Below are 53970 nucleotides of genomic sequence, written 5' to 3' on the forward strand. Positions count from 1 at the left end.
GGATTACCGACTATTTGCCCACATTACCTCCAGATTTAGAGCTGTATAAATTAGCGCGGGCAGCGGTAGAACGACGCGCAGCGACACAAACGATTCTCCAGAATAATCATCCCTATAATTTAGCAAAACGACTCTATTATACGCAGTCAAATGATAAAGACAGTTTGAATTTATTGGCTGTAGCGGAGAAATATGTTTCTTCGACTCCAGGCCTAAAGACTCTTTTGGAGGAATATAAAAGTGTCTTAGAGTCAGCTACAGGGACCGCAACTATTTTTGATTATGCAGGCAGGGAATTATTTTTGAGCTCTCTGGAGCAGTTAATTATTTTGAGCATTGGAGGGCATTCTTATGGATCGTGCGTTAGTGGCAAGGATAGAAAAGCCATAGAGCTTATTCATACTGATGCGATGATTCTTTATAAAGAACTCTATGGATGTTGGCCTGTATTTGATGAGCTCTATGATAAAAAGAATCGCATTCGTTTTGTCTCCTTAGTAGCTGATCTGTATATGAGTCGTCATCATCATGAACATGCAGGACAGAATGCGCCAGGTTCTGAAGGCATCAAGACCCCAGACTGGTACTTACCCGAGGATATTGCTACAGAAATTAAAAAACGGTTGGATAACGAGCGAGCACTTAAAGACGATGATCGGGTTGCAACGGATAACGAAGTAAAAAATATTTTTATTGGCGGCTCTAAAAAGGTAAAAGAATATGTACTCCCCAAAAATACATTGCTCTGTCGTTTGGTTGCTCGCCAATTAGGTAAAACAAATTGTAATCGACTTTACGACTCGTTACATCTATTAATCAATGAAAAAAGTCTATTTACCCCAGTCCCAGTAGGAGAATTAAACGGGCGTTGGTCTGTAAAATTCTTTTCTGAGACAGTACCAATAAAATATTTTTCTGAGCCGGTAACCATTCCTGATGGAATAAAACAAATTTTCGACTTAATGCTAAGCCCTACATCTGGAAAAGATAATATTGAGCGGTTTGAAAAGATATTCCAAATTATATTAGACAGGCCTGAATCAGATGAAAGCCGTGCTGAGGCAACCAATTCCGTTTATGGACGTGCACGCGATTTTTTCAAACCGCATGATGATACTGATTTTACGGAAATGGTTGAAAAGACGGTAGAGGAATGGTCGAACTTGTTTACTAAATCCAAAGAGTCTCATCTTGGTGAAACATGTCTCCATAATTAAGTGAATTTCTCCGTGGCAAGCACTGTCGCTTGATCACATATGTTACCCCGCGGACATGCCGGGATGTCGGATTAGCGATGGACTGGTTTTTTAGCGATGATAGGCGATTCAGGGCCAAGCAACGGAGGAAATTTGCGGTGAGCGAATCAGCTCCTTATGAAGGTTTGAGGCACTCGAAAGGTACAATAAAGCAACTATTGCATATCGTTGGTATAAAGGTAGTCCATTAAACTGTAGTACTAATATTACAGTAAAAGTCATCAATTCCTTTGCTATTGCTGCCTTGGGTATTTTTGTCTGTGGTGATCCTGTTTTTTCTAGACTATTATATCTTATAAATTACTAATTTCTGAAAATAAATTAATGATACCCAAAGAATATGGTTGTTTTAAATTTGCAGTAATTAGTACAAGCCCAACAATTTTTCCAATGTGGCAAGCGAATTGTTTAACTCAGCTGCTTGATTCTCAGTATGCTGAACTTGCACTTATCATCGTTCCGCAATATAAAAAAAAGAGGCTTAGTAAGTGGCGTTATCTTTTAAAAAATTCTCGATTTTTATTCTGGATGTTGTTCTATAAGTATCTAGTCTTACCTAAATTAAAAGCTATGGTTCGTACAGATATGAGTAGTACATTGCAAAATACTGAAATAAAAAAAATTAGATTTCACAGTATTAATCGTAGGGCAGATACTATTTATTGTGATGATGAAGATTTAAAAGATCTTAAGATCAGAGAGTTAGACTTTATATTACATTTTGAAGACAGCATTTTAAAAGGTGATTTTTTGAATGCCGCAAAATTCGGGGTTTGGCGATTTCATTATGGAGATCCTGAATATCATGGAGACTTACCTCCGGCATTTTGGGAAACGTTTGATAAGAAAGATTGCATTACTGTTACATTACAACGTTTGACTGAACACCAGGATAGAGGCTACATCCTGCATAGAGGAGAATTATTTTGTAGTCATTTTAGTTGTAAAGGGACTTACAGAACTAACCTGGATACAATACTCTTAAGTACTACATATTTCCCAAAACGAGTTTGCCAAGAATTAATTCATTCTAATAAAGATATTGTTCGCGATTATCCAGCTCAAGAAAAAAAAGTAGCTATAAAAAAGAAACCCAGTAATGTCGACATGTTAAAATATTTTTTTCATGTAAGCAGCCGTATTTATTCCTGGTTGGTAACACATCCTAAAATTACAATGATGAGTTGGCGAATTGGTGTTGTTGAAAAAACCATTGAATCTTTTGTTCAAACAACATCAATAGATGAAAATTTAATAAAATATGTGAATTCTGACCTAAAAAAATATTTTATGGCAGATCCTTTTGGAGTATATCCTTATGAAGAGGGGGCAGGAATAATATTATTTGAAAAATTTGATCAAATACAAGAAGAAGGAAAAATCTCCTATTTAAAATGGGATAATGGAAGGGAATTTCAAGGAGAAGATAATATCTTGGAAACTCCAGGACATTTATCTTATCCTTATCTTATCTGTGAAAATGGGGCGCTTTATTGCATTCCGGAATCTTCCGCATCGAACCAAGTATCACTCTGGAAGCGAACACCCACTGGAAAATGGTATCAAAAAGCTGTTTTGATACATGATTTCCCCGCAGTTGATATAACAATCATGCATAGTAAGGATTATTGGTGGTTATTTTGTACCCATAAAGAAATTGGAGATAACTCTCATCTTTTCATTTGGTACTCTAAAACACTAACAGGTGCATGGCAACAACATGCACTTAATCCAGTAAAATGTGATATTAGATCAAGTCGACCAGCAGGAACGCCGTTTATTATAAACGATATAATTTATCGACCTTCACAAAACTGCGCTGGTAGATATGGGAAATCCATTATGGTTAATCGAATCAAAACTCTTAGCCCCACATCGTTTCAAGAAGAGTTTTGTTGCGAAATTCAACCGCCGCCAGGAAAACAAGGAATGCACACCATTTCAAAATTTGGCGCAAATGCCGTGTTAATTGATGTTTATTCCAAGCCTATATTTTCTTTTAGAAAATTAAAAAAACTATGGATTTAAAAAAATATTTGTGACGTTTGATTCAACCAATAACATTAAGATTTATGGAGTTTAGCGAAACTATTTTTCCAAATAAACTGAATCAAAGAATGAATTTTGTGGGATAAACTCCATTTTTTTATGAAAGGAACAGGATCATTCCAGTACCAACTGTTAATTACAGTACTTTTTCTCCATCGTTGTAAAAATGTAAAAAATGCATTCAATTTGTTTGGTTCTTGAGATATTAAGGTTGCTTCACTCACCGGATCAATCCAAGTAATGGGAGAATATTTGGAACAATTCTTATAGGAAAATGGAAGTTTTGTATCGGTTAGAAGTTGAAACAGGAGATATGGGAAGTTACCACCAATACATCGAGTTATCCCAATTTGATCCCAGCTTCTAAGATTGGTTTCAATATAATAAGCTAATCCATTTTTTTCATTTAATTTAAATTCCATATTTAAAATACCACTTAACTTATTCTTTTGAACAAATTTTATGGCTAGCTTTTCTATCTCGGGGAAATGACTTTCTTCAACCAAACAACCTGTACCATATTTCCGCGGAAACTGATGAATTTTTCGAACGGTAATAGAGCTTACTATGTCACTTTTTTGAGTGGCTATCATAGAAACCTCTATTAAATTAGACTCTGGTCCTGGAATGATTTCTTGGAGAATAACACTTTGTTGCGTTTTCAAAAGCTCACAAACTAACGGTTCAAGATCTGCCTTCCTGGAAATTTCTATCCCTTTTTCGTGAATATTTTTTTTCCAAGTAGTTGAGTCGGCCCCTTTTACTAATAAAGGGAAACTAAGCTTTTCTAAGTGAGGAAGATCATTAAGATGTTTGATTTCTATTGTCCAAGGTATGTTTAAACCTGCATTAAGCGCTAACTGGCTCTGTACATTTTTATTTTTGAAAAGAAGGGTTATTTCTTTAGAGGGTTGCTCAAATAAAAAATACTTTTTTAGTATATCTTCATTTTCTGCTATCCAATAAACAAATAGATCTGTTGTAGGAAATAACACCGGGCGATAAAGGCTGGTCCAATTATTATCCTGTATAAATTTAAGAAGAAAGTCTAATAGTGCATCCTCACGTCCTATGGGATAAGGGATCTGATGGACCTTGCATTTTCGTGTGTATACTCCGATTTCACCTGCAGAAAAAGTTGAAAAACCGATAACATTAACTTTGGCATCCGCAAGAAGATGTACCACAGCAAGTCCAGGATCAAACAAACCTAAAATAAAAGCAGGATTATTCAACTTATAATTCTCCCCTTTAATGAGGTTGCTCATTGATTCAACTCCCCAGACAAGATTTTAAATATATACAGCAAATTAAAACAACCGGTTCTTGTAAACTGTTTAATCCTTATCTATCTCAATTAAGTTTTATAGTGGTTTATTCATCCATTTTTTTACAAAACCGAATCTTCTCTGCATAAAAATTGAACTTCGATATTGAAACCCCGCTTGTTCTATAGCATGGCGGAAAGGTAAATTACTCGCTAAAACAAAAACATAAATAGATTTAATGTCCGTGAAAGTAAATGCTTCATGTATCATATGGGCAAGCATTATTTTATAAAGACCTTTTCTTCTAAATTTTGGATGTATCGATGAGTCATAAAATAAGATGCTCTTTTCAGGAATATTAACTGAATATTGGAAAATAGAAAAAAAACTGCGGTTCTTCGTCATCCAAATATAAATCGCAAGGTAATTATCAATAGTCATAGTATAGATATATTCCTTTGCGTTGAATCGTTTTAATGCGGTTGATAAAAAATCATATTGATTGTGCCATGGCTCACAATGGAGTAAATCAGAGATTGAATTGCATTTGACTCGTTCATCAGACTTAAAATTCTGTGCAGAAGACCGCTCAAAAAAGTAGATACACATTTCGTTATCTTCTTTAATCCAATTTTTTATTCTATAAATTAATTTTGCAATGCATTGATTGGATCCTTTATGAATGAAGGATCTAACCTTATTTAAAGAGTTTTTATAAGGTTTTAAGAGTTTTTTCAAACCATCAAAAAGCTTTACAAGAAAACGTAAATAGCTGAATTTATAAAGGATAACTTCAGAAACTTCATCATGCGCATTGGCAAAACGCTCTTTCCAGGCATCATCACCAGGGGTTAGATCAAACTGTTTATAGCCCTGACTAATAAGGTACTCGCCTAATAGCATTAGATGCAATTTTCCAGGTGAACATTCTGCTAAAAATGGGGAGCTGGGTAACAAATCCAAGTGTATCATCTTGTTGCTAATCATTCCTATCATGGCAGCAATAGGAGTATTGTTAAGATAAGTTACTGTAATGCAAATCTTATCAGGAGCAGATACAAATAATTGTACTAAGAAAGAGCGTTTTTTGTCATCATCTCGAAAGGGAGTAACTTGATGAAGCGCGCCTTGACGAAAATCATAATAATTTATTAATTCAGGGAGGACTCGCTCTAACTCAACCAATTCAGTAATTCTTAAAAATTTTAATTCCCCTAATTTTTTGAGATGATTAAGTTTGCTTTTATTTTTCTTTTTCATAAAAGACTTTTGCAACTCATGGGCATTTAATTGGATTAAAGGCCTATTTTTTTTCCGCACAATAAGATTGTACGTCATCTCGGGGATGGACTGAAGAATAGGAAGAAGAGATGGCGGAAGATAGGTAAATCTTAGTATTGAAAATCTAAAATGATTTTTCAATTGAAACCATGCCGTTTTAATAAACCAATCAGATACTTCGGGTACAGCTAACCAAGCATGGTATTCTGCTTGAATTGTTCCGGCATGAGCAAGGGTGTTGGTTTTTAAGGAAAAAGCAAGAGTCCATAAAGCAGTGAGGTCATTGTCTTTGTTCCACAAAGTAACCAGCACTGGTTGCCATTCAGAATAATATACTTCATACCAAGAGCAGACGAAATCAGGAGATTGATATACAGTGCCATACAAACAGGAATCATATAAAATTGACCATTTTTTTATAAATTTTATATCATTCAACAGCTGCTTGGCTTGGTCTCCAACAGTTAATTCTATGCGACCATTCATGCTTTATTTTCTCCGCGGTAAATAGAAAAATAAATCGCTTTATTTTTTTGCTCGCTGGAATAATTTATTAATTAAAAAAAGAGCGCGTCTATGCCTAAACTCATCTGCTCCATCAATGTAAATGGATAAATTCTAATCGTTAGATACTGATGATTGTCATTAGTCCAATAGGTTTTCCATGGTTCATCTTGGCCAAGAAACTCAAGGGCTTCCAGACCTTGTGCAAACGAATAACGTATCGCTTCATATCCAAGAAGTACTCCTGGAGAATATTTTGCATAGGTTTCATTGTATGCCATGACTTTTCACTAAAACAAGCAGTGCAATTGCATCGATTTCATTATTTGATTTACTGACAATAAATTGCAGCTGTTCAGGTTGATAAGTCGCTGCACATGCAGTGAACCACTGATTAAGTAATAAGGGAGATTTGAATCGTTTGGCTAATTCATTCCAGCTTGAGGCCAAAGATTTTAATTCATTTAAATCATGAATGATTTCTATCATGATTTGTTCCATGCTTCATAAAGTATGACAAACTCCTTTTTCAATTTTTGATACTCCATCTAATGAATGTAACCCATATTTTATGCCGCTTTATACATTGAGTTTAGTTTTTTCTAGGAAATATGCAAAATAGGTGAAGCATTTAAAAATGAGGTGTGCTTGAATATTGCCAAGCATCATGAATAATATCTTTTATAGTATATTTGGCATGCCAACCTAATAATCGGTTGGCTTTGGTTGGATCGGCAATAACAGAGCACAAATCTCCTCGACGGCGTGGTTTAAAATGATATGGGATCTTAGCATGAAGTTCATTTTCCAGAGTGTTGACCAAATTCAAAACGGAACAGCCCTCGCCACGTCCTAGATTAAATACATCAAACCCTGAATGATTGTCCAAATAGTTTAAAGCATCCAGATGTCCCTGAATCAGATCCATAACATGAATATAATCTCTAATTGCTGTACCATCAGGGGTGGGGTAGTCATTACCATAGATATCTAAATATTTTTTTCGTTTAGTTGCTACTTTAAGCAGCTCGGGAAATATACCCGAACTGTTTAATAATGATTCGCCAAGCAATGCAGAGGGATGTGCTCCAGCCACGTTAAAATAGCGTAACGATATTGCTGAAAATTTTTTTTCAGCACGGCAATAGTCATTTAGCATCGTTTCAAACATGAACTTTGAATGACTATAAGGAGAGGATGGATTACATACGGGGAATGTCTCTTTATACAGTTTATCACCCGCATCTATATAAACAGCAGCTGTAGAAGAAAATAGAAATTTATTGATATTATTTTTTTGTAATGCCTTCAATAAGAAAAAACTCGCTATGACATTATCTCTGTAATAATTCAGCGGGTTATGTATTGAATCATATACATTTTTTTTAGCTGCAAGATGAACGACAACATCAATGTCTTGGTTTTTACTAATAAATCGATCCACCGATTCTTCATCACATAAATCGAGTTGTACAAAATTACATTTTCTTTGGGTCAACGTTTCGATCGCGTTTAGTGTTTTTATGGAGCTATTTGACAAATCATCAACCATTACTAAATCATAGTGATTTTGAAGAGCTGATACGCAAAAATGACTGCCTATATAGCCAGTTGCTCCTGTCACTAAAAGTTTCATATATAGTCCCTTAAGTATTTACCTGTCATTATATTACTAAGATAGCAGCAGTCTTTGTTGCATGCCAAACAATAGCGAGAAAAATCAATCCGTTAAATTGATGTATTGGATCTATCTTGTGCTATCATGAAAATAAGAATTTTATTTCCAACTTACACGACTTCTATAACATAAGAGAATTTTTCTAGTCAGAGGAGTACTCTACGTTAGAAGTATTTTAGTGTGAAATTTAAACATGATTAATCGATGGACAAATGAACGGTTAGGACAATCATTAGTCGCTATTGGCGTAGCCAGTTTAATATTTATCCTCTCTTTGAATACTACATATGGCTTTATTTTAGCCCCATTCGGTATCATGATGTTGGTTTTTTCTTTCGCATATCCTTACTTGTTTGGCATACTGTTTTTTATATTATGTTTATTTCGCTTTCATGAGATTATCCCAGGACTTTATTCACTTCATCTGCCATTAATTTTTGCAATTTTAGGCATACTTAGCTTAAGTATCAATGCTCAATTAGGGCGAGTAAAAATTTATTGGCGTAGAGAAATGACCTATTTTATGCTCTTCTTTGTATGGGTTAGCACGAGTATGGTATTGGCTTATAGCCTCCAAACTTCATTTGGCTACTGGAAGGATACATACATTAAAATTTTCATTGTTTTTTTTATGATAACATGGACGGTGACAAGCGAAAAAGCATATAAGTTAATTGTGTTTTTAATTGTATTAAGTGGTATTTCTCTCTCTTTGTTGACACATTATTATTTTGCTGAGGGCAAACATCTTGTGGAAGTAGTAAGAGCAACTCTTGGGGGTTACTCTGCAATTGCAGACCCAAATGATTTAGCTTTAACACTATTATTTCCTTTTAGTTTTTGTTGTAGTATGGTCGTCAGCTCATCTAGTTCCTTTCTAATAAGATTCATTGGTTTTTTTGGGGCAATCATTGTTATTGGAGCTATTTTTGAAACTCAAAGTCGTGGCGGATTAATGGCATTAATTGTTATCGTTAGTTATTTTGCTACACATCAAATAAAGCCCAAATCATTAGTAATTTTTTTAACTATTTTTATGATGCTTCTATTCTATTTGTTTATCAGTAGTTTATTTGTCCGTGTTGGAGGTATCGAGCCAGGGACACTTGATGAATCGGCCATGGGGCGAATTTATGCCTGGGAAACTGCCGTTAATATGGCAATACATCATCCTGTTTTTGGTGTTGGTATCAATGGGTTTCTAGACAATTATTATAATTATGCTCTTGTATGGGACAACCAACAACACGCCGTGCATAGTAGTTGGTTCGGGGTGCTTGCAGAATCTGGTTTTATAGGTTTAATTTTATATATTTGCTGCATCATTTCTGCAATAAAAACTGCGCATAAAAATATTGTATATATTACAGAAAAGCATCTGTCGCAATTTGAGCAAAAAACTATTTATCCAATTTTGGCACGAGGATTGTATTCCGGACTTATTGGTTTTTGTATTTCAAGTACTTTTCTAACCCAAGGGTTTACTTGGCCTTTTTACATTTTTTTTGCTCTGACTATTGCATTGGCACAAAGCATCAATACAACGATCGGTGATACTGTAGGAAAGGCTAGATGAAGCAGATCTTCTATTATGGAATAGGTCTTGTTATTGCGAAGCTTGTTGCAATATTTATGCTGCCAATTATGACAAGAATATTAAGTCCTGCTGAATATGGAACCTTGGAAATTTTACAAACGTTTATTAATATTTTGCTCACCATTTTTTGTCTTGGACAGGGTGATGCAATCTTTCGTTTTGGAGGTGTAGCGTCAACAAAACAAGCTATGGACAGTATTTGCTTAAATGCTGGATTTCTGGTTTTCTCAAGCAGTTTCTTCTTATGCATTCCAATGATTTTATTTGCAAGTCAAATAAGCTCTATGCTTCCTGGTAATACGAATTATTGGCAAATCATTTATTTAGCTTTACTCATGATCCCAAGCAATATTTTAGCGATCCAACTTGATTGGCTTAGGCTCCAAGAAAATGCATTGGCTTTTGTTTGGATCAATTTAATTAGAACATTTATTCAAGCTGGACTCGTTCTGATAGTGTTATATGCTGGTTATGGAGTGACAGGCATTATGTTTGTTTCCGTAGTTTCTAATACATTAAATTTTTTATATTTTCTTCCAACTCAATTAAAAGGGTTATCACAAGTCGATCTTAATATTCAAAAGCGTTTATTTTTTTACGGAGTTCCTTTAATTTTTGCAGGATTAGGTGATTTTGTAATCATGTCATTGGATATCTGGTGGCTTGGTTATGCTATAGGAGCGGCTGAAATGGCCAAATTTGCTTTGGCTATAAAGTTTGCAATGGTAACGATTTTTCTCATACAACCATTCACGATGTGGTGGTATCCAAAACGCTTTAAATACATTAATCGTCGTGATTATTGTGCAAAAACAACAGAGCTTGGCGTGATTTTGGGAATGATATGTGCCTTTTCTGTCACTTTAGGTGGAAGTTTATTTATTCATTTATTCATTTCTAAAAATTACCAGGATGCTATTTTGTATTTACCTCTGTGCGCTTTTGTTTTTCCATTGAAAATTGCTGGAGATATAATGAGCGTGGGATTATTTTTAGAAAAAACAAAAAAAATTATGTTGATTAATAATATGATTGCTGTATTAACGGTGATCGGATTTTATTTTTTCATCCCGTTATGGCATGTTTGGGGGGCGCTTTACATTTTGTGTTCAGTGCTCTTTTTAAGATGGCTTATATTTTTTTATTTCAGCCAAAAAGAATTATATTTACCTTATCGATATTTAAGATTAAGCCTTTTTATCGTTGTTTATGCTATTTGCCAATCAAGTATTTGGTTTATGGGGAGCGCCACCGCATATATTATTTGTGGGGGGGGATTGTGGTTCTTTCTAATTGCTATAGCATATTATTTAAAATTTATTCCTCCTTTGGCTGTACTCTTAAAAAGTTAAGCTCGCTAAGAATTCAAATTTCTAACTTGTTTTCAATGACACTTAATCAAGTCACCACACGAAGGCTGATCCTGCCCTGATTTGTCGGACACCTTGCTAGAGAGCGCATACATAGATAATCAAAAAATTTTTTATTAACATCGATTGCTGTCAAGTCATCTTTTTCATTTGGTTTTTCATATGCAAGAAAAGGGGAATTTAATCGAACAATAGGGCTAAAAATTGCAAAGATCGCTACTTCTATTTGAGCTATAGGGAATGCCCTCAAAATTTATTATTATTTTCTTTACATCCGCATTATACTTGAAGTCTTTTGCAATAGCGTATATATCATAACGTCGGCATTTTTCTTTGTGATGATTTAAATTTAGTAATTGGAGAAGCTGATTGCTAAGTAATTGTCCATGTATAAATGGAACTAAATAGATATCATATCTTTCAGAAAGAATATATGAAGTTAATACACGACATTGATTTTCCCATGCCCTTTCTTCAATAAAATAAGTTTTTATTATGCCACTATCTAGCATTGATATGGGACAATGAGCGACAATTAAATTATAATGCCCGTTGTAAAGATCCAATGTATTTATAAGCCTATGTGCATATCTAGGTGTATTTAGACCCCAACTATCCTCAGTATCCCAATTAGAATAATAACTTAATCGTCCAGCTTCTGTAGTAAGCATCCTACCATGGAATTTTGACAAGCTTTTAGACAAATTAATGATGTTTTCATTATAATCATTTACATCAATAAAACTCAAAAAAGTCCAAAAAGTTAATTTAATACCATATAAAAGCGAAGTTACAATGAATGCCCAACTTGCCATTGCTTCTTTTTTTTCTGCAATGAGCATTAATGAACCAAAAAACATTGGGGCTAAAAAACGATTACCATTATTTTGTTCTAGATGCATACAACTAAAAAATATTATTGGAATAAAAAATAATAAAAATATTCTTTTAATATATTGATTTTTACTTTTCAAAAAAAATACTGTAATTAACATCGGAATCAAAGGATATTGTATCATTTTTAAAGAGTCTAAAAAAAAGATCCCATAATCTCTTTGACTTGAGCTTTTTACAAGAAAAGGCAAGGGAAGCCATTCTGCAAAATACCAAACTCGCCATCCAAAATAGAATAAGCCTGGGATAATCAAATAAATTAAAAATTTAAATAAATCATCCTTTAGCTTAAAGTTACTTTCTGCCAAGTATATATGAAGAAATATGAGTCCAATTCCCCAAATAACCCCATCAGGACGAATTAAACAAAGAATAAAAATAAAAAAATAACATTCAGACTTTCTTAGTAAAACAAAATATAATGCGCAAACATATATAGCTGAATAAAAAAGTGTACTAAAACCTATTAAAGCAGAATATAAGTAAGGCGTACCTAATATTCCCATAATTATTAGAATAAGAGGGAAATCGCGCTTTTTCATACAATAAAAAATTAGACATACCCCCAAATAGTTCAGAATTAATGCTGATTCAAATTCATCTATATGTACTTTTTTCAAAACAGCTAGAATCACCATCCAAAGAAAATCTGTAGCTCCTTCAATTGGGTAGGACGAATTGCTATAAGTAATGATCCCTCTCATGGAAAGGTTTTTTGCGTAATCGTATAATATGATTGCATCTTCCGCGGGAACCATATATTTGTAAGTTAGATAGAAAATTATTGCCAAAAGAAAAAGAAATAATAAATTTGCGATGCTACTTATTTTTATATTTTCAGATTGTTTATTCATTATAAATTTAACTCTTTTAGCTCTACTCCAAAAAGGATACATCTAAACTTTTACATAGAGTTGATAATAATGGTTTATTAGAGTATCAAAACTGAAATTTTTAAGAATATACTCGCGAGGCTTTTCAGTTTTTTGGTTGATTTTCATGCAGGCCTCGGCGATTGCTTTAGGGTTTTGAGAAGGTATCAATAAACCCGATTCCGGATCAACTTCCTCAGCACAGCCTCCAACATTACTGCATACGACCGGAACACTACAGGCTTGGGCTTCTAACAAAGAAAGTGGCATCCCTTCGTTCAGTGAAGGGAGACAAAAAATATCACAAGCCTGATAAAATAAATTCATAGGCTCAACCATACCCAATAGACATATTCTATCTGATAAGTCGAGTGTCTGAATGTGAGTTAAAAGAGTCTGATATAAACTGCCAATACCTGCAATTACCAAGAAATAATTTAATGGCATAAGACGTATGGCTTCGATTAAATAGATATGTCCTTTGACTGTTTCAAGGCGTCCCGCACTACCAATGATTGTTGAGCTCTCAGGCAACTTGAAGTATTTGCGAGCATTTGTTTGATTTCCTGGTATAAAAAAACGCGTATCTACGGCATTAGGAATAGTGCTTATATCCATTTTAGGAAAATAACTTTTTAATTGTGTATATATATCTTTTGAAACAGCGACTAAATGAATTTGTTTTTTCCAGTTAAATAAAAAATATTGAATTAACCAATCTTTGTAGTGTTGTAAATGCCATATATCGTGTTCTGTATGGATATGCTTTATCGATGCACGCTGAGAGGTTGCTAAACAACCATAGATTAATGGACCAAGATGATGTGTGTGAATCACTGAAATGCTTAAAGTGCGACAGATGTCTTTAATAAAATTCACGGTTTTTAAGCTAAACCCCTTTGTTTTATCCGCAAAGAATAAATTGTTTTGGTATTCTTTTAATTTTGGCCATTGGCGAAATGACTCTTCGGATGGATCTTCGAGCGCTAGAATGTATACATTTTTAACATCATGGCATAACATTGAAAAAACGAGATGCTCTAAGCCACCATATTTAAGTCTCTGGATTATATGAAGGATTTTCATGTATTCCCTCTATAAATGAGAGCATGTTCTAAAGCGCTCGAAGCTTACGAGACCATCGCTCATGCTAACGTTTCCACACGACAGATAACTTTTACATCGCCTATTGCTTCGATATCGCGTCTACGACGTACCGTGTTATCCATAAACTCAAATATTATTGCAAGGCCAAATCCAAGAAAAATTCCAGAGAAAATACCAATCACAAAGAAAAATAAAGGTGGTCTTGCAAGTGATTTTATGGGTTTTTGTGGATAAGCGACAATTTGAGCGCTTCTAGACCCATTAGTTTTATTTAAATTGAGTGTCATTTTTAACAGATTATAACGGGTTAAAAGATCGTTATAGGCGTTTTGATTATTTTTTACTGTTTGATTTAGTTTTGTTATAGTTTTGCTGGTAGTATCTATGAGTCTTAATTTTTTATTTATGTCTTTTTGCTGATTGGTTAAATCATTAATTTGTTGAGACAGCCCTTTAGTTTTAAGTTGCATATTGCGTAATTTTTCTAATTGTGAGGTTAAAGTTGGGTTGGGCTGTCCATTTTTATTATTAGGCGGGACAATAGCCATATTCCATAATGCCTGGATGGTGTTGTCGTCTATATTTTGATATTGTTTATACAACTTGTCGCGCTCAGCTCTCAGTGATTCTCCAAGTTGAATGAGTGCTTTGACACCAGGAAAATTGTCTGTATAAGTAAGTCGCATTACGAATAGTTTATTGTCATTTTCAAGAATAGCATTTTCAATTTGCCCAATTTGAGGATTCAGTTTAACGATCATACCATACAGCTCTTTTTGCTCGGTGAGCGTGGTATTGTACTGGATTTTATTCTCTCCTAGTTCTGATGTAATCTCACGTAAACGTGCAAAATATATATCACGATAGGCGGGGGTTAGATCCGCATGAGCATCGATATAATGATTTAGTGCATCAATTGATTTATTAGTGGTTTCTTCTTGATTTTTTAGTTCATTTTCTAAAACGATTAAGGATGAATTAGTAACGCTTAAATTCTGAGCATTTAAGCGTTCAATTAATTTATTACCTAAAGTATTTAGAATAATGGACAGATAATTAGGAGTATTTTGAGACAAATCTATTTGTACCACATCTTCTCCAACTAGAGTTATCTTGAGTTTTTTCTTTAACTCATCTGCTGCTTGTTGGACAGTTTTCTCACTGGAATCTGCAGGTACGAGATTGGTTTCAACAACAATTTTTTCTAAAACACTCGGTGAGCTAAGATAAGCTTTTACCCCCGCGAATTGTTGAGTGATATCAATGGTGCTACTTACATCTTTCAGTGACGGTGTTTCAATTTTATTAATAGCAATAGAAATACTGGCTTTATAAGTCTTGGGCAAGAGTGTGGCGCTTAAAAGAGCAAGGAATGGGGTAATAAGAATACACGTCACAATCAAATATCTACGCCGCCAAAAGGCGTCAAGATAGATGTAAAGCGCATAATAGTTGTCAGTTATTGCTTCCATTTTTTCATTATCTTCCGTGAGACCTATGCTAAAAGTCTGATATAAACACAATCAGGTTTTTGATTTTTTAAATAAGCAACCTTAATTTCTTTTACTCGTTTACTATATCTGCTTTTTATATCTTCTGCACGTTTAAAAACGGGCGCTAGGTTAACGACCTGATTTTTTTCACCACTTGAGCCAAAGCTAGCGTATATTTTATATTCATCAGGATAAACAATCTTTTTCAACATCGCGTCTACTTTTTTTACTTGTGCAGGACTTAGATTTGTTTGTCCTTGTTCGTATTCAAGTTCAATGAAATAACTTGGCATTTGTAAGGCCGCTTGTTTGTCATGAGAACTTTGTTCTTTTTTTTGATAAAGAACTTGGGCATTAGAGAAAACCCTGTCGGAACTTATCTTTGAATTTGTGCAGGCACTTAGGCCAAATAAGACAACAAGCCATAGTTCCTTTTTCATAATTATGCTCTACTCCTTGGGCGCGATATTTGAAGTGAAAAATATTTATCTTTGTCAATCAAATGACTTTGGTATTAATCGTCAGACAAAAAATATAACATAAAACCTGTTGCTACTCCAAATTGGCACTGATTTGTTCTTTGTAAAACGCTTCAATTTTAGATACAACAATTGATGCGGAAAAATTTTTTATGATTCTACTTCTTTCTTTTGTTGCGATGATTTGACGTTCTTCGATTGTTTTTAAAAAATAAGAAGTGATGCGTTTTTGCATTTGCTTTAGATTAAAGCATTCAATAATAAATCCGGTGTTTGATAATACCTTTTTAACAGCCCCCACATTAAATGATACTACTGGTATGCCCCGCGACATTGCTTCAAGTAAAACGAATGGTAGTCCTTCATAGCTCGAAGTGATACACAATAAGTCAACTTTAGGCCAGATCCTCTCCATATCAACTACATTGCCATGAAATTGAACTTTTGTTTGATACTTATTTCGACACTGATCCAATAAGGGACCAGTGCCTACCATATGCCACTCAAAATCAGATGATGTGTGTTCTGCCAGCTGACAAAAGCGTATGGGACCTTTTTCAGGACTTACTCTTCCAATAAAATAAATTTGAAATGGTTTCGTCGTTCTTAATGGGTTAGGGTGTTCTGGAACGTCAACGAAATTGGGAATTATTTTAGCTTTACTTGGAAGACGTTTGGCAATCTCTGCATTAATACAAATGTTTTTTGAAAGAAAACTACTCCAACGATCGAGAAAATTGTATAAAATAAGCCTTCCTATCGGTTTTTCACCCGCATGAAACGTTGTCACAATAGATGCTTTATTGAATATTCCGAATAGGCGGGCTAATATGTTCGCTTTATAGCCATGCGCATGAATTACATCGGGTTGCTCTTTGAGTAATAGATGGAAGAGCGCTCTGTATGATTTGCAACCATGATAGCGAATGTTTTTTTTCTCACAAAGAGTATATAAAACATTATTGGGATAATCACAAACAAAGATAATGCTGCAATCATGTTTTCTCTTTGTTAATTCTTCACAGAGATTCATGACATGTATTTCAATACCACCAATATGTTTCGAGTCAACTAATAGTCTAATCTTCATGCCTAAAGCTCTTATGATTTTCCCAGTATTTTGACAACGTCAAGGTGGCTCTCATGATACAGAGAATTTCCATTTCAATACGATCTCCTTTTCAATGGAATGAGCACAAATCAAGCAACTGTTCTTCTAGAGCTAATGCTCTGTTATCCCAACTTTGATCTTTGACCAGATTTTTTCTAATTTCTTCTTTGTTATCATGTAAGGAAGATACTATTCCATTGATGAAATCATCGGTGTCTTTGGCAATATATATGTGTTTTTTATAAATATGCAAAGCAGGAATATTCGTCGTAACAACAGGCTTGCCTGCTGAAAGATATTCTTTAAATGTTAATGGATTGCATGCTGCAATTTGTTGATTGTAAATAAATGGAATCAATCCCACATCCCAATGTTGAGAATAGGCAGGAATATCAGCATAAGCCTTAGGTCCTAAATAAAAAAAATTACTTAATGTTTCTAATTTTTTTAAATCAATATTTTTAGGTCCAATGAAAACAAAATTCCAGTTTTTTAAGCGAATTGCGCACTGATAAATTAGATTGATATCAACCCAACTGCACAGGCTTCCATAGAAGCCTGCAATTGGCTTTCCAGTTGGTAAATCATTAGGTCGTGCATAGGGTTTAGTAAAAAGCTCGATATCAATGGCATGATCGAGATAATGTGTTTTGTTCTTAGGCATTTTTTTAGCTAAAACTGCACTTGTTACTAATATTAGAGCTGCTTTCTCGATTAATTGTTTCTCAAAGAAATCAAGCTTAGAAAGAGGATGCTTTGCTAAAGCAGAATAATCATCACAACAATAATAAACGAGTGGACAATTATTAAAAATTTTTATAAATGGATAGGCACTGGGTAAGGTTACCCAAATAATGGGTTGTTTCATTTTTTTTAGGGCAGGCTTAAGTTGTTTTTTTAGAATGAAACAATTTAATGTGTCAATTATTGAATTGCCAATGAAGGGGATAATCAAAGGGTGAATTACAGTAAGATGTTCAGGAAGAGATAAACGATACTTGGATTTTTTTCCCAGGACGTATTGAGCTAATTTTTCTAAAATTCTTTTGAAGTAAGAGATACTCAAACTGGGTTTACGCAAGCCAATAGAATTAATCCAGGTAACGTGCCAATCTTGTTTTAACAAGGCACTTATTAGACTCTGAGTGCTGCTTGGGAATCGTCCCCAGTCTTCTGCGAAGACTATAAGTGTTTTATTCGCATTCATAGTGTTCTCAAGATTAAAATCTTTTGATGAGATGATCATCTTACTACAGCAGCTATCTGTAAATATAATTGATCCTCAACATCGATATAAACTAACTCATTACTGTCTGCGGATATTGGAGCGTTGTTGTCACACCCAATCAATGTTCCGTTATGATAATTATTCAGCAAATCATACGATCGGGTGAATTAGCATCGTCTGATTAAGCCCCAATGATTTTAGCTTTCGCCATGGTTGCCCATGCAAACCGATTAATTCTAGTGCATAACCAGCCATGCGCAGTCGTTTGAATAAAAATACAAGAGCGCCAATTCCCGATGTGTCAATTCTTGTGGCTTTGCTTAAATCAACGATGATATTTCTATCAATATGCTCGATTAATTCATTAAAAATGGGTTGTGCATGCACGCTCGTCGCTGTATTAAAAGCACCCGAAATCTTAATTAAGATGTTGTTATCAAAATATTTAACTGAAATACTCATGATGTTTACATCGTGTAATAAATGCGGACCCTAATTCTGATTATAGAATAAATTAATGAGAAGAATATGCTTTTGAAGAAAGTGTCAATTCTAGAAAAAAACATCGACACTTTTAAATTTATTAAATTATACTTAATTGTAATTTAGTGTAATTTTGTCTAATTCAAGAAATTTAACCAAGATATTCATAAAGACAGATTGTGCAAAAATAGAATATTTTACCCGCATTAAAAGAATAACTTTTGAGAGAAAAATATGGGTGTTAAAACGTTCGCTATATGTCTTTTCCTTCTCTTCTATCATCACATTGGCTACCCGTTATTACTCACCTTTATTGCAAAAACACGAAAGCAAATTCATACAGGAAAAAACCTGCCGCTGCACCAATTTATTTTTATTATTCCTATGTACAATGAAGCAAAATATATTGCTAAAAAAATAGCGAATTTGGCAAAAATATCCTATCCTGCCGATCACTATGAAGTTTGGTTGCTTGATGATGGCAGTGTCGATAAAACAGCAAATCAGGCCCAAGCGGCTATAAAAAAATATCCCCAATTAAAAATAAAAATTTTTTCATCACCAACCAATCAGGGAAAAGTTGCTTGGTTTAACCAAATTATTCCTAAAATTGATGATGATTTTATTATCTTTTTTTCTGATGTTTCAGCAACTCTATCTCGTAATGTACTAAAGAAAGCTAATGCTTATTTTAATAATCCTCAAGTAGGCGTCTATTGCACGAGTTATAAGCTACGAAAAAAAGAAGTGGAAGGAGAAAAATATTATTGGCAATATCAAAATGATTTAAAGGCTAAAGAATCGAAGTTGGGCACACCGATTGGCTATCATGGAACTGGATATGCTCTTCGCAAATTACTTTGGAAAAAAATTCCTCCTAATACAATTAATGAAGATTTTGTAATTCCCCTGCAAGTTATTGCACAAACCTATACTCCTAAAGATCTCGGTAAGATGTCTTTGTCTATTAACAAAAAGAGTAAACAGAGATATAAAAATAAATTCATTAAAGTAACGATAAAAAATTTTGTTACCAAGAGCATCCGAAGGATAAATCAGGCGTGGAAGAGTTTTATGCTCAGAAAGAGGTATTGGGGGGTTTATGATCCTTCCTGTGCGTCTGTAGAAAATGAAATTTCAACAATGGAAATTATTTTTCAACGGCGGATTCGCCTGGCTGCTGGGAATATTCAACAAGTTTTCTTGCTTTTTAGGCTTTTATCACCCAGCCAAGGTTGGGTTGCCTGGATGTTCTTTAGTTGTAAAGTACTCCGAATATTTATGCCTTGGTTGTTAATATTCCTATTCATCAGCAATGTATATTTAGCTCATGATTCATTCATATTTTTAATTTTTTTAATAGGCCAGATTCTTTTTTATTTCAGTTGTTTGTCTAACATTCTCTACAAAACCAAGATCACGGAGATTACCAGTTATTTTATTTATGGACATTTGGCAATGCTTTTAGGCTGGTTTTATTTTTTTAAGCTTAATAGGACGGGGCGTTGGAAACGATCCAATAAAGCAGTAAGGCACTACTACATCCATCCTATTGTTTACATAGGGAAATGGTTTACGGATAAAGTTTTTGCGTTGACAGGATTGTTGCTACTGCTTTGTATTGGCCCATTGGTTGCGATAATTATTAAAGTTTTTTCCCCTGGCCCTATTTTTTATAAACAATTGCGTGTTGGGCTTAGTAATGAAAAACAAACAAAGATGTTTTATTTGTACAAGTTTAGAACAATGAACATTAATACTCGTTTTAGACATCGTCGTTGGACAAGCAAAAATGATCCAAGAGTATTTCGTTTTGGCTATTTTATGCGTAAAACTCATCTTGATGAGCTCCCACAAGTTATTAATATTCTTAAAGGAGATATGTCATTGATTGGTCCTCGCCCAGAACGACCTTCGCTATTTCCTTATATCGTTAAAAATATCCCTTTTTATCAAGAGCGACTATTTGGGGTGCGCCCAGGGTTAACTGGTCTTGCACAAGTCAGTTGTCATTATGATAGAACAATTGAGGACGTAAAAAGAAAAGTGGCATTCGATCATGCTTATGCAACTTATTTGACTAAGCCCTGGATATGGTTTAAAACAGATATGTATATATTAAGCAAAACGATCATCATGATTTTATTTGGAAAAAGTCCCTAGAAAACGTATTATATCCTTTAAATATCATTATTTTTATTGGTGATGTCTCGTAGTTTGATAGGGAACGTTCTCGATGGATTTTTAAAGCCATTTGTAATACCGCAGGATACAGACTCTCTAGAAATTTTGAGCAGGAAATATGAGTAATGGTTAAGGACGCAAAGACAATGACTTACCGATATCCAATTAAATGGTATTTTAATCTGGGCCTGCTTTTCTTTATGGTATGTCTTCTAGGTTGCACTTCATATCCGCCACCTTCTACTGGAGGATATGCGGCACACTATTACTTAATACATTATCCTTTTCAAAATCCGCATTTATCGTATCGGCCAGATATCCAGAAATATGGTCCTTTACGTGCGCAACTTAATCAATTATTCCAGAGTAAAGTTTGGCGTTGTTATCCAGCACGCATGGTTGAAATGAACCTCTTGGCACAGCAAATCGCCCAAGAAATTGTCGCGGGTTTGTTGGTATCCGCTCGACGTGATATGAATTTACTAGAAAATAATATAAGAATTCTTTGGCCACTCCAGGAAGTTAAAGGGTGCCCTAAGCTTAAAAACGATCAATATTGGCAAATATTGAAGGCGAGGATTCAATGACCAAACGTTTGATTCGATATTTATTGCTTTTCTGTTTGAGCATCACTACTGTTTTTGCAGCTGAAGCAGATGAACAACTGTACCCAGGTAATCTTCTTGGTTTTTCACTTTATGGAAATGCAACGCTTTCAAAAGAAGTTCGTATTGATCCACAAGGCCATATCCAATTACCCGATGTTGGGCAATTCAATTGCCAAGGACAAACTCTATCCAGTTTGCGATTGTTAGTAGTGAATAAGTTACGCACGATTTATAAAAATGCTAATGACTTAAGCATTTCCAGAAAGAGTGACGAGATTTATGTTCAGGTCCTTGGTATGGTTCAAAATCCTGGGCAATATCTTGTGCCGGCAAATGCCAATATTCAAATTGCAATACGAAAAGCAGGGGACTTGCTTGATGGGGCACAAATGAATCAAATTCAGCTCCGTCGTAATGGAAAAGTCACTGTTATTGATTATAAAAAATATCTTGACTCTGGGAATAACTCTATTCTGCGCTCGCTTAGAGCGAGTGATGAGATTTTTGTGCCGAGCTCACAACTCGTGAGTAATGTGAAGGTAGATAATCGTTATTTAGTACCCAAACAAGATATTGATGTTGCTACCCTGAAAGACTCCATCAAAATTTTTGGGGCAGTAACTAAGCCGGGTGTGTATGCATATAATTCTCAATTTTCAGTACTTGATTATCTTCTCAAGGCTGGGGGTACAACCTATTTAGCGGATACAACACAAATTAAAATCATTAACAATGCAACTGCATCCGTTTTTAACATGAGTGAATATTTAAACACAGGCAATAAAAAACTCATTCCTGCTCTTAGCGGTGGCGCTACAATTTTTATTCCACAAACAAGTGAAACTGCAAAGCCCGGCTCAACCACAATTTATGTAATGGGACAAGTGCAAAAACCAGGGACTTATGAACTTGGCAAGAATGCTACGTTCATGGATGCCGTGGCCAATGCAGGGGGGCCGGATCAATATGCAGAAACACGTAAAATTCGTATCATTCATAATGATGGAACGACTGAAGATTTCGACCTTCAGGCCTTTACCGAGGGGCTCACAGCAGCAAAACTACCTGTTTTGCATTTGGGGGATGTGATTTATTTTCCCATAAAAGCGGATCTGAATGAGAAATCATGGCTTAATACGGCCCCCAATCGTGCAATTAAAATTATTGGTGCGGTTCAGAAACCCGGACGATATGACTGGGCTGATGAAATGTCGATTATGGATTTAATTTCTAATGTTGGCGGCCCAACCAAAGATGCTGATACAGCGCATATCCGTATCGTGAGTAATGACAGTAATGTTGCCCCAGTTGAATTTAACTTAAAGCAGATGATTGCTACGGGCATTGGTGCAAAAGGATTACCCAAACTTAAGGCCGGTGACACAGTTGTAGTACCGGAACTTGCCAGTACACCTTTAAACATAAATCAGTCCGTTAAGATATTAGGAGAGGTATTCAAACCGGGGGCTTATACCTATAATCCGAAATATAATGTAGTCGACTATTTGCTTTTAGCTGGGGGAATTACCCATTATGCTGCTCCTGAACAGGTCAAGGTTCTTGATCATGAAACTTCTGTTGTGTTCAATTTAAAGGATTATCTAGAGACTGCTAAATCAAGCCATATTCCTATAATCAATAAAGGGGCTACTATTTTTGTTCCTGTGGCTACAAGCCAAATGCAAGCAGGTGCTCAAACGGTTTATGTGATGGGACAAGTACAAAAACCAGGTGCATATGAACTCCTTAAGTCATCAACGTTTATGGATGCTATCGCTAATGCGGGGGGGCCGGATAATTATGCGGAAACACGTAAAATCCGCATTATTCATACTAATGGCACGGTTAGCTTTTTTGACATGCAGGCATTTACCGATGGATTGAGCTCCGCAAAGCTTCCAATACTTCAAGCAGGGGATGTTATTTATTTTCCACTCAAAACAGATTTGAATGAAAAATCATGGCTTCATATTGCTCCTAAACGTGCGATTAAAGTTATGGGTGCAGTCGAGCGGCCTGGGAGATACGAGTGGGCCGATGAAATGTCTATTTTAGATTTAATGGCTAATGTTGGGGGGCCAACTCAAAATGCGGATACGGCCAATGTTAAAATTATAGGCAATGACAATACAAAACCGCCATTAGTCTTTAATCTAAAGAAAGCCCTTGCTAAAGGGGTGGGAGCTGAGGGATTACCAGAACTTAAAGGTGGTTATACCGTTTTTGTGCCAGAAATGGATACTATCCCTTTGGACATGAAAAAAGCTATTAAAATTTTTGGAGAAGTATTCAAGCCCGGTGCATATGCATATAATCCCAAATATTCACCAGTAGATTATCTGCTTTTGGCTGGAGGACCAACTCACTATGCTGCGCCTGATCAAATTAAAATTATTGATGACAAGGCTTCAGTGACTTTTAATTTAAAAGAGTACATGGATAGCGGAAAATCAAAAAATATGCCTCCTATTAGTATTGGCGCCACTATTTTTGTTCCCGTGGTTACTGAGCAGGTAAAGTCGGGACAGCCGGTGGTCTATGTTATGGGGCAAGTTCAAAAACCTGGGGCCTATGAACTGGGTAAAAAGTCTACATTTCTGGATGCATTAGCCAATGCAGGAGGCCCAGATCAATACGCAGATCCTTCTAAAATTCGTATCATAAGAAAAAATGGTGGGATTGTTGTTTTTGATATGCAAGCTTATGTAGAAGGACTTCCTAAAAAAACATTACCTAATATAGAAGCTGGTGATGTGATTTATGTTCCTCAGAAAAGTGCAGAAGAAGAGCGAGGGTGGTTAAGTCTAGCCCCTGGACGAGCTGTAAAGGTGATGGGCGCGGTGAAACAACCCGGACGATTTGAATGGTCTGATGAAATGAGTTTAATCGATCTTTTAGCCCACGCTGGGGGGCCGACAGACCATGCAGACATTGCCAACATCCGTATTATTAGCAATGAGCATGATAAGAAGGGACGGTTGATTACAAAACGTTTTGATTTGCGTAAGTTTTCTGAAAAAGGCGGTGAGTTATCTTCTGTGCCAGTAATTAAGGCAGGCTATACCATACAAGTTCCCGAGCTTCCTCAATCACCTATTGATAATAAAGCGATGTGGACCCAGATTGATAAAAAGAATAGTATTTATATTTTTGGTGAAGTTGGAAAACCGGGGCGTTACAAATTTAGTAATCAGCTGAATTTTCTTGATATTTTATCAGCAGCGGATGGTCCCACGCCAAAAGCGGATTTACGCGATGTACATGTAATTGATAGGCAGGGTATTTACCCGCAAGTGGTACATGTGAATCTTGCGTTATACTTTCAAACAGGCGATTCGGAATTAATACCCAAAGTGTTACCTGGGGATGCGATTTATCTTCCCCCCAAAAGTAACGATGCTGTTGAAATTAATACCAAGCATGTGGTTAAAGTTTTAGGAGAAGTTAAAAATCCTGGTCGTTATCGTTTTACTAGTGATCTGACGATTCTGGATTTACTTGCAGCTGCGGGTGGCCCAACCAATTCGGCGTTGGTTTCGAAAATTTTAATTGTCAATATGGGTACTGGACTGGAAGCGAAGGCGAGTGTCTTTGATTTATTAAAATTTTCAAAAACAGGCGATATCAGGATGTTACCTGCTATTCGTGAGGGTGATGTTATTTATGTACCCAACAATGATGAAGATTATAGAAAACAATTCACTCAATTCTTGCAAAATGTTGCAAATGTTGCTCTTGTTATCTATTCACTAGGCTCACTGAAATTATGACGCAATTAGCAAAAAGCAGTAAGGCGATTAATAAGCTTTATATTGAAATTTTGGCTCATGAAAGTAAAACTATTTGCTTTACCTCGCCTTTATTTACTGAAGGAATTACCACCATAGCCAGTGCCGTAGCACGGGCTGCTACAGCCTTTGGTCGTAAAGTTCTTTATTGTGATTTTGGAAATTACAATACCTCGTTGAGTAAGCAATTGAATCTTGAATTCAAAGCAACCCAAGGCAGTATTTTGGAGCAAGCTTGTGATAACATCAAATACAGTGACCAAGAAGGTTTTTACATAATGCCCCTTCCTGGGCCACGCCCTTTCGAGCTCAGCTTGATTGAAAAAGAAACATTGAATGATTTCTTTAATAAATTAAAGGAACAATTTGATTTAATCATCATCGATTGTCACTGCTTTAATAAATATCAACCACATACGATTTCAACCAGATATTTAAGCGAGGCAGCTAATGCAACAGTCCTTATTGTTCTTTCTGGTGTTACGACTAAAGAAGCGGTAGAGGAAACAGTGGAGGAAATGAAAAAAATTGGCACTCACTTAATCGGTTGTGTCATGAATGATTTCAAGTACCCACGACTCATAGATGAGCTTTATAAAGAAACCAGCCGTTTGGACCGATATGTTCCTAAATTTGCTGAATATCTCCGCCAAAAAATACGTAATTCAGTTATATTAAATATGGAAATTTGATATCAATGAAACATGTAACGAAGCCCTGTGCACAATCGGTTACACAATCTTAAGGATGAGCATGAAATTTTTAAAAATTATTTTAGCATTCATTCTGACCCAACAATCATATGCATCTGTAATTGGTATTGGAATTGGAGGCGGGGGAGCACAGGGTGGAATTAGCTTTGATCCTCTTTCTCCAGGCCATGTATATATTGGCAGTGATATGGGGCTAGTCTATGAATCTTTTGATTTAGGCACTACTTGGACCCCTATTAGTCGGAAAAAAATAGCCTTTAATGTTGATTTGAATCATCAAAGTCATATGGGGTTTGATAACTCAGGTGGATTATATTGGGCATCAGGAGGATGTAATCCACAAATCAGTTTAGACAGAGGTAAGTCATGGCAATCCATGAAGACACTTGCGGACATGTTTCCTGAGAATTGCCTTGCTGAGAGTACAAGGATTAAATATTGGTTTTTCTCCAATGATGACTTAAAAATGGTAGGTGTTGGAACTACGTCTGGTTTATTAATTAGTCGCGATCTTGGGAAAACCTGGACACGACTTTTTACTAATCAAGACAGTCTAACATCCTTAATGGTTGATAAGAACACACTCTACCATGCAACAAATGCAGGTATTTTTAAATTTAACCTGCAAACAGCACAAGTAGCCCCCCTTTTATCTGAATCTTTATCTGCAGCGGCGATGGGTAAAGACAGCAAAGGTTTAACTCTTGTTGGTGTTGAAAAAACAGACAATGCAAGAAAGAAAATGTTCATTAAACCAGCTAAAGAAGAGGTGTTCTCTCAGCAAACACAACCTGTTGGAACATTTGTCCGCATGAGTCCAAATAATTCCTCTATTATTTATTTTACCGGGAATTCAAATATTGGCGAAGGCGCTGCTATTTGGATGACGGAAGATAGTGGCTCTCATTGGACACAGCGCTATACAGACGATTCAATAGCTTATCGTGAGGGCAAAATCAATCCTAATCCGGTAGGTCTCTATGTGGGCTTTTGGGATAGCGGATATAATGATTTTCAGGTAGCGCCTAATGATCCAAATCTTATAGCCGGTAGTGCAAACTTCTTTTTTAAATTGTCCACGAATGCAGGAGAACAATGGAAATTTCCATATACAAAATTAAGTCCAGCAACGAATAATGTGAGTAAGAGCAATTTTTGGACTTCAACAGCGCTTAACCCTGTAAGTGCTTTTTTTATAAAACAAAATCCCTCAAACAGCAATATGATTGTTGCAGGATTAGCGGATATTGGATGTGTTTTAAGTTTAGATCATGGGGTTACATGGCGTATGTGCAATATCCCTGACATGAACACTACATATGATATAGCATTTAATCCTGCAAATCCCAATCAACTCTTTGCTGCCGCTTCATCCAGGCATGATTTTCCGAATGATTGGTATGGGGATATTAATAATGATGCTCCTGGTGGAATTTTTGTCTCTGATGATGCGGGGGTTAATTGGCAACAATTGTCACCTGATGATAGCGAATATCAAAATCCCTATTTAACATTAGCGATTGATTTCAAAAAGTCACCTTGCCACATGTATGCAGGCACAATGGGTAAAGGTATTATTGCCAGTTTTGATTGTGGCAGCAATTGGCAGAGGCTAAATGATGGGTTTGAACCTTTAGCAACTTCTGTTGACTCATCAGAACAAAAAGGGTCTTTGATTTTCCCAAGTATTAAAATCTCCCCCGTAACAGGTGATGTTTATGCGATTCATGCAGGTAATCGATTGTGGCAACATGCAGATAATCCTTTCATAAAATATACCGGAATTTATAAACTCAATAAAAATACGAATACTTGGATACAATTGGGAAGACCTCCGAAGGTACAAGGGCCTGGCCCTGTTTTAGGTAATTTATATTGGAAATACCCACTGGATTTTGCGGTTGATTGGAGTAATCCCAAGCAACTGTATTTAGTTGACATGGCAACGGCAGGAACATGGAAAATTAATGGTCTTTGGTCAAGTTCTGACGAAGGAGTAACATGGCAACAAGTCTTGAATTTTGATGGAGCACGAAAGGTTATAATTAAGAATCAAGATGTTTTTGTTGCTGGCTGGTCTGATCCAGATGAACCTTTTATGTATCATGCAGCCCAAGGTAGTCAGTTTGAGCCAGTAAATCTAGAGCTACCTTTACAGCGAGTGAATGATTTTCTAATTGATGAACAGGGCTTTATTTTTGCGACTTTTGGCGGGGGGCTATTTAGGCTGAACACACTAACTGATTGAGAGTACTGACGCATGTATTCTGATGACTGCCCCCTATAGCCCCCTTTTATCTATCTTAGATATTAGATCGCATAATATTTGCGCATAATTATTTATCATAGACTCATTGCTTCCTTCGACCATAATTCGTAATATTTGTTCTGTGCCTGAAGGTCTAAGCACTATTCGGCCATTACTTTTCAAAGTCTTTTCCAGATTTTTAACTGCTTGAATGACTTCGGGATGAGATACCAATAACGTGGCGTTATTGGTATTTAAATTGATTAAAGTTTGCGGTAATAAATGAAGGCTTTGTGTCAGCTCATGCAGTGATTTATTCTGCATAACCATAATCAAAAGAACTTGTAATGCGGTTATAATTCCGTCTCCTGTCCTGGCTTTATCGGAACAAATAATATGACCAGAGGTTTCGCCGCCGAGTGTCCAATTTTTCTTTGTCAGCATTTCCTGAACGTATCGATCTCCTACTTGAGAGCGTAAAAAAGGGATACCTAATGATTTAAGTGCTTGTTCAAGACTATAATTACTCATCAAAGTACCTATCACTCCGCCATTGAGTACACCCCGTTGATATCTGTCTTCAGCAATAATGTAAATAATCTGATCACCATTAACAAGATTGCCTAGCGAGTCTACTAAAATAACCCTATCTCCATCACCATCCAGACCAATACCCACATCAGCACCAACATCAAGAACTTTATTTCTTAATAACTCAGGTGCTGTGGAGCCACAATTTTGATTGATATTAAAACCATCAGGTTTTACTCCTATGGAAATTACTTTAGCGCCTAATTCAGAAAATACATTGGGTGCAATATGATAAGTTGCGCCATTGGCACAATCGACGACTATTTTGAAATTGGTTAATCGAGACCTGAACGGAATTGTGGACTTACAAAATTCGATGTAGCGACCCGCCGCATCATGAATCCGAGTCGCTTTACCTAACTGAGCTGAAGGTACAGTTTGCAATTTTTTCTCTAATTCAGCTTCTATTGCAAACTCCATACTCTCAGGAAACTTACTTCCTTCTGATGAAAAAAATTTAATTCCATTATCTTCAAAATGATTATGGGAAGCACTAATTACAATGCCTATGTCTGCTCTTAGAGTCTGGGTAAAATAAGCAATTCCAGGGGTAGGCATCGGACCTAATAAGGCTATATCAACCCCCGATGCGGATAATCCTGCTTGCAGAGCAGACTCCAGCATATAGCCAGATATTCGGGTGTCTTTTCCAACAACTACTTTGCTTTTGGCTTTTTGGGTAAGCAAACTTCCTACTGCCCAGCCTAATTTCAAAACAAACTCAGGGTTGATATTTGATAGCCCAACTCGGCCTCGTATCCCGTCTGTTCCAAAATATTTACGTTGACGCATCCTTTCCACCTTAGTATTTAATTTGAGAGTGGAGTCTCTTTTGGCAAATTTCTAAATTAAATATTACTAGCATCTAGATGCATTATAGCTAAAAAAAAAGGTGTGGAGGCAAAATCGATTAAATCGAATGCTCGATTACTGAGGGGTAACCCACCAAATGCTTTTTTTATGTGAGATTGCCATTAATTTTTTTCCGAACAGCTTCCCTTGAAGGGCGAGGCTAAGTCAAGATATGTTCCTATATTTTCTCTCTGTCTACGTCCCGCAGGATCCCGCTACGAAGCTATATTCCATGGTTTTGTCGAACAGGTCGCGGAACATAGGTCAGGGGGAATAAGCTTAACTTAGTGTGATTGTCCCTTGATTGAATGTTATGGTTGAGCATTTAGGTTAGAGTAAATGTTCAAGTCCATAGATCAATGTAGATAATCCTGTAACTTTCTGACACGACAAAATTATCCCGGGCATAAAAGAGCGTCGGTCAATGCAGTCATCCGTAATGGTCAGTGTTTCACCTATACTGCCAAAAATGACTTGTTGACGAGCAATAACGCCAGGAAGACGCAAGGAATGGATGTTAATATCGCAATGAACTCCGCCACGAGCGCCAGGAATTAATTCTTTGAGATTTAATTTGTTTTTAGGATTTTTCCGAGCTGCAGCAATCATTTCAGCAGTTTTTAAGGCAGTCCCTGATGGCGCATCCAGCTTTTGTTGATGATGTGCTTCAATAATTTCTACTTCGGGAAAATATTCAGCCGCTTTAGCAGCAAAGACCATCATCAAAACCGCACTAATCGAAAAATTAGGTACAATGATTCCACCCAGAAGACGGCTTTCACAAAAAGCAGTTAACTCCTTTATTTGGCCGGGGAGAAGTCCGGAGGTTCCAATAACTGGATGTGCCCCATGATTTATAATGGTGAGACAATTTTGATAAACACAATCTGCGCGAGTAAGATCAACAACAATTTGCGCCTTGGTATCTTTAATGGCTTGCGCCAAATTATCCTCTTTACCAAGTTGTGCGACTAATTCAAATTCGTGGTGGTTATTTAGGGTCTCACAGGCGAGAGAGCCCATCTTACCATGAGCCCCATTGACAATAACGCGAGTTAACATAGTTCTCCTTATGATCTCAGTTTTGCTTTTCTTTTTTGGGAGGATATTGTGTTCGCAAAGCCCAAACGGTTGCAAATGGCCATCCAATTACGGTGGCTTGTAATGCCAAGGCGACGAAGGCACCTCCAGGATTATCATTCATAAGAAATATGACCCATGGAAAGAATAATGCAATAAATAACATAAATAATTTTTTTAGGAAATCGGTCATATGTTGCTCCATCAGTTGTATCAAAAGGGCATAATAATCGAGACATAAAGATAGTATCGCATCGCTACTAAAGAATTAAAGAGTACGATCTATAAAAATTCCTGTTTTCATTATAGGACTATCATCGCCTATTTTTCTACTTTGATTTCTTATTTTTATACACTGTATGGAACATGTTTCAGAGTGCTTGCAAACAATCATCAAACATTGTACATTGTGCGCTCATTCTTAAGGCGAATGATTTCATTTTCCGGATATGACATTCAATATCTAACAAGGGTACACTAATGAGAAAACAGGAGCTGCACCCACGCACTGCCGTAATTAATAAAGCTCAAAAAATTAGGTCTAAAAAAGCGCGAACAGACGCATTATTGTGGCTCGCTGCACATTTTCCCGCAGCATTTGATAATTCATTACGAATCCGTCCATTAAAAGTGGGGATTATGGATGACATTTTGCTGCATGCAGATAAGGCTGAAGAAGCAGGGATTTCCAAAAGTAAATTAAGAGAAGCAGTGGTTTTATTTACCCGGCGACTTGATTATTTGGCCTGCCTGAAGCTACGAGAAATGCGTGTTGACTTGCAAGGTAATGAAGTCGCCGCGGTGACTGAAGAAGAAGCGGAGCATGCAGCAACCAAAATTAGAAAGCGTGTTGAAAAAAGTGTAAGAAATGCTCGAAAAACTCAGGTAGAAAAGACGATAAGCCAAACATCTTCGGCTCAACAAAGTACAGCTTTTCAATCGCAGATAACGGGACAATCGTCCACTTCTACAGAGACTCACTTTCCAACCTACCCAGTACGTTCTTCAACGTATAACACCTTGAATACTCCAGCACAACCAGCTAGAACAACAGCTGTAGTCGTAAAAAATAAAACGGCAAGACAATATGATCCGGATGCTGTGGCTCGTTTGAAAGAGAAATTGGGATTATCTCGAAGCGAAAAAAAGGAAATTGTCGAATAGTTCATTTTTTACATCGAATAATATAGCCTGGGTGCCGCGTGCAAAACCCGGGCACCTTTCTCGAATTCCACTTCGTTACACGCGAGTTCAATAAGCTCTTTCCCGAATAAAACACTAAGCATCCCTATATATAGGAGACAGGGATATTCATTATTTGTGATTCAAATTAATTAAATGAAAGATAATGAAATAACTATTTGAATATGAAATATTATTGGATAATATCAATTGAACTGAAAGCGACATTCCTTTTTTTAATCGTTTTGATGGGGGGGTTGTGTTTACAAAAAGAGCAGAACAAAAAATTGCTACAAATAAAGGAAGCTTTTCTCAAGTTCCTAATGACGTAACGTACCTGGTGATGTTTTTTCTTGACGTGAAGTCGTTAAATCATTTAGCTATGACCAATTCAACGTTCAAAGAACTGGTTTCTCATTATCCAAATCAAATTTACGTTAAAATATGTAATAAAGAATATAGAGGAACCTATACACAAATACATACCCAATTTAAAGATTATCTACGAATCAAGCAGGCAGAAATTGTTCGCCAAAAGCGGAGTGCAGGAGAAAAAGCGATTGAGGAACTTAAACACTCTATTAAATCCCAAAAATATAGCATAAGACAAACCTGGGATGTTCCACTTAAAAAGTCATGTATCACCCAAGATGAAAAAGCTGTAGTAGGATGCTGTTGTACCTTGGGTTTAATCGGTGGCATTTTAGTTTCCTGTTTTACTCCGTTGCCTTGGTTCTTAACTACGTGTTTAGGTATGGGGGCCGGAGGAGCAACACCTTTAGTTGTTTCTCGAACGATCCGTTGTTGTTGTGGAAAATGCTTGCAGTGTAAGGAACAACAGCTGGCCACAAAAGAAGAAAATCTGAATAAAGATTATCCTTCTTCCCCAAGTATGAAAATGTGAAATGAGGCATTGATGCGGGTAACTGTAATTTGAGGCTCGAATTCAGCTCTTAACTTCCTATTTTTCAAGGTAAAAATCTTATATTTTTGCCTACTTCCTGACCTTTCACAATTGAGCGGGTGATGGGAATCGAACCCACGCCATCAGCTTGGGAAGCTGAGGTTCTACCATTGAACTACACCCGCAAAAGGAAGGAGTATTCTACTTTTGCTTTTACCAGATAGTATATCCTACAAGCGGCATTTAGACCCGAATAATCTCCATACTGTTTGTACCACCTGCTGTACCTATCATGCGACCACGTGTTAATAAGACAAAGTTTTGGGGTTCAAGATGGCCCGATTTTACTAACTCTTCAAGTACTTGTTGATTCAAGGTTTCAGCGGCAAATTGATGATAATTCATGAACACTGGAAAAACATTTTGGGCAAGGCACAAGCGACCTATGGTTCGCTTATTAGCAGATACAGCGATAATAGGGACTGTACTTTGTTGCCTGGATATCCATAATGCGGTATCCCCTGATTCGGTCAAGGTGATAATTGCTTGGATGGGGAAATGGTTGGCTGCATGCATTGTTGCCATGGCGATCGCCTGATCCGCGCGTTGATAATGGCAGGTTTCAGCATTACTATGATAATAAAAACTGGCATGTTTTTCGGTGCTTAAGCAGATCTTGTTGACCATGGTTAACACTTTTACTGGAAATTGGCCACTGGCTGTTTCTGCAGACAACATCACCGCATCTGTCCCATCTAATATCGCATTGGCAACATCAGAGACTTCTGCGCGGGTAGGTTGAGGATTGTTAATCATCGATTCCATCATTTGCGTTGCGGTAATCACCACTTTGTCTAATCGACGGGCTTCGCCAATGATGTGTTTTTGGATTGCAGGTACTTCCGCCGCGCCTATTTCAACACCTAAATCGCCTCGGGCAACCATAATTGCATCAGCTTCTTGAATAATTTCTGTTAAATAGTGCAATGCTTCTGTTCGTTCAATTTTGGCAATTACAGGTATTTTTTTACCAAATTCAGTCATGAGCTCACGGGCATGACGAATATCATCTGCATCTTTTACGAAAGACAAGCTGATGTAATCTACTTCAGCTTCAATCGCTGTGCGTAAATCACGCTTGTCTTTATCCGTCATGGTTCTGGCGGCTAACCCGCCTCCTTTTCTGTTTAATCCTTTAAGATCACTCAAGACACCGCCTTCAATCACGGTACAGTGAATTTTGGAACCAGAAATACTCGTAACCTCCAATTCAACCAACCCATCATTAAGCAGCAAATGATCTTCTGGAGCCAGTTCACGGGAAAGATTGGGGTATGCGACAGAAACTTCATGATTATCGCCTAACATTTCTGAGGCATTACAATCCAAAGTGAAGGCTTGGCCTTCAACCAAAGTGATTGATTTATCTTTAAAACGGCCAATACGAATTTTAGGCCCTTGTAAATCAGCCATTACTGCCAATGGACGATTTAATTCTTCAGCAATTTCTCGAACCAAGGCAATGAGCTGTAATGCGGATGCATCAGCATGAGAAAAATTAATGCGTACCACGTCAACACCTGCGGTTAACATGGCATGAAGAGTTGCCGGATTACTACTGGTCGGTCCTAATGTGGCAACGATTTTAGTTTGTCTTAACATCTTTTGCTCGCTCCTGCAAAATGGCAACAGCTGGCAAGGTTTTTCCTTCTAAACACTCAAGAAATGCCCCACCACCTGTGGAAACATACGAAATTTGCTGATTCAGATCATAGAGATCAATCGCGGCAAGGGTATCACCACCACCCGCAATTGAAAAGGCATCGCTTTCAGCAATAGCAATCGCTAACGCCCGTGTTCCATAGGCAAATTGTGCAAATTCGAAAACACCAACCGGGCCATTCCAAATGATGGTTTTAGCCTCATTAATAATATCTACATACTCACTAACCGTTATGGGGCCAATATCAAGGATCATGTCATCAGTGGCAACATTTTGTAATGACTTATTATAGGCAGGACAGTGTTCGCTAAACGATTTACCTACTACAACATCAGTTGGCAATGGAATGCGGCAACCTTTTTCTTCTGCTATTTTAAGAATTTCTCGTGCTTCATCCAGCAAATCCTCTTCATAAAGAGAAACGCCAATTTCAAATCCCTGGGCTTTGAGGAATGTATTTGCAATACCGCCGCCAGGGATTAAATAATCGACAAGGGTGACTAACTGGCGTAGCAAACTGAGCTTAGTTGAAACTTTGGCGCCACCAACAATAGCGACAATCGGTTTCTCTGGTGCGGCGAGGGCCTTTTCTAAAGCATTAAGCTCGCGAACTAATAACGGACCTGCAACGGCAATCGGTGCAAATTGAGCAACACCGTATGTAGAAGCCTGGGCTCGATGCGCTGTACCAAAAGCATCCATCACAAAGACATCACAAAGGCTGGCAAGTTTTTTGGCCAGTTGTTCTTCATTATTCTTTTCGCCAACATTAAAGCGTACGTTTTCACAAACGACTAGCTCTCCTGGCTTAACATCCACACCATTGAGGTAATCGCTTACGAAATGTACAGGATAGTCCAGATTGTTTTGCAAGTATTCTGCAATGGGTTCCATAGAAAAGCGTCGCTCAAACTTTCCTTCTTCAGGACGGCCTAAATGAGATAAAACCATCACCGCCGCACCAGCATCCAAGGCAGCTTTTAAAGTGGGTAATGCTGCTTGCAAGCGTTGATCACTGGTAATAATTCCTTCTTTGATTGGAACATTCAGATCTTCACGAATTAGTACCCGTTTCCCAGACAGGTCTATATCGCTCATTTGTATCAGACTCATCAATATCTCCATGCAGGGGTTTTAGCAACTCATCATTTGTTGTGCTGTATCAAGCATACGATTAGAAAAGCCCCACTCGTTATCATACCAGGCGACGATTTTCACTAGATTGCCAAATACCTTGGTTTGAGTAGTATCAAAAATGGACGATGCAGGATTATGGTTGAAATCACATGATACTAACGGATCATCATTGATTTGCAAGATGCGACTTTTAGCCTGGCGTACGATGTCATTGACTTCTTTTACCGTAGTTTCACGCTTTGCGGTAAAGGTCAAATCAATCACTGAAACGTTAAGAACTGGAACTCGCATCGCAAAGCCATCGAGTTTTCCTGCTAACTCAGGTAATACTAATCCTACAGCTGCTGCAGCGCCTGTTTTTGTTGGAATAATGGAGTGAGCTGCTGCACGAGCGCGGCGTAAATCTTCATGACTTCCATCTAAAAGCATTTGGTCATTAGTATAGGCATGCACTGTATTCAATAAACCGTGTTCAATACCTAAAGCATCATTTAAAGGTTTCACAACGGGTGCCAGGCAATTGGTGGTGCAAGAAGCATTGGAAACGATAAGATCGGAAGCTTTCAGCGTGTGGTGGTTCACTCCATAAACGATGGTTGCATCCACATTTTTTCCTGGAGCGGAAATCAATACTTTTTTTGCACCAGCAGTAATATGCTGCATTGCTTTTTCTCGTTCAGTAAAGAAGCCGGTACATTCTAAAACCAAATCAATGTTTAATTCTTTCCATGGCAGGTTTAGGGGATTACGCTCAGCGATGATTTTGATTGCATGGCCATCAATTACTAACATGTCGCCTTCAACGCTCACATCGGATGCAAAACGGCCATGTGTTGTGTCATAACGGGTCAGATGGGCTGTAGTTTCAATTGCAGATAAATCATTGATTGCAACGATTTCAAGTTCATTTTGCTTTTTGGATTCAAAAATTGCCCTTAAGATACAACGGCCAATGCGGCCATAGCCATTAATAGCGACACGTATTGTCATATTATACTTCTCCAATTTTAGTAATGAGTTTCTTATCTCAAGTTAAGCGTCTAATCGTAGCTTCACAGCCATTAAGTTAAGGATTTTTGTCATTCCCGCGAAGCTGGGAAGCAATTCTTAAAAAGGCATTGTGCCTCGCTAGAAATTGGTTCCCGACTTCGCGGGAACGACAGGTTTTTCTTAATGGCAGTGGAGTTTTACTTCATCCACGCTACATTTATTATTTGTTTACTAACGTATCCAACGTTTTAATTATTCGCTCTACAGTAATATCAAAGTATTGGTATGCCTGATCTGCTGGAGCCGATACACCAAAACTATCTAGGCCAATTACGGCACCTTGTAAGCCAACGAATTGATACCAATAAGCGGAACTAGCTGCTTCAATTGCTATACGATTGTTGATGTTTTGGGGCAATACCTGATTTTTATAGTTTTGGTCTTGCTCCAGGAATCGATCTGCACAAGGCATGGAAACCACTCTCACCTTAAGTCCTTGTGATTTCACTTGCTCTGCTGCCGCGATTGCCAACTGCACTTCCGAGCCTGTTGCAATCAAGATAGCATCAGGCGTGCCATCACAATCCACAATGATATAACCTCCTTTTTTAATCAACTCTGCCGCGCTTGCGCTATGGGGCAATGCAGGTAAATTTTGTCTTGAAAGCAGTAAGGATGTTGGCCCATTATGATGCTCCAAAGCGAGCTTCCATGCAACGGCTGTTTCCATTAAATCTGCAGGACGCCACACACTCATCCCAGGGGTCATACGCAACATGGATGCATGTTCTACTGGCTGATGTGTTGGACCGTCTTCACCTAAACCAATCGAATCATGGGTAAAGACATAAATGACGCGTTGTTTCATTAACGCACTTAAACGTATTGCATTGCGTGCATAATCTGCAAAAACCAGGAAGGTGCCACCGTAAGGAATAAATCCTCCATGGACTGCCACGCCATTCATGATTGCGGCCATACCAAATTCCCGCACCCCATAGTACAGATAATTACCCGAATAGTCCTCGCCGGTGATGGCTTTGCTGCCTGACCAATCGGTATTATTGGAGCCAGTTAAATCGGCTGACCCACCAAGCATTTCCGGAAGGATACGGGCAAAATGTTCAATACATTGTTGTGACGATTTACGAGTCGCAATTGCTTTGTCATTGCTAAGACATTGCTCAAAAAACGCATTGCATTGATCTTGCCAATTATCAGGGAGATCGCCATTAATGCGGCGTAAAAATTCATAATGTTCTTGAGGATATTGTTGTTGGTATTGATTTAAGAGAGTTAGCCATTGCTGTTCTTCTTTTTCCCCTTGTTCTTTATGACTCCATTGCTTATAAATTGTATCAGGGATAACAAAAGGCTCATGTTTCCAGTTGAAAAATTCGCGCACATTGGCAACGTCTTTTGCGCCTAAGGCAGAGCCATGGGCTTTTTCACTACCTGCTACGGAAGAGCCAAGTCCTATTATTGTTTTGCAGATAATCAGTGTGGGTTGGGTGGTATTGGCTTGTGCTTTAAGAATGGCTTGCTCAACCGCATCCATATCATGGCCATCTACGGCTTCGATGACTTGCCAACGGTATGCTCTAAAACGTTGTGCGGTATCATCACTAAACCAAGACTCAACCTTACCATCAATAGAAATCCCATTGTCATCATAGAAAACAATCAGTTTTCCTAGACCTAAAGTACCAGCGAGTGAACAGGCTTCATGCGAAATGCCTTCCATGAGACATCCATCACCAGTAAAGGTATATGTATAGTGATCTACAAGATTAAAACCATCACGGTTGAAGTGCGTTGCCAGAACGCGCTCAGCTAAAGCCATACCCACTGCATTTGCCAAACCTTGCCCTAAAGGACCTGTAGTGGTCTCTACTCCAGGGGTATGACCAAGCTCTGGGTGTCCGGGTGTTTTGGAATTTAATTGGCGAAAATGTTTCAAATCGTCTACGGAGAGGTTATATCCAGCCAGATGTAGTAATGAATAAATCAACATGGAACCATGTCCATTAGATAATACAAACCGATCGCGATTAAACCAATGAGGATTTTGTGGATTGTGTTTTAAAAATTTGTTCCATAACACAGTGGCAATATCTGCCATACCCAAAGGCATTCCTGGATGTCCTGATTTGGCTAGTTCTACTGCGTCTACACTTAAAATGCGAATGGCATTAGCTAATTCTTTGGAAAGATTCATGGGTTCTCTTGTACTCTTAACTAGGTGTGATATTGTCGCTCAGAAGACATGAATCAGCAAGAAAATAAGTGCATTTTTGATCATTTTTTTGCAAAAAGACCTAATTTTGTCCTATTAACTTGTTTTGTGAGCAAGCTGATGCGACGAATTATCCTATCTATAGTATAGATCGAATTAGTCTAAATAAAGGACTTCATTGGCGATGAAAGAGCATGTATATTTTTATTGATAAATATGCATGCATAGTAACAATAAATAGTTAAAATAGTTCATAAATTTTCTTTTCGTGTAATTTTTATATATAATCAGACCTATTTTTTTACTTCCAAAGTTATTTATAGACAATAAACAAATGATCAATATAGAATTGTTTATTTGATATCCCGAAATTCCAAATTCATTTTAGGACATCATGACCCCATTAATTCGACATTTACAAGAAACCTTCCCTGAATTATCTATCCCTCAGGCCGGGCAAATTCCTTTGGACTGGACATTCAAAGAATCTATTAAGAAGCTAGGTCCTGATTTTTATCGGAAGATAATCCCTCTTCATTTGGTGATGAATCTTGAATACAGTCTTTTAGGGCAACAACTTAGAGCTAAATTCCTGTCCAGGCAGGAAATCGATCGTGAAGCACTCCAAGAGCAGCTTTTCGCTGCATTGATAATGGCTGAGCTGTTGGAAGAGATATATGAGCACTACTTGATCATTCCAAGAGAAGTGACGCGTTTACGTCAGCAACAAAATTTATATCGTGAATTGTTAAAATTAATAGGAGCACCTTCACAGCGGCAGAAAAAAGTCGAAGACTGTCCTTCGTTTACTCAACAAATACGTAATACGACGCTCGAGATAAATTTATATCGTTTGTTATTAACTCGCTCCAAACGAGCACTGGATCTGTTGGCTCTCCTTAATACCAGCTCGGAATCATATCGACATTTTGTCAGAATAATGGACAAACTTATGGATCCTATTTTGACACATGTAGCATGGTTTTTTTGGTTACCCCGTTTGCTAGTGAATCTTTTCGTGTTAATAAAGCATACGTTGCCTGGGTGGTGGATGAAAGATGAAGAATACTCTTTAGGGTGGTCTGTGCGTCTTAGTGCCCAAATAAAGCGGCGTTGGTTTGAATTAGGTAATGACATTGCCTGGGTTGGAACAGGGGTCGTTAATTGTTTTTTCTTAACTGGTGCACTGGCTCCATTGGCAATTTATGTATCGCTTGCAGTTTTCGCATTTGATGTCATCATGGCGACGACTAGGGCTTATATCGAATTGAGTCGTTTAAATGAATTGCGAACGCACTATACCGCAATGCTCAGTAACACACGTAATGTGAAAGAGCAAAGGGAAATAAAAGAGCATATTAAAGCCATTGATAACCAAATTGCTTTTGAGCGATTTCGGCTTGGCTCCCATGTAACCACTACGACGCTTATTTTTTTGGCAATGTGTTCTGCTCTTCCCATGTTTGCAGCGAATCCAATTATTCCGTTGATTGCCGCAATGTGTTTGGTTACGATTTGTTTGGTTAATTTTGCTTTAGCAGAACAGCTTAACTTGCGTCGACCTAACGATACAATCGAGCGTCCAGCCGCCTTGGAAAAATTGGGATTTTTTAGCAAAAAAGAACCAGCACTGGTTGATTTGGATTTAGAGCATGATGAAGAGGACGACTTGGCATTTGATAATCCACTGTGTTGTGTCTAAACAAAGCCTGGTGAAGGCGTAAGCCGTAACCCGGAACATCGGAGCAAAGCCCCAGTTTTCACTATACCTCACTCAGGCTATATGAATGATTTCATTGAAGTATAGAGGCTTTATTAATTGAATGTTATGCTTTATGTCTTGTATCTATTTTCAAAGGTAAAGCATGTCAGCATTAGTAGGGTTACCCCAATTTAGTCGTATTGATGTTAATCATTTTCAAACCCATCTTGATGCCATATTAAAAAAGCATTTGGATGAAGTCGAACGTTTGCTCAAAGAAAACCCTCATTATACCTGGGATAATTTAATGTATCCCTTAGAGGATATGGCAGATGAGTTGGAGCGTTTTTGGTCGCCAATGTCTCATTTGCATGGTGTAATGGATTCTCCTGAGTTACGCAAATGCTATGATGCGTGCTTGCCGCTTCTTTCAGCATATGAATCTGCAATGGGCCATAATCATGAGCTGTATGAGGCCATCAAATCAATTGATAAACATTCGTTGAATACGATACAGCAAAAGTTGATCGCCGACAGTTTGCGTGATTTTGAATTATCAGGAGTTGCCCTGGACAAAGAACGTAAAAAACGATTTGAAACAATTCAGACGCGCCTGGATGAGTTAACCAATCAATTTGAACATAACATTCTGGACGCTACCCAAGCATTTACTTTGCACATTAAAGATTCAACGCGCTTGGCAGGTTTACCCGCACATGCTTTAAGTACCGCGAAAGAAGTCGCAGCCGAAAAGGGGCTTGACGGACATGTGCTTACCCTTGAATACCCTTGTTATCAAGCGGTAATGACCTATGCTGAAGATCGTGCGTTACGCGAAGAAATGTATCAAGCCTATATTACCCGAGCCTCAGATCAAGGCCCAAATGCAGGAACCTACGACAATACGCCTTTAATGAAGGAAATTTTAGCGTTACGCCATGAAAAAGCCGAGCTTTTAGGTTTTAACAACTATGCAGAATTGTCGATCGCGACCAAAATGGCAGAATCCACTAACCAGGTTAGAGATTTTATGAATGACTTGGTTAATCGCATCCACACCCAAGCAACAACGGAGTTTAAGCAACTGGAGCAATTTGCTGCGGAACAATTTAAAATTAATCCCGTCAAACCATGGGATGTCGGGTATTTGTCTGAAAAGCGACGACAAGCTCTATTCACTTTGTCACAAGAAGATCTCCGCCCTTATTTCCCACAACCCAAGGTGATGCAGGGTTTATTCGATTTAGTTAAAAAACTTTATGGAATGTCCATTGAAGAAGTAAAGGGCGTTGATATTTGGCATAAGGATGTCCAATGTTATTGTGTGGTCGACGAACACAACACGGTTCGTGGTTATGTGTACACTGACTTATTTGCAAGACCAAACAAACACAGTGGGGCGTGGATGGATTCATTGCAAAGCCGCAGAAGATTGGAAGATGGTAGGGTGCAGTTGCCTATTGCAACCTTGACTTGTAATTTTGCCAAAGCATCCGCCAATAAACCTGCGATGTTATCGCATGAGGAAGTAGTGACTTTATTCCATGAATTTGGTCATTGCCTGCATCACATTTTAACTCAGGTCGATTATCTGGGGGCATCAGGCATTAACGGCGTAGAGTGGGATGCTGTGGAGTTACCCAGTCAATTTTTTGAAAATTGGTGTTGGGAGAAAAGTGGTTTGGATGTTTTGACCGCGCATGTGGACAGCGGCGAACCGATTCCAGAGTCACTTTTTGAACGCTTGATCGCCGCAAAGAATTTCCAATCAGCAATGGCGATGTTACGGCAAATGGAATTTTCAATATTCGATTTTCGTATTCATCAAGAGTATACGCCGAAACAGGACGCTTTGGTTGAGAATATCCTGGCTGACGTACGTTCTAAAACAAGTGTTGTTCCTGTGGTCCCGTACAATCGTTTTCCACAGAGTTTTAGTCATATATTTGCTGGTGGATATGCTGCAGGGTACTACAGTTACAGTTGGGCAGAGGTTTTATCCAGCGACGCTTTTTCTCGTTTTGAAGAAGAAGGCGTTTTAAATCCTCAAACAGGACATGATTTCCTGCATCACATTTTAGAAGCAGGCAGCTCAAAGAAAGCCGCTGAGGCCTATAAAGAATTCCGCGGCCGCCCGGCAACTGTTGATGCCTTATTACGCCATAATGGGATTCAAGGTTAAAGTAAACCCTGGGTGAGGGCAAAGCCCTAGCCCGGGAAATTAGTTCCCGAATTTTCAAAAGAAAACTGCTAATCTGTGCACATTTTATGTTATACTTAAAGTGTACAAAGGGGGCGACCTGGCTTCGACGTGGGTTGCAAAACCAGAGGTGCATGCCGAGAATGAGAACTCTCGTAAATCAGACTCAACTAAATATAAATGCAAACGATGAAAACTTTGCTGGTGGAGAAGCTATCGCTGCCTAATAAGCACTTTAGTTAAACCATCACTGTGTACTGGCCAATAAACCCAGTATCCCGTTCGACCGAGCCCGCTTATCGGTATCGAATCAACGGTCATAAGAGATAAGCTAGTGTCTTAATCCATCCCGTATTAAGATGCGAAATTTAGGGAATCGCTGTGTAGTATCCTGCCCGTCGGAGAATGCACAGTTAAATCAAAAGACACGGCTACGCATGTAGAGCTGAAGGCAGAGGATTTGCGGACGCGGGTTCGATTCCCGCCGCCTCCACCATAACTTATTGATTGATATAGTTATTTTTCATTAAATTTTTCAAGCGGCACCATTAATTTATTTTCTAGTTTTTATGAATTAATAGAATTTATTTTACACATTCGATTTCTTGGATCATGATTGCGCGTTGCTTCATCAAGGCTAAGCTAAATGAAGCATTTAATTTTTATGAGTGAGTATGGGCTGAAGAGCCTGGTTGCTATATCTCTTTTATGCTTTTGGTTGTACTTTCAGATTCATTTGTTCAAAAGCCCCTTTAACGGGATTCGGTGCATCTTGGTCTAACTTTCCATCTTCTTTTAACCATCCTAACTGAACACAAATACTTCGAGTTCTATTAGGCTTTTCTTGAGCATGCGTTAAGATGTCAGTTAAATCTGTATTTTCAAGAAGATTATAATTTCTATAACTTTTAAAACTATCTTTTTCTTTTCTTAGTTTATACTCATTGTTAAATAATTTCTTACATTCTTCAGCCGTAGTAAGTTGGGGTCTATTGGCCTGAGCCTTAGGGTCGGTTTTAATGGCCTGGAGCCTATCTTTAAAATCCTGTTGTGGACTTTTAAAACCAAAATCTGGAAGACCCTGTTTTGGACCTTGTGTAACAATGGGAGTCTCCGCTCGTACTGAGGCTAACGTTCCTTTCACGATTTTTTGTAAGCCAGACTGTGCAACGGATATATCTTCCTGAGATTCAGTCGTTTCGACCCCTTCTTAGTATACCTTTATTCATTTCAAGACATGGCTCAATAAATTTGTGAGGATGGCCATCAGGTAGGGCTATTTTATCCTTATTTAATAACTCCGAATGTAATTCTGGATAAATCATATTTTGTGGGGATAAGTATTGTTTTTTTAACTCTGTTTGTAACTCTGGAACGTGAGCATTAAGATTATCTTTAGTTATTGGAAGTACATCATCTTTATTATAGGGAGTTGCATATGGCTGCCAGCCATCTTTGGTTAGCCGCATAGCGATAGTTTCGTTTTCCCACTGCTTTTTAGATCTCTGCCAACGCATGGTTTCAATAACTAAAACCCCCTGATCCGATTCCGAACTCAGGCGTAGTAACCATAAACGAGCCTCTTGAGTATCTATTCTTCTCCGTTCCTGAGTGTCCATGAGATCAAAATTTTGAGAAATCAAACGTTTAGCTTCTACGGGAGACATTTTGGGATAGATGTCAAATCTAATGTCTTCCCATTTTTTCTCATTTTTCCAATACACTGTTATAGCCTCAATTAAATATTAACTTCGTAATATTATTATAGGTGTTTAGATAGCATTTCGTTCTATTATGTTAACTTTTACTCAAAACGATTAATTTTGCTTTTATTTATGACTTTTTTCCTTTGAATCTTTTTCTATCTGATATTCAAACTCCCTATAGGACTTATATAAATTTTAGCAAGCGTAGGCCGGGCTGAAAAGCTCAGCCTACGGGCTTTATCCATTAATCAATGGTTCAAATTAATACTAAAATAGTTGAATTAATGGAGGGATTTATCTAGTGGTTTCGTTGGCTTGAGATGTGATAAAAAGCACAATAAATTCTGATTACTTATAATGGCAATGGTGAATTGTGTTCCGAGGAGGCAGACCACATCCTTGTGGTAGTGCATCGTCCTTGATGCGTTCAAATAATCCTTATTAAGACATCCGCTGTCCTTCCTCGTACTGATTTAAGCATAGCGAATAATTTTAATGAGTTATACTCAAAATGGCGCATAATCATGTAAGAAATCTCTTAATTTGAGTTTGAGGCCCTAAAATGGGCTGCACATTTTAATTCAGCTGAGGAGTGTTAAAGGTTTAACTTTAATTTAACAGATAAATTATTTGAGATAGATAAGATTTCACATCCTTTAGATGTTCACTTTGATACCAATTCCTTATCGGCGTGGCTGTCTTATTATTACTCAGTGCATGTGAAAGACACTCCTGAAAAAACGGAGGCCGCCAAAAAGAAAGACTTATCCAAATTCATTCATTTTTTCTAAGCGGAAGTAGGGCATTGGTTGCATCAACAACGACCATTATTGGCAGAGGACTCGCTTGCCCAAGTAAACTGATACACCGGATTGGAATGGATTAAGTTCACGCCAATTAATGCGGTTAAAGTCAGCTTGTGAACAGCGTATTAAATGTTGTACACGAAAAAATCAAAATCCACTTATGGAAACCACCTTGTTTTATGTACTTTTAGGCACGGGTCTTCGCGAGCCAGAAGTGGTATCATTAAAAGTCGGACAATATCGACAAAAAGGGTTGTATGATGTTATGCGTCATAAGTCAAAACGCTTCAGCCGGAAAATTCCATTGCCACAAGAGAGTAGGGTTTATTTGGATCAATATTTGAGATCCAGAAATGCCAGTGAAGATGAACCCTTCTTTATTACGAGGTATGGTATGCGTTTGCAGACCTTAGATGTTTACCGAATATGTAAGCGGTTATTAAAGCAGGCATTGGCGTTTTTGCCAGAAGCGGAGAAGTTTGAATTTACTCCACATAAACTTAGGCATACCTTTTTGAAGAAAGTCACCGATAAACATGGGGTGCATTTTGCTCAAGAGCTAAGTGGTAATATATCTATTAAAGAAATATTTAGGTATGCAAAACCCAGCCAGGAAGAAATGCAAGAAACAATAGATGAGTTATTTGCCTAAAGGATTTTAAAGATGGTTGCTTCATCTTATTGGGTTTATATATTACTGTGCGAAAACAACACCTATTATACTGGATGCACAAACAATCTTGAAAAGAGGTATCTGTCCCACATTGATGGTACAGGTAGATGTAAATACACACGTAGTTTTAAGCCAATAAAAATTGCCCAGTCTTGGGAGATTAAAGAAGGAAAGGGTAGAGCTATGAAAGTGGAACATTATATTAAAAAATTATCTAGAAGTGAGAAGGATAAACTAGTAAAGGAACCAACGATGCTGGATCTGAAGTTAATTTAGAATTGAATAATAAAGGAATTTAAATGAAGTTTGCATGTAATATAGATAAAACAGATCGGATAAACCGTACAATAATTGGTGCTGCATTGTGTATTGCTGCAATCTTTGGAATGGGAACGTTTTTTTATATCACATTGGGTATTGTATTGATTATAGAAGGTATTATCGGTTGGTGCTCTATCCCTTATTTGCTTGGGAAAATAAAGTCAAAGCTCTTAAAAAGATAGATTTCTTCACAAAGGTATAAATATCTATTCATTTGCTAATATAAAGAAAATTAAAGGAAATTTATTGAATATCTCTATTTAAAAAATTCAAAAAATTTTATAATTCCTCTTCAGAAAACAGAACTCAGATCCATCTTTTTCTTGGCTTTGTGCTCATACCAATAATCGGCATGTCTATCTTAATGCAGCCTCAGAAAACAGGATTAATCTAAATTTAGAGAGTACCCCCACATGTCGGAAAAAAACGTCCCCGAAGAGCTGAAAATAGAAAAGCTATTAGATAAGTTATCACCAGAGGCAAAAGCTGCTGTTAAAGATCTTGTTGATAGGGGCTCTTCAAACAGTTCATACGTATTATGTAGCTTAGAGATGATGAAAAAGAGAGTATTAAAAGAGAATAGTCTAACCGATCAAATCCCTACCTCATATGAAGATAAATATAGTGATAATTATTACAGCGATAGCGGTAATTATAGCGATAAGTCGTATAGCGATACTCATTACGGCGATAAAGGAGGGTATAACGATAATTACAATGACATCGTTGCAAAGCTTACAAGTGATAATAATTTGAGCGATGATAATGATCTTAATTATAGCAACACAAAATTTAAGCCATGAAAAAGGATATGAGCTTGCAAGATACTCGTTTTACAAATTTGAGAGCAGTTGTTGTTAAACTTACCTCTCGTTGTAATATTAAGTGTGAGTATTGTTATGAAGATATAACCTTCGGCAAAGAAAAGCACTACTATTTGCCTATTGATGATTTTGAATTATTAATAGATAAAATGCTGACAAACTCAAGGCAACATCAGATTACAATTATTTTTCATGGAGGAGAGCCTTCTTTATTGCCCATAAGTTGGTTGGATAGGGCATGTGAGTTTTCTTATGCCTCAGCATTGCGTAATAACAAATCTATTGAAATATCGATGCAGACCAATTTTATTAATATATCAGATGATTTAATGAACTGCTTTAAAAGAAACAATATTGCACTTGGTGTTAGCATTGATAATCCCCAAGATGTTACTCAAAGCATGCGACCACTTGCTGATAAAGTTATAAAAAATTACTTTCGAGCAAAAGAGAATGGGGTAAATTGCGGCATTTTAATGACTATAAATCAAAGCAATGCTCATATGTTTAATAAGATATGCAACTGGTTATATGCTGATATGGGGGCTCTAAGCTTTAAAGCGAACGTTGCATATCCAGTTGGGGCTGGTGTGAATCTGCCCCCTCCCACGCCAAGTGAAATTTTTAAAGCAAAAAAAGATATCATTGACTATATGATTGAAACGAAGGCGGAGTGCGCCACAGAATACCATGTAACAGAGAGCATGATTCATTACGTTGAGTGTCATCTCAAGGGTGTTCAACGTTCCCAGTCCTTGTGTGATTATGAAGGTTGTGGTGCTGGAACAGAGGTTATAGGGATAACCCCAGAAGGAAATATACTGCCATGTGGACGATTTAGCTGGAACGAAAAAGAGTATTTTCTCGGACATTTGAAAGATAAAACAGTGGACTTTAAAATTGCTTACGACAAGAAATTAAAGCGTTTTTTTTCAATAGCCCCTGAAAATTGGCAGGATTGTGGTTCTTGTGAAGCTAGAGCTATTTGCCGTTTTTCATGCCAAGCCTTTATTGCTCGCTCTACACTAAAGGCGAATATAGAATGTGAGGCAACAAAAATGGAGTTTTCTTACCTCGATAGTATAAAAGAATCAGTTGTTCAGATTTATCCTAAGCTAAAGCTGAGAAGTTCTCTTGGAAGCCTGTTAGGAAAATTTGGTTTAGAACAGATACGCAAGGAAAAATCGGAGAACTTTCGTGCTCTTCGTCCATTCTTGGAAAATTTGTTTATGCTTGATTTAGAAAGGAAAAGTAATAGCAAAATTGGAAACGATGAATTTTTAATGCTTATCAATTATCTTGAGCACACTATTCAAAACTCGGATATAACTGGGTAGCCATTTACTAAATGGTGCCATATGGACTCTACCGGTTATGCAAGAAAATAACCAAATTATTTTAAGACAAGAGGTTTAGGTGCAGTCATATATTCGGCCTTTTGTTAAATTAAATGAGATTTAGCAGTACGAATGCGAAAAAATGGGATATGGGGAAGATTAGCTCAGTATCCTCAACTATTTCTATTCAAGATATAAAGAATTGAAAATAATTATGTTAAAGATGGCATGCTTCAAAATATCATTTAAGTACATTCCAAAAGCATATGGCACAGTTCACTAATATGCTCGATTGCCATAAATCAAAAATATTTAATTGAAACAGTTTTTTAAACTCATTTAACCACTAAAATGTACCTATTTTTAATGCGGTCTTTATAGGATTTAGCGCATAAAGCGCGGACTCTTTCAATTTATTAACATAGTGGAACCTGTTAAATCATGCACATTTGAATCAACTGCAACATCCTTTAATTGCTCGAAACTTCGTAGGTTTTTTTTATAACCGTGGGGAAGTCCATCTTTCATTTTACTCAGACAAGAGTTGTATGTATCTTTGCCTATTTTGGGAATATTTAATTGCTTAAATGATTTTTTATCGGTAGCGGTTATACCGGTGTTTCCTTTGAAATATTGTTCGCATAGAGATAAAAATAATTTATCGTTACTTACTACCGTTATATTAATATTTTTTTTATCAACAAGCTTTACCAGATAACTTATTTCGTGGTCTTTTTTGACCTGTTTTGATTTAATAAATCCATGATCACGAAGAGCATAACGTTCTTTCTCTTTTTGCTCTATTGCTGCTTGTTCTTCTAACTCATCAAATGTTGGTTTTTCTCCCTCAGCCACTTGACATAATTTGGAATAAGTTTCTTTATTCATATGGGGCAGATAAAGGGTGTATTTCTTTTTATCAAAAGTAACTATAGTGGCATCATCCATAGCACAGGCTTTAGCATATTGTCTTAGAAGCGCTTCATTATTACCCTCTAGTTCAAGCATAAGTCCTGCTTTACCGAAATAAGCTTTACATTTCATAATATTTCACAATAAAAAAAGATAAAAAATATACATGAAAGTTAAATTATATTCAAGGAGTTGCCCTAACACGCATGGCCATCCCATCTAAAATTGATTAATTTTTTGCTGAGTAAACGGTTAACTTTTTTAAAGAAGAAGTTTAGCAATAAATAGGGATGCTTGGCTTTCTGGATATGGATTTGGACATATCAATATGCTTGGGTGCTATTCGTTTTGCAATGACAAAGCCTAAAATTGGGCTATTCCAGGCGAAAAAGTGTATAGCCAATATTCTTAGCTATATCAAAACCTAGTAAGTTAATATTCATTTATGAATCTCCCATCCGGTGAAAAATTGTCAATTTGAATTCTAAGTTGGTAACAATCAATTACCAACTCAGTGGGTGGGATGGTTCATTACATTAAAGCCTTCAGGACATGTGGATGAAGGCTCATTGTACTCTATTTTTTTCTCCTCTAAGGACTCCATGGAATCCTTGGTTTTTACTGGACTAAAGAATTGTGGTCCGGACTTATTGTTCTTAAAAGGAGTTGTAAAACGATAATGACCTGGATCCCGAACGAAATTGTACAGATGTTTTAAAAAATTAAGGTGCACGTGATGGCCAAAAACCTCTTGCAAAGAGGGTTTGACAGACACGGGAACTTCTGGACAAAGAAGGTGCAGTTGTTGGTTAGCGTATTCTTTGTTAATCCTACCCCATTCTTTAAAAATAATCTTGGCATTCGTCAGTGTAAAATTTTTAAAAAAGGGGTTATTTTTGCTAGCATGCATAAATAAATTACCGATTAAAAACAGAGAAATAACCCTCATTTCTTTGTAATTGGAGGGATGAGCCGTCATGACCGTAGGGAGCAATAATTTCAAAGGCATCACCACAGTATCTATATTGGCAACCACAAAAAAAAGATTCCAGCTGGTGTATAAATCCCGCCATTGAGGGTGAATATGGAACTGGGATACTAGTTTTTTGGAGTTATCGATTTTTAAGTCGGGTATTAATTCGTAACTGGCGTCTTCTTTTCTATAAGCACCCTCTGGCAACAGGGTGGTGAAGTAATTGCATTCATTAAGATACTGTTGCTGCTCCATGAGTTGGATTAGCCCAATAGCGGATTCAGCATTTTCAATACCCCCATACTCTTTGGCATGGTCGGTTGCGTCTTCCCAGGCCGCCTCAAGAATATTTAACCCCATCACAGGGACTGTTTTATCCGATAGTTCTTTGGGTTCAGTCGTTTCAATCCAAGCATTCGAACCAGATAAGCCGTTTTCCCTGATAAAATCATCCAGAGCTTCCTGGGTTTCTTTTTTTTCACCCATTGAGCGGTGAAAGAGGACCGTCAGCATAACCGGTTTGATGGAAACCATTTTTAATCGCTCAAACAGAGTGGCGCTATAGGGGACGCCTAAAATGAAGTCAGCGAGGGGATTTCCTGGATATGGATTGCCGCTTATTTTCACTAAATGATCGTATACTTCTTTTGCAAACAGTTTGCTGTTGGCCATGGTGACCAACATCGCTTCGAAAAGGAACAACAAGTTCAGCTGACGTTCTAGTGTCGATGCAATGGCAGCAAGCTCCTCATCCCCAATTAATGCCATTTCTTCAATAAAAGCCAAGAGTCGACAAAGTGGCTCATTAAATATTAGAGCTCTTTTCAGGTGCTGAGTTAGTTTATTTAAGTCTATTTTTTCTCTGCAGGCTTTGCTTATAAACTCAGTAAATTCTTTATCATTGGTATCTAGATCATCCAGTTTTAACTCGCTTAAAATCTTACTGATCAGACTGGGATTGGATTTCTCTGGTAGAATTTTTTCAATTTTGTCCAAAAAATTGAGAGCTCTTTCTTTCATCTTGATTCATCCTGCGGGTTGAAGGAAGCAAATTCGGTGCGATTGGAGTGTACTAAATATGGGCTTTAAATGCAAAGCCCATGCAAATAGATGAATTTTATTGCCAGCTCTAAATTGACCAAGCATTTCGTTTTAATCCTCTTCAGGGCTGACCGCAGAAATTAGTACCAATCGCAAATAATAGAATATTTTTACATCACACAGTATATTTATTGACATGCAAAAAAACTTTCAATACCATTTGCCTCCGAAAGTACTAAGCAATCTAAGGATTAGCAAACGACTTATCTTCTCTAATACGGGTAGTTTTTGAAGACTGGTTTTTAACCTAGTTTTAATTTAATGAAACGGGTTTGTCGTTTAGATAAAGAATGAAGAAAGACTGGCTGGATTTCTAAACACAGACTGGACTAATTAATCGGCTTCTTTTTCCTTTCCTATCGTACCTTCTAGCTAAAATTTTTTTTTTATAATATTAAATTAGAGAATTATTATGTTACACAAAGATGATGCAGTTGCTTTGTTTATAAAGTATGAAGGGGATTTAGCTAGATTGAAGCAAACCCTGATAAGCGGATGGAATACCGAGATAGGAAGATGGCGTAGCACAAGGGAAATGCATTCTGTATTTCCTGAGCTTTTCAATGCATTACATTTTCTAAAAAATAATTGTGAGGAAATATACGTTGGCGCTCGTCGCACTCCTCGTTATGATCATCCTTTTATGGACATCTATCGAACTTCTAATGACCCCCTACAAATTATACAGGATTTTGTTGAGTATTATTCTAAAGACCATTTTGCAGCGATATTGCTCGATTATTTGGGCCCGTTGAGGGATGATACTGTTGATGTAGGAAATTTAAATCGATTCTATAGTGAATTAAATGATCTCTGCACCCCAAGGCCAATTGTAATATGTAGAGATGATTTTGGATTAGCCCTTAAATTCCCAAGCAATACTTCATATGATTATTTCAATGAAATGATGAGTATTCCTGTTGGAGTGTTCCCTTCATCTAAACCTGTGCTCTATATTAAAGACGAAGTTGTAAATGGTCAGTTAGTAGCAACTTTTCCGAATCGGGCGTCAAGAGAGGAAGCAATTAACCTGCTGGGTTTAACAGGAGCTATAATCACAAGGCAGGGAGACAATCAAATGGTTTTTAAAGATCCAACCATTGCACAATACGGACAAAGTATTTGCATTAATACTCCAGAACATTTATCTAGACCAGAAAAAAGACAGGCCTATCTTGATTACCGTATTATTGTCAAGGGATTAAGTGCTTATGCTAAAAGCCCTAATAGCTTTTTTAGCAACTTTCCTGCAGAAATTAATATGAAAATCGCGTCAACCGTTGCTGATGTATTAGATGTTGAATTGGAGAGCAATGCAGCTGGCAGACTCGCATCGGCTTATCTAGGTCAATAACACAGAATAGCTTACCTATCGATGGATTTATTTGCAAAATGCATCCATAGGTAAGCGCATAAAATTATAAAAAAACTTTTATTTCCTTTATAGACTTATCACGTAATCAATAGAATATTTTTAAATCACACAGCGTATTTATTGACATGCAAGCAAACCTTCAATACTATTTGCCTCCGAAAGTACTAAGCAATCTAAGGCTTAGCAAACGACTTATCTTCTCTAATATGGATAGTTTTTGAGGACTGGTTTTTAACCTAGTTTTAATTTAATGAAACGGGTTTGTCGTTTAGATAAAGAATGAAGAAAGACTGGCTGGATTTCTTTAATGTCTTTAGTCTAAACACAGACTGGACTAATTAATTGGCTTCTTTTTCCTTTCCTATCGCACCTTCTAGCTAAATTTTTTTTTATAATATTAAATATTAGAGAATTATTATGTTACACAAAGATGATGCAGTTGCTTTGTTTATAAAGTATAAAGCTGATTTAACTAAATTGTCGCAAATCATGCAAAGCGGATGGAATACTGAAATAGGAAGATGGCATAACCTAAGGGAAATGCATTCTGTATTTCCTCCTCTTTTCATTGCATTAGATTGTCTAAAAAATAATAGGGAGGCAACATACGATGGCGTTCTTCGCAATCCTTATTATGATGAGCCTTTTAGAAAAATCTATGGAACTTCTAACGACCCCCTACAAGTTATACAAGATTTTGTTGAGTATTATTCTAAAGACCATTTTGCAGCGATATTGCTCGATTATGTGGGTGCGTCCAGGGCTAATACTGATGATGTAGAAAATTTAAATCGATTCTATAGTGAATTAAATGACCTCTGCACCCCAAGGCCAATTGTAATATGTAGAGATGATGATGGATTAGCCCTTAAATTCCCAAGCAATACTTCATATGATTATTTCAATCAAATGATGAGTATTCGTGTTGGAGTATTCCCTTCATATAAACCTGTGCTCTATATTAAAGACGAAGTTGTAAATGGTCAGTTAGTAGCAACTTTTCCGAATCGGGTGTCAAGAGAGGAAGCAATTAACCTGCTGGGTTTAACAGGAGCTATAATCACAAGGCAGGGAGACAATCAAATGGTTTTTAAAGATCCAACCATTGTACAATACGGACAAAGTATTTGCATT

General features: G+C 37.2%; 43 protein-coding genes, 1 tRNA gene and 1 other RNA gene (1 of these 45 cut by a window edge). 21 read left to right on the top strand and 24 right to left on the bottom strand.

Annotation, left to right across the window (positions count from 1 at the left end):
- Together ELY20_RS11800 and ELY20_RS11805 are read left to right on the top strand one after the other, a co-directional pair.
- On the top strand, positions 1–1217 hold the 3' end of the coding sequence (locus tag ELY20_RS11800; RefSeq protein WP_110142606.1) for an oxidoreductase. 1285 nt of this gene lie to the left of the window's left edge; only the last 1217 of its 2502 coding nucleotides appear in the window; the start codon falls outside the window, past its left edge; its stop codon occupies positions 1215–1217.
- Positions 1218–1580: 363 nt separating this feature from the next.
- Complete coding sequence (locus ELY20_RS11805; RefSeq protein ID WP_110142605.1) at positions 1581–3284, top strand: glucosamine inositolphosphorylceramide transferase family protein; 1704 nt, start codon at positions 1581–1583, stop codon at positions 3282–3284.
- Between the two features lie 35 nt (positions 3285–3319).
- Here ELY20_RS11805 and ELY20_RS11810 read toward each other — a convergent pair whose 3' ends face one another.
- The 5 genes from ELY20_RS11810 to galE form a co-directional block, all read right to left on the bottom strand.
- Positions 3320–4573 (bottom strand): hypothetical protein, encoded by a 1254-nt coding sequence (locus tag ELY20_RS11810; RefSeq protein ID WP_110142604.1) that lies wholly within the window; start codon positions 4571–4573, stop codon positions 3320–3322.
- Between the two features lie 96 nt (positions 4574–4669).
- The gene (locus ELY20_RS11815; RefSeq protein ID WP_110142603.1) at positions 4670–6340 is read right to left on the bottom strand and encodes a GNAT family N-acetyltransferase; all 1671 of its coding nucleotides are present in this window, start codon (positions 6338–6340) and stop codon (positions 4670–4672) included.
- Between the two features lie 71 nt (positions 6341–6411).
- The gene (locus ELY20_RS11820; RefSeq protein ID WP_110142602.1) at positions 6412–6639 is read right to left on the bottom strand and encodes a GNAT family N-acetyltransferase; all 228 of its coding nucleotides are present in this window, start codon (positions 6637–6639) and stop codon (positions 6412–6414) included.
- On the bottom strand, positions 6626–6847 hold the full coding sequence (locus ELY20_RS11825) for a hypothetical protein (protein ID WP_126955531.1): 222 nt from the start codon (positions 6845–6847) through the stop codon (positions 6626–6628). Before ELY20_RS11825 ends, ELY20_RS11820 begins: the two co-directional genes overlap by 14 nt.
- A 142-nt stretch (positions 6848–6989) precedes the next feature.
- Positions 6990–7994, bottom strand: coding sequence for a UDP-glucose 4-epimerase GalE (galE, locus tag ELY20_RS11830; protein WP_110142600.1), 1005 nt, complete (start codon positions 7992–7994; stop codon positions 6990–6992).
- A gap of 235 nt (positions 7995–8229) precedes the next feature.
- Here galE and ELY20_RS11835 point away from each other — a divergent pair, with 235 nt between their 5' ends.
- Both ELY20_RS11835 and ELY20_RS11840 read left to right on the top strand, forming a co-directional pair.
- Entirely contained in the window at positions 8230–9612 is a 1383-nt protein-coding gene (locus ELY20_RS11835; protein ID WP_110142599.1) for an O-antigen ligase family protein, read from the top strand.
- Positions 9609–10985: a lipopolysaccharide biosynthesis protein gene (locus tag ELY20_RS11840; protein ID WP_110142598.1), complete on the top strand. Its 1377-nt coding sequence runs from the start codon at positions 9609–9611 to the stop codon at positions 10983–10985. The genes ELY20_RS11835 and ELY20_RS11840 overlap by 4 nt, the downstream gene beginning before the upstream one ends.
- Positions 10986–11200: 215 nt before the next feature.
- Here ELY20_RS11840 and ELY20_RS11845 read toward each other — a convergent pair whose 3' ends face one another.
- The 7 genes from ELY20_RS11845 to ELY20_RS11875 all read right to left on the bottom strand — a co-directional run bounded on the left by ELY20_RS11845 (position 11201) and on the right by ELY20_RS11875 (position 18649).
- Entirely contained in the window at positions 11201–12751 is a 1551-nt protein-coding gene (locus ELY20_RS11845; RefSeq protein WP_110142597.1) for a hypothetical protein, read from the bottom strand.
- 42 nt (positions 12752–12793) lie between these two features.
- On the bottom strand, positions 12794–13855 hold the full coding sequence (locus ELY20_RS11850) for a glycosyltransferase (protein WP_110142596.1): 1062 nt from the start codon (positions 13853–13855) through the stop codon (positions 12794–12796).
- A gap of 59 nt (positions 13856–13914) precedes the next feature.
- Entirely contained in the window at positions 13915–15348 is a 1434-nt protein-coding gene (locus tag ELY20_RS11855; protein ID WP_110142595.1) for a GumC family protein, read from the bottom strand.
- Between the two features lie 23 nt (positions 15349–15371).
- Positions 15372–15809 carry a hypothetical protein gene (locus ELY20_RS11860; protein ID WP_110142594.1) on the bottom strand — a complete coding sequence of 146 codons (438 nt, stop codon included), beginning with the start codon at positions 15807–15809 and terminating at the stop codon, positions 15372–15374.
- 112 nt (positions 15810–15921) lie between these two features.
- Positions 15922–16938 carry a glycosyltransferase family 4 protein gene (locus tag ELY20_RS11865; protein WP_110142593.1) on the bottom strand — a complete coding sequence of 339 codons (1017 nt, stop codon included), beginning with the start codon at positions 16936–16938 and terminating at the stop codon, positions 15922–15924.
- 91 nt (positions 16939–17029) lie between these two features.
- Complete coding sequence (locus ELY20_RS11870) at positions 17030–18166, bottom strand: glycosyltransferase (protein WP_158618877.1); 1137 nt, start codon at positions 18164–18166, stop codon at positions 17030–17032.
- A gap of 171 nt (positions 18167–18337) precedes the next feature.
- Complete coding sequence (locus tag ELY20_RS11875) at positions 18338–18649, bottom strand: STAS domain-containing protein (RefSeq protein ID WP_110142591.1); 312 nt, start codon at positions 18647–18649, stop codon at positions 18338–18340.
- A gap of 255 nt (positions 18650–18904) precedes the next feature.
- Here ELY20_RS11875 and ELY20_RS11880 point away from each other — a divergent pair, with 255 nt between their 5' ends.
- The 5 genes from ELY20_RS11880 (at position 18905) to ELY20_RS11900 (ending at position 28211) form a co-directional block, all read left to right on the top strand.
- Positions 18905–20833, top strand: coding sequence for a sugar transferase (locus tag ELY20_RS11880; RefSeq protein WP_110142590.1), 1929 nt, complete (start codon positions 18905–18907; stop codon positions 20831–20833).
- Positions 20834–21000: 167 nt separating this feature from the next.
- Positions 21001–21441: a hypothetical protein gene (locus ELY20_RS11885; RefSeq protein ID WP_126955530.1), complete on the top strand. Its 441-nt coding sequence runs from the start codon at positions 21001–21003 to the stop codon at positions 21439–21441.
- Complete coding sequence (locus ELY20_RS11890) at positions 21438–25232, top strand: SLBB domain-containing protein (RefSeq protein ID WP_110142588.1); 3795 nt, start codon at positions 21438–21440, stop codon at positions 25230–25232. Before ELY20_RS11885 ends, ELY20_RS11890 begins: the two co-directional genes overlap by 4 nt.
- Entirely contained in the window at positions 25229–25942 is a 714-nt protein-coding gene (locus tag ELY20_RS11895; protein ID WP_110142587.1) for a P-loop NTPase family protein, read from the top strand. Before ELY20_RS11890 ends, ELY20_RS11895 begins: the two co-directional genes overlap by 4 nt.
- A 61-nt stretch (positions 25943–26003) precedes the next feature.
- Positions 26004–28211 (top strand): WD40/YVTN/BNR-like repeat-containing protein, encoded by a 2208-nt coding sequence (locus ELY20_RS11900; protein ID WP_126955529.1) that lies wholly within the window; start codon positions 26004–26006, stop codon positions 28209–28211.
- Positions 28212–28244: 33 nt separating this feature from the next.
- Here the strand turns inward: ELY20_RS11900 and glmM are convergent, their stop codons facing one another.
- The 3 genes from glmM to ELY20_RS11915 form a co-directional block, all read right to left on the bottom strand.
- A complete protein-coding gene (glmM, locus tag ELY20_RS11905; RefSeq protein WP_110142585.1) occupies positions 28245–29594 on the bottom strand; it encodes a phosphoglucosamine mutase in 1350 nt (449 codons plus the stop codon).
- A gap of 390 nt (positions 29595–29984) precedes the next feature.
- Positions 29985–30716, bottom strand: coding sequence for a 4-hydroxy-tetrahydrodipicolinate reductase (gene dapB, locus ELY20_RS11910; RefSeq protein WP_110142584.1), 732 nt, complete (start codon positions 30714–30716; stop codon positions 29985–29987).
- Between the two features lie 16 nt (positions 30717–30732).
- Positions 30733–30927 (bottom strand): hypothetical protein, encoded by a 195-nt coding sequence (locus tag ELY20_RS11915; RefSeq protein ID WP_110142583.1) that lies wholly within the window; start codon positions 30925–30927, stop codon positions 30733–30735.
- Between the two features lie 287 nt (positions 30928–31214).
- Between ELY20_RS11915 and ELY20_RS11920 the strand changes: the two genes are divergently transcribed.
- Both ELY20_RS11920 and ELY20_RS11925 read left to right on the top strand, forming a co-directional pair.
- A complete protein-coding gene (locus tag ELY20_RS11920; RefSeq protein WP_110142582.1) occupies positions 31215–31898 on the top strand; it encodes a ProQ/FinO family protein in 684 nt (227 codons plus the stop codon).
- A gap of 277 nt (positions 31899–32175) precedes the next feature.
- Complete coding sequence (locus tag ELY20_RS11925; protein ID WP_110142581.1) at positions 32176–32820, top strand: F-box protein; 645 nt, start codon at positions 32176–32178, stop codon at positions 32818–32820.
- Positions 32821–32934: 114 nt separating this feature from the next.
- Here ELY20_RS11925 and ELY20_RS11930 read toward each other — a convergent pair.
- The 5 genes from ELY20_RS11930 to tkt all read right to left on the bottom strand — a co-directional run bounded on the left by ELY20_RS11930 (position 32935) and on the right by tkt (position 38888).
- A tRNA-Gly gene (locus ELY20_RS11930) sits at positions 32935–33005 on the bottom strand.
- A gap of 58 nt (positions 33006–33063) precedes the next feature.
- On the bottom strand, positions 33064–34482 hold the full coding sequence (gene pyk / locus ELY20_RS11935) for a pyruvate kinase (RefSeq protein ID WP_110142580.1): 1419 nt from the start codon (positions 34480–34482) through the stop codon (positions 33064–33066).
- A complete protein-coding gene (locus tag ELY20_RS11940; RefSeq protein ID WP_110142579.1) occupies positions 34466–35656 on the bottom strand; it encodes a phosphoglycerate kinase in 1191 nt (396 codons plus the stop codon). The genes pyk and ELY20_RS11940 overlap by 17 nt, the downstream gene beginning before the upstream one ends.
- A gap of 21 nt (positions 35657–35677) precedes the next feature.
- Complete coding sequence (gene gap, locus ELY20_RS11945; RefSeq protein ID WP_110142578.1) at positions 35678–36670, bottom strand: type I glyceraldehyde-3-phosphate dehydrogenase; 993 nt, start codon at positions 36668–36670, stop codon at positions 35678–35680.
- A gap of 220 nt (positions 36671–36890) precedes the next feature.
- Entirely contained in the window at positions 36891–38888 is a 1998-nt protein-coding gene (tkt, locus tag ELY20_RS11950) for a transketolase (protein WP_110142577.1), read from the bottom strand.
- Between the two features lie 412 nt (positions 38889–39300).
- On the opposite strand from tkt, the gene ELY20_RS11955 reads away from it, so the two are divergent.
- The 3 genes from ELY20_RS11955 to ssrA all read left to right on the top strand — a co-directional run bounded on the left by ELY20_RS11955 (position 39301) and on the right by ssrA (position 43304).
- Positions 39301–40608: a hypothetical protein gene (locus ELY20_RS11955; RefSeq protein WP_110142576.1), complete on the top strand. Its 1308-nt coding sequence runs from the start codon at positions 39301–39303 to the stop codon at positions 40606–40608.
- Positions 40609–40771: 163 nt separating this feature from the next.
- Entirely contained in the window at positions 40772–42790 is a 2019-nt protein-coding gene (locus ELY20_RS11960; protein WP_110142575.1) for a M3 family metallopeptidase, read from the top strand.
- Positions 42791–42899: 109 nt separating this feature from the next.
- Positions 42900–43304, top strand: a transfer-messenger RNA (tmRNA) gene (ssrA, locus tag ELY20_RS11965).
- Between the two features lie 210 nt (positions 43305–43514).
- On the opposite strand, the gene ELY20_RS11970 is transcribed toward ssrA, so the two are convergent.
- Together ELY20_RS11970 and ELY20_RS11975 are read right to left on the bottom strand one after the other, a co-directional pair.
- Positions 43515–43952 (bottom strand): hypothetical protein, encoded by a 438-nt coding sequence (locus ELY20_RS11970; RefSeq protein ID WP_110142574.1) that lies wholly within the window; start codon positions 43950–43952, stop codon positions 43515–43517.
- Positions 43953–43998: 46 nt separating this feature from the next.
- Positions 43999–44532, bottom strand: a complete 534-nt coding sequence (locus ELY20_RS11975) for a hypothetical protein (protein ID WP_110142573.1) — start codon at positions 44530–44532, stop codon at positions 43999–44001.
- A 948-nt stretch (positions 44533–45480) separates the two neighbouring features.
- Between ELY20_RS11975 and ELY20_RS17010 the strand changes: the two genes are divergently transcribed.
- The 5 genes from ELY20_RS17010 (at position 45481) to ELY20_RS12000 (ending at position 48475) form a co-directional block, all read left to right on the top strand.
- Positions 45481–45972 carry a tyrosine-type recombinase/integrase gene (locus tag ELY20_RS17010; RefSeq protein WP_325049872.1) on the top strand — a complete coding sequence of 164 codons (492 nt, stop codon included), beginning with the start codon at positions 45481–45483 and terminating at the stop codon, positions 45970–45972.
- Positions 45973–45984: 12 nt separating this feature from the next.
- Positions 45985–46269: a GIY-YIG nuclease family protein gene (locus tag ELY20_RS11985; RefSeq protein ID WP_110142572.1), complete on the top strand. Its 285-nt coding sequence runs from the start codon at positions 45985–45987 to the stop codon at positions 46267–46269.
- 23 nt (positions 46270–46292) lie between these two features.
- Positions 46293–46496: a YgaP family membrane protein gene (locus ELY20_RS11990; protein ID WP_110142571.1), complete on the top strand. Its 204-nt coding sequence runs from the start codon at positions 46293–46295 to the stop codon at positions 46494–46496.
- A 231-nt stretch (positions 46497–46727) separates the two neighbouring features.
- Positions 46728–47117: a hypothetical protein gene (locus ELY20_RS11995; RefSeq protein WP_110142570.1), complete on the top strand. Its 390-nt coding sequence runs from the start codon at positions 46728–46730 to the stop codon at positions 47115–47117.
- Positions 47118–47131: 14 nt separating this feature from the next.
- Entirely contained in the window at positions 47132–48475 is a 1344-nt protein-coding gene (locus ELY20_RS12000) for a radical SAM/SPASM domain-containing protein (RefSeq protein WP_158618908.1), read from the top strand.
- Positions 48476–48883: 408 nt separating this feature from the next.
- On the opposite strand, the gene ELY20_RS12005 is transcribed toward ELY20_RS12000, so the two are convergent.
- Positions 48884–49519 carry a hypothetical protein gene (locus ELY20_RS12005; RefSeq protein WP_110142568.1) on the bottom strand — a complete coding sequence of 212 codons (636 nt, stop codon included), beginning with the start codon at positions 49517–49519 and terminating at the stop codon, positions 48884–48886.
- A 379-nt stretch (positions 49520–49898) separates the two neighbouring features.
- Positions 49899–51380, bottom strand: a complete 1482-nt coding sequence (locus ELY20_RS12010) for a symporter (protein WP_110142567.1) — start codon at positions 51378–51380, stop codon at positions 49899–49901.
- Between the two features lie 493 nt (positions 51381–51873).
- Here ELY20_RS12010 and ELY20_RS12015 point away from each other — a divergent pair, with 493 nt between their 5' ends.
- Together ELY20_RS12015 and ELY20_RS12020 are read left to right on the top strand one after the other, a co-directional pair.
- Positions 51874–52815, top strand: coding sequence for a hypothetical protein (locus tag ELY20_RS12015; RefSeq protein WP_127059487.1), 942 nt, complete (start codon positions 51874–51876; stop codon positions 52813–52815).
- 438 nt (positions 52816–53253) lie between these two features.
- Positions 53254–53970 (top strand): hypothetical protein (locus ELY20_RS12020; RefSeq protein ID WP_148112453.1); only part of this gene is annotated, 717 nt, incomplete at its 3' end.

This window comes from Legionella qingyii, from assembly GCF_003990155.1.
Classification (GTDB): Bacteria; Pseudomonadota; Gammaproteobacteria; order Legionellales; family Legionellaceae; genus Legionella; species Legionella qingyii.

Bases quoted from the DNA above. Each gene is read 5' to 3' on its own strand.
- ELY20_RS11955 (WP_110142576.1), top strand. From the start codon at position 39,301: ATGACCCCATTAATTCGACATTTACAAGAAACCTTCCCTGAATTATCT.
- ELY20_RS12005 (WP_110142568.1), bottom strand. From the start codon at position 49,519: ATGAAATGTAAAGCTTATTTCGGTAAAGCAGGACTTATGCTTGAACTA.
- ELY20_RS11880 (WP_110142590.1), top strand. From the start codon at position 18,905: ATGGGTGTTAAAACGTTCGCTATATGTCTTTTCCTTCTCTTCTATCAT.
- ELY20_RS11825 (WP_126955531.1), bottom strand. From the start codon at position 6,847: ATGATAGAAATCATTCATGATTTAAATGAATTAAAATCTTTGGCCTCA.
- ELY20_RS11990 (WP_110142571.1), top strand. From the start codon at position 46,293: ATGAAGTTTGCATGTAATATAGATAAAACAGATCGGATAAACCGTACA.
- ELY20_RS11890 (WP_110142588.1), top strand. From the start codon at position 21,438: ATGACCAAACGTTTGATTCGATATTTATTGCTTTTCTGTTTGAGCATC.
- ELY20_RS11900 (WP_126955529.1), top strand. From the start codon at position 26,004: ATGAAATTTTTAAAAATTATTTTAGCATTCATTCTGACCCAACAATCA.
- ELY20_RS11895 (WP_110142587.1), top strand. From the start codon at position 25,229: ATGACGCAATTAGCAAAAAGCAGTAAGGCGATTAATAAGCTTTATATT.
- ELY20_RS11840 (WP_110142598.1), top strand. From the start codon at position 9,609: ATGAAGCAGATCTTCTATTATGGAATAGGTCTTGTTATTGCGAAGCTT.
- ELY20_RS11860 (WP_110142594.1), bottom strand. From the start codon at position 15,809: ATGAAAAAGGAACTATGGCTTGTTGTCTTATTTGGCCTAAGTGCCTGC.
- ELY20_RS12010 (WP_110142567.1), bottom strand. From the start codon at position 51,380: ATGAAAGAAAGAGCTCTCAATTTTTTGGACAAAATTGAAAAAATTCTA.
- ELY20_RS11870 (WP_158618877.1), bottom strand. From the start codon at position 18,166: ATGAATGCGAATAAAACACTTATAGTCTTCGCAGAAGACTGGGGACGA.
- ELY20_RS11835 (WP_110142599.1), top strand. From the start codon at position 8,230: ATGATTAATCGATGGACAAATGAACGGTTAGGACAATCATTAGTCGCT.
- ELY20_RS11885 (WP_126955530.1), top strand. From the start codon at position 21,001: ATGACTTACCGATATCCAATTAAATGGTATTTTAATCTGGGCCTGCTT.
- galE (WP_110142600.1), bottom strand. From the start codon at position 7,994: ATGAAACTTTTAGTGACAGGAGCAACTGGCTATATAGGCAGTCATTTT.
- ELY20_RS12015 (WP_127059487.1), top strand. From the start codon at position 51,874: ATGTTACACAAAGATGATGCAGTTGCTTTGTTTATAAAGTATGAAGGG.
- ELY20_RS11875 (WP_110142591.1), bottom strand. From the start codon at position 18,649: ATGAGTATTTCAGTTAAATATTTTGATAACAACATCTTAATTAAGATT.
- ELY20_RS11985 (WP_110142572.1), top strand. From the start codon at position 45,985: ATGGTTGCTTCATCTTATTGGGTTTATATATTACTGTGCGAAAACAAC.
- ELY20_RS11855 (WP_110142595.1), bottom strand. From the start codon at position 15,348: ATGGAAGCAATAACTGACAACTATTATGCGCTTTACATCTATCTTGAC.
- ELY20_RS11820 (WP_110142602.1), bottom strand. From the start codon at position 6,639: ATGGCATACAATGAAACCTATGCAAAATATTCTCCAGGAGTACTTCTT.
- ELY20_RS11810 (WP_110142604.1), bottom strand. From the start codon at position 4,573: ATGAGCAACCTCATTAAAGGGGAGAATTATAAGTTGAATAATCCTGCT.
- ELY20_RS11915 (WP_110142583.1), bottom strand. From the start codon at position 30,927: ATGACCGATTTCCTAAAAAAATTATTTATGTTATTTATTGCATTATTC.
- ELY20_RS11960 (WP_110142575.1), top strand. From the start codon at position 40,772: ATGTCAGCATTAGTAGGGTTACCCCAATTTAGTCGTATTGATGTTAAT.
- ELY20_RS11815 (WP_110142603.1), bottom strand. From the start codon at position 6,340: ATGAATGGTCGCATAGAATTAACTGTTGGAGACCAAGCCAAGCAGCTG.
- ELY20_RS11845 (WP_110142597.1), bottom strand. From the start codon at position 12,751: ATGAATAAACAATCTGAAAATATAAAAATAAGTAGCATCGCAAATTTA.
- dapB (WP_110142584.1), bottom strand. From the start codon at position 30,716: ATGTTAACTCGCGTTATTGTCAATGGGGCTCATGGTAAGATGGGCTCT.
- pyk (WP_110142580.1), bottom strand. From the start codon at position 34,482: ATGTTAAGACAAACTAAAATCGTTGCCACATTAGGACCGACCAGTAGT.
- ELY20_RS11940 (WP_110142579.1), bottom strand. From the start codon at position 35,656: ATGAGTCTGATACAAATGAGCGATATAGACCTGTCTGGGAAACGGGTA.
- glmM (WP_110142585.1), bottom strand. From the start codon at position 29,594: ATGCGTCAACGTAAATATTTTGGAACAGACGGGATACGAGGCCGAGTT.
- ELY20_RS11920 (WP_110142582.1), top strand. From the start codon at position 31,215: ATGAGAAAACAGGAGCTGCACCCACGCACTGCCGTAATTAATAAAGCT.
- ELY20_RS11850 (WP_110142596.1), bottom strand. From the start codon at position 13,855: ATGAAAATCCTTCATATAATCCAGAGACTTAAATATGGTGGCTTAGAG.
- ELY20_RS11805 (WP_110142605.1), top strand. From the start codon at position 1,581: ATGATACCCAAAGAATATGGTTGTTTTAAATTTGCAGTAATTAGTACA.
- gap (WP_110142578.1), bottom strand. From the start codon at position 36,670: ATGACAATACGTGTCGCTATTAATGGCTATGGCCGCATTGGCCGTTGT.
- ELY20_RS11865 (WP_110142593.1), bottom strand. From the start codon at position 16,938: ATGAAGATTAGACTATTAGTTGACTCGAAACATATTGGTGGTATTGAA.
- tkt (WP_110142577.1), bottom strand. From the start codon at position 38,888: ATGAATCTTTCCAAAGAATTAGCTAATGCCATTCGCATTTTAAGTGTA.
- ELY20_RS11995 (WP_110142570.1), top strand. From the start codon at position 46,728: ATGTCGGAAAAAAACGTCCCCGAAGAGCTGAAAATAGAAAAGCTATTA.
- ELY20_RS17010 (WP_325049872.1), top strand. From the start codon at position 45,481: ATGGAAACCACCTTGTTTTATGTACTTTTAGGCACGGGTCTTCGCGAG.